This is a genomic window from Mariniflexile sp., from assembly GCF_041583155.1.
GTDB lineage: Bacteria > Bacteroidota > Bacteroidia > Flavobacteriales > Flavobacteriaceae > Mariniflexile.
Window position 1 is genome coordinate 57672 of record NZ_JBFHGK010000008.1, and the last position, 57671, is coordinate 115342.

Consider the following 57671-nt stretch of genomic DNA (forward strand, 5'->3'; position numbering starts at 1 on the left):
TTTGTTTCCTCGATTAGAGAATGCCATATTAATGGAGCGCCCGGAGTTTAAATCTACTTTTCGTAAATCGGGTCTCTGTTCATAAACCGATACTTTAAAACCGCGTTGTGCTAACCGTAAGGCTAACAGTGAGCCGCAAAGTCCAGCACCTATAATGAGTATGTTTTGTTGTTTAGCCATTTAAAAAAGTTTTCAATCGTTCAACTAAATTATAAACATCTTGAAACGAATTATAGAGAGGGGTTGGTGCGCAGCGTATAACATTGGGTTCGCGCCAGTCGGAAATAATACCAGCTTGAACTAATTTGTTATGTAGCGATTTATCTGCATTTTTAACCTGTATGGATAATTGGCACCCTCGTTCGTTAGGATTACTTGGTGTTATAATTTTTATAGTTTCGTTATTTAATTGTTTCAGTAGGAATTCAAAATAACCTGTTAGTAGTTTTGATTTTTGAATAAGTTTATCCATGCCTATTGTTTCAAAAATCTCTAAAGAGGCTTTAATGGCGGCCATTGATAAAATAGGCGGATTGCTTAATTGCCAACCTTCAGCGCCAGGTAGCTGCTCAAATTCATCACGCATTTTAAAGCGGGTTTCTTTATTATGACTCCACCAACCTGCAAAACGGTTGAGGTTTTTATTATGGGCATGACGTTCATGCACAAAACAGCCTGCAATACTTCCAGGGCCAGAATTTAGGTATTTATATGTGCACCACGAGGCGAAATCAACTCCGGAGTGGTGTAATTCTAGGGCAACGTTTCCGGCTCCATGGGCACAATCAAACCCAACCATACAGCCATGTTTGTGGCCAAGTTTGGTAATATGCTTGAGGTCTAAAAACTGACCAGTATAATAATTAACGGCTCCAATTAGAATAAGTGCAATTTCATCACCTTGTTTATCTAAAATGGCTTCAAGGTCATCGTAATTGAGTAAATCTTCATCTTTTCGCGGTTTCCAAAGAATTAATCCTTCTTTAGAATCAAATCCATGATGTTTTAACTGCGACTCAACAGCATATCTATCCGACGGAAATGCATCAGCTTCTATTAGAATTTTATAGCGCTTATTTGTTGGTTGATAAAAAGACACCATCATAAAATGAAGGTTCGCCGTTAAGGTATTCATTACAACTACTTCAATGGGTTTGGCACCCACTACCTTCGCCATTTGTTCTCCCAGAATTTCATGATAATTTACCCACGGGTTTTTAGCATAAAAATGCCCTTCAACACCTAAGTTAGCCCAATCTTCTAATTCTTGATTTATATAAGCCTTTGTTAGTTTAGGTTGTAAACCAAGAGAATTACCTGTCATGTAAATACAATCACTTCCATCGCTTAGCTTTGGAATGTGAAATTCATTACGGTATAAAGCTAATTCGTCTTTTTTGTCCTGTTCTAAAGCAAAATTAAGACCTAACTGATAGTTTAACAAGTTCAATAAATTTTCGGATTCACACAAAAATAAACTTTTTATTTTAAAGGATTATTATCAAAATAATAATATAAGTAATGTAAATTTTGTAGTAAAATTTTGTAAATTTAGAATTATGAAAATTTAATAAAAAAAGATTAGTGCTAAAGAGGTTTTGGGAGCGTTACCAGGAATGGTATATTAATTACAGTGGGTTTTCTAATCGAAGAGAGCAGGAAGGCTTACCCTATTTTAGGGATAAGTTGTTCGTGTCTATACTTTTACTTACAAGTGTATTGGGTGTTATATCCTATATTCCCAGTGGAATATTAGCAGTTTTAAATGATGAGCTTATTGTTTTATATGCAGATACTATTGCCTTATTGGTTTTACTTTTTATAGCGTTTTCCAGAAGAATGAGTATGGAATTGCGTAAAAATTTATTTTCAGTTAATATTTTTATTCTATCGGTTATGTTGCTAATTCAATTAGGTTTGGTTGGCAACGGGGTTACTTTATTGTTCATGTTAAATATTATTATAACCTTATACAATGGTAGTAAAGCTGGTTTTAAAGCTATTTTTATAAATGCAGTATTTTATATCTTATTACTTTTTGGGGTTTATTATGAAGTTGCGCTATTTTCTGCTTTTTTTCAATATCAATTTGGCGTGCTAACAGTTATTTTAATAAACTGCATTCTGTTTAATTTATTAATTGTTTTTGCTGTTGCTTTTTTAATTAATCATTTGCATAGGGCGTTGTTAAAGGAAAATAATTTACAGTTGGCACTTGTAGAGAAACATGCTGCTGTATTAAAGGAAAAAGAAAGGGCCGAGTTATCGGATAAATTAAAAACAGCCTTTTTGGCAAATATGAGTCATGAAATTAGAACTCCTATGTATGGTATTTTAGGTTGTGCAGAGTTTTTAAGAGCCTATAATACAGATGATAATGAGTATCTGGATTATGTTAATGTAATTGAGGAAAATGGTAAAAGTTTATTAGATGTGGTTTCTGATATTATTGAAATTTCAAAAATTGATGCAGGAATAACGACTCCTGTGGTAACGAGTTTTGATATTAATGAAACTATAAATGAGATTTATAATTCATTACGCCCAAAAGCAATTGAAAAAGGCATTACTTTTTTAAATGATAACAACCTGGTTGTAAAAAATGCTATTATTAAATCGGACAAGGGAAAATTAACTGCCATTTTAAAGCATCTATTAAAGAATGCGATTAAATATACGGAGAAAGGTGGGCGTGTTTCACTTAAGTGTATTAGTTACGACAATGATTTTTTAGAGTTTTATGTTGAAGATACTGGGATTGGTATTCCAAAAAATTACTTTAAAATTATTTTTGATCCATTTTATCAGGTGGATATTCAAAACAGAAGGGCTCTACATGGCTCTGGTATTGGTTTAGCCATTGCAAAATCATACGCAGAAATTCTTGGAGGTGAATTAAGTCTAGAAAGCAGAGAAGGCATAGGTTCTACCTTTTGGTTTGCTATAAAGACAAATTTGACTTTAGATTAAAATTTAATTAAATAAAAAAAGAGCTTCAACTTATTAATTGAAGCTCTTTGGATATATAGAGACGCTTTCGCGGAATATTAACGTTTCTATTATAGTTACGGTTAAAATCTAAGTTTGGATGTTTTAGTTTAAAAATTTATTGCATTTTAACAGCAACATTAGTAAAATTTAAACTCCATGCTTCTTCCAATCTCTTGTGTTCTAAGGCAATATTTATACCATTAAAATCTTTATAGTTTTCCCAAGTTGTAGTCATGGTTGCTTCTTTTGCGTTCCCTCTTCTAAAAATCCATTCTCTAATAATATAATCATCACCAAAATAAAAATCATAAGCATCGCCAGGAGTATAGCCACCATTATTAGTGTAGGTAAGTGTGATTTTGTTTAGTTCTGAGTTGCTAATAGGAGCTTTTTCCAATGTAGGTTCAGAAATTTGAGTTCCAGAATCCCAAACTAATTGAAAAGGGGCTAATAGCCAAAATTTGTCGTTTATAAAGCTTTTGTCGGCTTTAATAGATAGACTGTCTATGGACTTTCTGTTGTAAGAAATGGTGTCGGTTCCTGTTATTAGAATTACATCGCCAGTTTTTGGTTTCCATGACCAAGAACGCTCAAAATGAGTGGTGTCTTTATCAACATTGAATGTGAAACTAATTTGTGATACCTTGTTCCAATTAGAAAAACCATTCGCATTTGCAATTTTTTCCGCTATTGAAAGATCTGGTTCAATAATTTTAGATTCTTGTTTTTGTTTGCAGGCATAACTAATAAGTAGGACAACAAAAAGTATGAGTAATTTTTTCATAATTATTTTTTAAATAAAAATATATAACAGTAACTAAAGGGCTATTAGCTAATGATTGTCTTTTATTAATTCAGGAAATTTAGCTTTAAACCTATTTAATCTTGGGATAGAAACATTTTGAATATAGCTGTTATTAGGGTGAAGGCGCTCATAATTTTGATGGTAATCTTCTGCGATCCAAAACTTTTGAAATGGATATACTTCTGCAGCTACTTTGGCATTTATTTTTTTAGCAAGTGCTTCTTTCTTTTTTAGAATAATTTGTTTTTGGTTTTCATTTTGATAGAATATGATTGAGCGGTATTGTGATCCTTTATCGTTTCCTTGGCCATTAACCTGAGTTGGGTTCTGCGAGCCAAAATATACGTCGACCAAAGTTTCAAAACTAACAATCTTAGGGTCGTAAATTACTTCAACGGTTTCAGCGTGTCCAGTAGTTCCGGTGTTACTAGCTTCATATGTAGGGTTTTTTGTGTGTCCGCCCGCATAACCACTAATAACTTCATCTACGCCTTTAACGCTTTCGTAAATGGCTTCTACGCACCAAAAGCAACCACTTGCGAAATAGGCTTTGGCTTTTCCATTTGATAAAGGTACTTCTACAGCTTTTGCATTTTTTATGGCCTCTTGTTTTTTGTTGGATTGAGCGTTGTTCTGGCAACTAAATAACATGATGGCGACTAAGGAAAGCGCGATATTTTTCATAGTAGTAATTTTTATTTTTTCTATTAGACGAATGAAAACGTAATATCTTATAAAAAAAAGTTTAAAAAAAAAGCCATCACAAAAGTGAAAGCTTTTTAATTATCATTGGTGTTGAAATTTTTAGCTCAATTTAGCAAATAATTTCTCCATTTTGTCTTTTTGCTCTTCAGCTAATTGTGCATCAACTAAAATACGTCCACTATGCTCATCTGTAATTACTTTTTTACGAGCAGCAATTTCAACCTGAATTTGTGGTGGAATAGTAAAGAAAGACCCTCCAGAAGCACCTCTTTCAATTGGCACAACAGCTAAACCATTTTTCACGTTTTTACGGATACGGTTATATGCAGAAACTAAACGCTCCTCAATTTGCTCTTGGTATTCTTTGGATTTTTCAATTAAAGCCTGTTCTTCTTTTTCTGTTTCAGCTAAAATGGCATCTAATTCACCTTTTTTGTGTTTTAGATGGTTTTCACGTTCTTTTAAACGTTCTTTAGTTTCAGCAATAATCTCTTTTTTCTGCTCTATTTGCGCTTTAAATTCTTTAATATGTTTTTCAGCTAGTTCTATTTCTAATTCTTGAAATTCAACTTCCTTAGTTAAAGAATTAAATTCTCTGTTATTTCTAACATTTTTTTGTTGTTCGCTGTATTTCTTAATTAAAGATTTAGATTCTTCAATTTGATTTTTTTTAGCAAGTATATCGTTATTGATAACCTCTAAATTTGCAACTAATTTTTCTAATCTAATATTTAAACCAGTAACCTCATCTTCTAAATCACGAACTTCTAAAGGAAGTTCTCCACGAACATTTCTTATTTCGTCTATACGAGAATCTATAAGTTGTAAATCGTATAGCGCTCTTAAACGCTCTTCAACAGTTAATTCTTTACTTTTAGCCATACTTTAAAAATACTTAACAGGATTTGTATTTGTCTTTGATAAAATGATTGCAAAATTAGTAATTTTTTTTGTAAGATATGCTACTAAAAGATTTTTTGTGAACTGCTCACTTTCATAATGTCCAATATCGGCTAAAAGAATGTTGTTTTCAGCAGTAAAAAAGTCATGATATTTTAAATCGGCGGTTATAAAAGCATCAGCACCAGCACTTTTCGCGGCTTCAATTGCAAAACTTCCCGAGCCTCCTAACACTGCAATTTTTTTTATTTTTTTATTTAAAAAGGATGAATGTCTGACACATTTGGTGTTCATTTTGGATTTTAGGTAGCCTAAAAAATCTAATTCACTCATGCTTTCTTCTAGTTCACCAATCATTCCTATGCCAATATTCTGATTTTTATTTTCTAAAGTTGTAATTTCATAAGCCACTTCTTCATACGAATGGTTTTTTAAAAGTGTTTGAATAACTTGATATTCTAAATGCTTCGGAAACGTAATAGATATTTTTGTTTCGATTTCGGTATGTGTTATGCCTTTCTTGCCTTTTGTGGGGTTACTTGTGTCATTTCCGTTGAAAGTGCCATAACCTTCTACATTAAAACTGCAGTTGGAATAATTACCAATACTACCCGCTCCAGTGCTAAAAAGAGCTGTTCTAAGCAGCTCTGCTTCATCTTTGGGTACGTAGGTGGTTAGTTTTTTTATCGTTTCAGTTTGTGGTATTAAAATGTGTTTCTTGTTCAGTTGTAATTGGTTGCAAATCATGTCGTTTACACCCTGTAATGCATTGTCTAAGGCTGTATGTATGCTGAAAATAGCGATATCATGTTTTATGGCTTTTAGAACAACACGCTCTACATAATTTTTGCCGGTAATTTTTTTTAAACCTTTAAAAATAATGGGATGGAAGCTAACAATTAAATTACAGTTTTCTTGTATGGCCTCGTCTACAACAGCTTCTAAGGTGTCTAAGGTCACAAGAATACCTGTAATCTTTGCATGTTTATCGCCTACCAAAAGGCCTACATTATCAAAATCTTCGGCGTAAGCTAAAGGTGCAAGTTCTTCTAAATGGTTAATAACGTCTTGAACAATCATGAATAAATTTGTTTGTATCAAATATAAAATATTATTTTCGCTATGATGAATCAACTATGACTAAAATTGAATTATAGTTTATGCATTAAGCCATATAAGGAATAATTAGAATACATGAAATTTATTAGAAACATATTTTTTCCTTTTGTTCCTGTTTATTATGCGGTAACCAGTTTGCGAAATATTTTATATGATTTAGGAATAAAAAAATCGACTTCTTTTGATTTTCCAGTAATATGTGTTGGGAATTTAAGTGTTGGTGGAACTGGAAAAACACCAATGATTGAGTATTTAATTGATATGTTGAAACAGAATAGCCGAGTTGCAACCTTAAGCAGAGGTTATAAACGAAAAACACGAGGTTTTCTATTGGCTGATGAGTCGTCGACCGCCGAATCTTTGGGGGATGAACCGTTTCAATTTTACAATAAATTTAAGAAAAGTATTTTAGTGGCGGTTGATGTGAATAGGGTTAATGGTATTGAACAATTACATGCCTTAGATGATGCCCCCGAAGTGATTTTGTTGGATGATGCATTTCAGCATAGAAAAGTAAAGGCAGGGCTTAACATTTTGCTTACTACTTATAATAGTCCGTATTTCTCTGATTATGTGCTGCCTACAGGTAATTTGCGAGAGCCAAGAAGTGGTGCAAATCGTGCGGATATAATTGTGGTTACTAAATGTCCTGAACTTATTTCTTCCAAAGACAAAGAAAAGTACGTAAAGCAAATAGCTCCAAAAAAGCATCAGCATGTTTTTTTTAGTTCTATTAGTTATTCTGATGAAGTTATTTCGGCAGTAAATAAAATGGCTATTAATAGCATTACCAATTTTACCTTAGTTACCGGTATCGCCAATGCAAGGCCGTTAGTAGATTTTTTGGAAAGTAAAGGCTTGCAATTTGAACATTTAAATTATAAAGATCATCATGATTTCTCGGAAGACGATATTTCGTTTTTGGGAAAAGAGGAGTTCATTTTAACTACCGAAAAGGACTTTATGCGCCTTAAGCAATACGAGTCTTTAAAATCAAAATTGTATTATCTTCCTATTACTATTAAACTGGATAATAATAAAAAGTTTGATAAATTAATTACAGACTTTGTAGCTTCCTAAGAAGGTGTTGATGTGCCATTTTTTGCAGTTAACGCATTGTAAAGTTTTTTCTCAAACTCTTCTTGCTTAAATGGTTTAGGAATAATATCTGTAAAACCAGCTTCTTCAAATTCATGCATTTTATCTTCAATTGTAACTGCTGTAAGGGCGAAGATAATTTGTTCTTTATCAAATGCACGCACAAGTTTAGTTGCTTCAATACCACTTATACCAGGCATATGAATATCCATTAACACAATGTCGTAATTGTTGTTTTTTATCATTTCAACAGCGTCTTCGCCATTATCAACAATATCACATTTAAGATCCATTTTGGTTAAAATCTTTTTCGTAATCATTTGGTTGATTTTGTTGTCTTCAACCACCAAGATTTTAACATTCGTTAGGTCTAATTCTTCGGAGTTTCCACTAAAGTAGGTTGTTTTATTTTCAATAGCTTCTTCAACCGAGGTATACTCTAATGGAATTTCGAAATAAAAGGTCGTTCCTTTCTCAAGCTCACTTTTTACGTAAATTTTACCTTTTAAAATATCAATTAAACCTTTTACAATGGAAAGTCCTAAGCCAGTACCACCATATTTTCGGTTAATTTGAATGGAACCTTGAGAGAAACTTTCAAACATATTGTCTTGTTTTTCCTGACTTATTCCAATACCGTTGTCTTCTACCTCAAAACGTAAGGTGTATATTTTATCTTTGGCATCAATTTGATACACACGAATCCATATGTCACCATCTTTTGTGAATTTTATAGAGTTACCTATTAAATTGATAAGAATTTGAGAAATTTTTAATTGGTCGGCAATATAGTTTTCTGGTAAATGTTTGTCGTATTCAAAATGAAGTTTAACATTATTATCTGTAGCAGAGTTGTTTAATGCTAAAATTATATTGTTTATTTTCTTCTTTAGGTTGAAAGGTTCTGGTTCGATATCAACCTTGTTAGCTTCAATTTTATTAATTTGAAGAATGTCATTAATAAAGGTTAGTAAATAATCTCCTGAGAATTTTAAGGATTTTAAATGTTGTACCTGCTCTGGCCTTGGGTTTTCTTCCAGTAACATATTACTTAAACCAGTAACTGCATACAATGGTGTTCTTAACTCATGGGTAACTGTAGAAAGGAAATTAGCTTTGGTTTTAGAGGCTAATTCAGCTTTTTCTTTAGCAATAATAAGTTCTCCATTTTTTTTATGGAGCATATTATTTGTTTTAAGTCTTATATTATTGTTTTTGTAAAGTGATAAAGTTAATAACGAAAGTATGGTAATTAAAGCAACACTTAAAATTGAAATTAGAGTACTTAAGCTATTATCGTCTTCAGCTTTTTCTAATTTCTGAAACATTTCATTGTTTCGCTCCAAAGCATCGTTTAACTGAAACTGCATTTCTTCATCTTTCGAATAATTTGCACGTTTAATAGCCTTTAAAGAATCTGTAAGTTTTAAATGGGCCATTAAATAATCTCTGGAAGATTTATAATCTTCAACATCATTATAGATATCGCTAAGAGTTAAGTAACCTTGATTTAAAATATTTGGAAACTTATTATTTGTTGCAATTTTAACTCCTTCCAAAGCATCTGTTAATGCTTTTTCATTGTTATTTAATTTGCTGTAAACCAGTCCAAGTGAAATTAAGGCATCACTTTGCGTTTTTAAAACATCTTCTTTTTTAGCTAAGGCCAAAGAATGTTCAATTATATCTCTAGCTTTTATGTAGTTTTTTAACTTTATATAGGTTTTAGCTTCAAACAATAGAACGTCAGATAATTCTTTGTTTAATGATTCTTCTTCAAATTTAGATTTGGCCGACTTATAATAATCTAATGCTTGGTTATAATCTTTTTTAGAAACATACACATCGGCAAGTATTCTATACGATTTACCTAAATTTATGTTGTCGTTTATTAAGCGTTGTACTTCAATTGCTTTTGTAAGTGATTTTATAGCTTTTTCATTATCCTCTATAGTAAGCTGAAGTCTACCTTTAATGGCATAAATAATACCAATACTTTTTTTATTATCAGATTGTTCTGCCAAAGCAAGAGCTTCATCTAGATTTTTTTGGGCATCTAAATAATTTAAATTTTCTAATTCGGTTTGCGATTGAGAAATGTGATAGTCAATGCTATTTTGAAGCAATTCAGGATCGTCCTTTACCGTATTTTGTGAAGCAACCGACATGCTAAAAAGCATCAGGATTATGTATATGTAGTCTCTAATTTGTAACATCTATTAAAACATTATAAGCAAATATAACTATTTTATCGATAAAACACTTCTTTTTATCGATAAATTGCATATTAAATCAATAATTCTTTTAGAATAGCCTGTTTCATTGTCGTACCAGCCTATTATTTTGACCATGTTTCCTATTACGGAAGTCATGCCTGAATCAAATATACAAGAATGTGTGTTACCAACAATGTCTATTGAAACAATAGGATCTTCAGTAAATTCTATTATACCTTTATAGTTTGTTTGGGCAGCATCTTTAAATGCTTGGTTTATAATTTCTATTGAAACGTCTTTTTTTACGTTAAAAGTAATATCTGTAAGAGAACCATTAATTACCGGTACACGAATGCCGCATCCACCAATAACTTCCGATAATTCTGGGAAAATTTTGGTTAAAGCTTTGGCTGCACCTGTTGTAGTAGGTACAATTGACTGACCAGCAGCACGCGATCTGCGCAAATCGCGATGAGGTTGGTCGTGTAAACTTTGGTCGGTGGTATAAGAATGTATAGTTGTTATATAAGCTTGGTTAATGCCACAGAGTTTATTCACAACATCTATCATTGGTGCGGCATTATTGGTAGTACAAGATGCGTTAGATATGATGGTTTCTGTGCCAATAATACTAGAATCATTCACGCCCATAACGATAGTTTTTATATCGTCTTCAAGAGGTGGAACACTTAAAATAACATGTTTTGCACCATTAGTTATATGGTTTTGTAATTCCGATTTTGTCTTGAATTTTCCAGTTGCCTCAATTACAAAATCGACCTGAAAAGGCTTCCAGTCAATATTTTTTGGGTGTTTGTGGTTTAAGAGGGCTACCTTGTTCTCATTAACAATAATATTATTAGCATCATGAGAAATAGTGCCATTAAAACCTCCATGAACGCTATCGTACTTTAGTAAATGGCTTAACGTTTTCGCGTCTGCTAAATCGTTAATGGCAACTACCTGTAAGTCTTTGTATTCTTGAAGAAGTCTAAAAACACGTCTGCCAATTCTACCAAATCCATTGATAGCTATATTAATCTTCATTAATTAATATGTTTTTGAGCTTTATAAGATGAACGAACTAAGGCGCTACTTTCAACATGTCGGAAACCTAATTCTAAACCAATAGTTTCGTATTCCTTAAATTGGTCGGGTGTGATAAATTGTTGAACAGGTAAATGCTTTTTACTAGGTTGAAGATATTGCCCAATAGTAACTATATCAACATTATTGTCTTTTAAGTCGTGAAGTGTTTCAATAACTTCTTCACGTGTTTCTCCCAGGCCAAGCATGATTCCAGATTTGGTACGTCTTTGTCCTTGTTGTTTTAAATATTTTAAAACCCCCATGCTTCTGTCGTATTGCGCTTGGATACGCACTTCGCGAGTTAAACGTCTAACGGTTTCAATGTTATGTGATACTACTTCTGGAGCAACATCTATAATTCTATCAATGTGCTGTTCAATGCCTTGGAAATCTGGTATAAGAGTCTCAAGGGTAGTTTCAGGATTCATTCTTCGAACTGCTTTTACAGTTTCAGCCCACATGATACTTCCCATATCTTTTAAATCATCTCTATCTACGCTTGTTAAAACAGCGTGTTTGATGTTCATTAATTTAATAGAACGTGCTACTTTTTCAGGTTCATCCCAATCCACACTTTCTGGTCTGCCCGTTTTTACGCCGCAAAACCCACAAGATCGGGTACAAATATTTCCTAAAATCATAAAGGTTGCGGTGCCTTCTCCCCAACATTCACCCATATTAGGGCAACTGCCAGACGTACAAATAGTATTCAATTTGTATTTATCAACTAAACCTCGTAATTCGGTATATTTTTTACCTGTTGGAAGTTTTACACGAAGCCATTTTGGTTTTCCTATGCGTTCTTCCGGTAAAATATTTGAAACAGTTTCTGAATCCATGTCTTTATAATAAAGCGCAAAGATACAAAGTATTCTTTTAAAATGAGGCTATAAAGTGGCTAGATACCAGAAGCTGAATCCTATTAAAAATAAGATGCCTAACCAGCTAAAAACGTGCATTTTTCTGGAGGGTTGCCAGGCGGTTGGAGTGTGTTTGCTAGAAATTAGAATGTAATTAATAATGGCATAGAAAGGCGCTGTGATGAATGATAAAATAGTTGCCACCTTAATAAGTAACCCCATTTCTGAAGCAAAAAACAAAAATATTACAACAGTTCCTATCGTTAAGATGGCAATCCAAAAGGAATAATTAAATATAGTCGTGTTTTTGAAAAGGAGCGATGTTGTTTTAGCCATTGTTCTAGGTGAGGCGTCCAAGGTGGTTAAGGTTGTGCTAAACATAGTCGTGAAAGCAGCAATTCCAATAATTAAATACGCCCAGCTACCTAAGTTTTTAGTGTACATATTTATTAATTGTTTGGAAAATATGTTTGCTGAATTACTAAATGTTTCCCCGCTATGGTACATCACTAGGACACCTAATAGCAGAAAGCCAATGCCAATAAAGATAGTGCTAATATAGCCAATGTTAAAATCGAATAATGCCGACTGTGGGGTGTATTGTTTATTTTCTTTATGCTTTTCAATTGCCCAAAGCGATTGCCACACCGAAACATCCAAAGGCGCCGGCATCCAACCCATGAAGGCTATTAAAAAAGCAATTTCAAGACTATTATTAGGAAGTATTTGTTTAAAGGAAAGTGGTTCGGTACTTTTGGATAATGCCATAGTTACCGCTATTATGGTACTTATAGTTAAGGTGATTACTATTATTTTCATCAACTTATCTAAAAGTTTATATTTTCCTAAGAGCAATAATAGTAAACAAATAATGAGGATAGCTATGGTGTAAATTTCGGTACTAGTTAGGGTTCTAATGCCAATATAAAAAGTGCCAAAATCGCCAAAAAGTGTAGAGGCTAAACCTGCAGTTACAATAGTTACGGCTGTTTGAATGGTAAATATCGTTGCTATATTTAATATGAAGTAGGTTGCTAATACCCCTTTTCCTAATTTGTTATACCCATCTAATAAGCTTTCTCCCGTTGCTGTTGCGTATCGCGGCCCAAATTGAAAAAAGGGATATTTAAATATGTTTACTAAAAGCAATGCCCATATTAAACCCAAACCAAAATCGGCACCAGCTCGGGTAGATTGCACTAAATGAGACACTCCAATTGCTGCACCAGCAAATAATAAACCAGGGCCTAAATTTTTAATTTTAGTAAACATTATGCTTCTTTAATAATTTCGGCAAGTAGTTTTTTGGCTCGAAGTAATTTCACTTTCACATTATTAATGGGTTCTTTAAGCTGAATAGAAATTTCTTTATAGCTTAATTCTTGAAAGTAACGAAGATTGATAATTTCTTGATAATGCGGTTTTAACTTTTTTATATCACGCAATAATTTTGCTAAATGTTGTTCCGTGATTAATTCATCTTCTGGTGAAGGTGATTCATCTAGAATTTGATAAACCGATTTATCATCATTCGAAATAACTTGCGAAATAGAGTTTTTTTCTTTCCGCAGTAAATCAATATGAATATTTTTAGAAATAGTAATTAACCAAGTCTTAAATTTATAGCTTTCATCAAAAGTTTCTATACGATCAAAAGCTCTAGAAAATGTTTGAATAGTGATGTCTTCAGCATCATTTTCATTTTGAATACGTTTTAACTGAAAACCATACACGTTATCCCAAAACGTATCTAACAAAAAATTAAACGCTTTTTGATCGTTTTCTTTAGCTCGTTTAATAGCATCACTTATTTCCAATGATTTGGTTTTGATATCAGATTATTTATAAAGATAGTTAATTGTATAATAATTAAAAAGATTTCTAAAATTGGAAGTGTTAAAATCAAGTCTTTTTCACCTAATTTCTTAGAGGAAGCTCCAATTACAGAATAATAAAGTATGAGTCTTAGTGCAACTAATGCTACAACGATTTGCCATTTAAAAGTAGTTATTAGTAAGATAGTTGAAAAAAGCCAAAATAAAAATTGGGAACAGTACAGTATTACTAATAAAATTTTGTGAATTGATTTATAATATTTTGCTGTTGAAATATGTCGTCTTTTCTGCTTAATCCAATCACGAAATGTTTTTTTTGGGGTTGAAAGTGTAAAGCTATTTTCGGAAAAACAAATGGCTGTATTGTTTTTATTAGCAACTTGATTTACAAACAAATCGTCATCGCCTGAACGTACTTTAATATGATTAATAAAACCGTTGGCTTTAAAAAATTCCTCTTTAGTATAAGCTAAATTTCTGCCAACGCCCATGTAAGGAATTCCTGCTTTTGCAAATGAAAAATATTGTATGGCAGTTACTAAGGTTTCAAATCGAATTAGTTTGTTTAAAAGTGATTTTTTAATTTTTGAATAGCCTCCATAACCTAAAACAATACTGTTATTATTACTAAAACAAGCAGCCATTTCTTGTATCCAGTATTTTGACACTGGTTTGCAATCTGCATCAGTAAACAAGAGGTGATTGTGTTTTGAGGCTTTAATACCTAAGGTTAAAGCATATTTTTTATTACCCCAAAAGGCTTCAATGTTTTTTACGTTTACAATTTTTATGTTGCTATGGTTGGCCGCAAAGCTTTCAATAACTTCCAATGTATCATCCGATGAAGCGTCGTTTATTAAAACAAGTTCAAAATTAGGATATTCTTGATTTAATACCGATGGCAAAAATTTTTTAAGATTTTCTGCTTCATTCTTGGCACATATGATTACGGAAACTGCAAAATCTTTGGGCGAGCTGCTTTGCGATTTTAGGAAGGCAAATTTTCCAAAGAAACCAATTAAATAAATAACTTGAATAACTACAACTCCGATGAAGCTGTAGAATAATAAATCAAGTAAAACCATGTAAAACTAGGAATGTTTTGGTTCGTTACAATTTTCAAATTGGTCTGGAGTTTTTCCACAAAAACCACAGCTTTCACCAGTTTTGTTAAGCATTGGATTTTGGCTAGCGCAAGTGCCTGAAAATTTTCCATTTTTTTTAGCCCATATTTTTATGGCAATACCAGCAATTCCTAATCCTAATAAAGCAATAGTTATAAAAAGAAGTTTCATTTGTTTCTGTTTATTGAATTCTTGTGATAACGTCCAATATTCATATAATCATTTCATTATTGACTACATTATTCGTGATGGACGTATCACGTTATAATATTTTTTGCAAAGATACGGGATTTAACTAATTATTGGAGAAAGTTTGTAAATAGAAAGTTAATAAATTATGGGTATTAAAAAAGCCTCACCTGAAGATTCAAATGAGGCTTTTAATAGAGGGTTTTTTAATATTACGATTAATTAATTAATGTAATTCAATTTCAGCAACCATATGATCTAACGATGCTCTGGTATTACCGCCTTTAGGTTCAATGGTAATGTTTAACGCCAATGCATCTTCAGTATAAGGTATCATTTTTAATTGTCTGTCAGCTTCGCTTAAAATGCCTAAACTTACCATTTTACCTTGTAATTCTGCCCAAATTTGATAACATTGTTCTTCTGGTAATTCTGGTAAAGACACCACATCAATCATCGATGTCTTTTCTTTTGGATTAATGTAGGCCACAGTTTTTAAATCTTTAGCTAAACTATTTCCTTGTATGATGTATTTGTAAGTATTAGGGTCGTTAAGTTCCATAAACTGGTCCATAACTTCATCTAACTTTTTATTGTTTGCTTCAATATCACTACGTAAATCAAAAATTTCATCAACAACCACTTGGTTTTCTTCATTTAGTTTTTGATTTTGTTGATAGAACAAGTATGAAGTCCCAGCAAACAAAAAGGCTGCAATACTTGCTGCAATGCTTAATTTGTACCAAGATTTGTACTTTTTAGTAGCGTTTAACGGTACAACTGGAGTGTCGTCTAATTCATCTAATATGTTATCTAAGATGTTTTTAGGAGCTTCAACAGCATTGCTTTTTGTAACTATTTCTAAGTTGTACTGCAATGTGTTGTAGAAATTCTGTACTTCTGGATATTTTGAAATATAAGACTCAACCATTTCTGTTTCGGCAGAAGTAGTTTCACCTAATAGATATTTTTCTAGTAGGCCAGAATTTAAAAAAGTAGTTATTTTCGCATTCATGACGTTTTTTTGTTAAGGATTATAAATTTTTTTCAATTCACGCAATCCAATCTTTAATCTCGATTTAATTGTTCCCAGCGGGATATCAAGTTCTTCGCTGGCTTCTTGTTGGGTCATACCCTCAAAAAAGAGTGCATTTAGTACTATTTGATATTTTTCGTCCAAACTACCCAGGTGTTTTTGCATGTCCATTACATCCTGATTTAATTCGTCCGCAGATATTTTATATACGGTAGATTTATCAATTTGGACTTCTTTACCATCTTTATTTTTTTGGGATCTAACCTTGTCAATAGCAGTGTTATAGGCAATTCTATAAAGCCAGGTAAATAATTTTGCTTTATCAGAATCATATTTTTTAGCGTATCGCCAAATTTTTATAAAGCTTTCCTGAAGCACATCTTGGGCTGTGTCATCATCTGCTATAATTTTTTTTATAACACCATAAAGGGAATCGGCATAGTTATCATACAGCAAGGTAATGGCCTTTTTGTCGCCACGTTCCAGTAAGGTAACTATTTCTTTTTCTATAGGTGTAATCAAAATGAATAGGTTTAAAATTGAAAAACTAACTATTTTATGATGCCAAAGTTAGAGATTTCTTTGCTATTATAGGATGTTAACTTCTGCCTCTATTGAAATTTCAAATAAACGTTCTATTGTTTTTTGTATTAATTCTGATAATTTTAAAATGTCAGAGCCCTTAGCATTACCATAATTAACAAGCACTAGGGCCTGATTTTTATGTACACCATAATCTCCAAAGCGTTTGCCTTTAAAACCAGCTTTTTCAATAAGCCAACCTGCAGGAATTTTTACTTCGGTATCTGAAATGGTATAGCTCGGTATGTCTTCAAAATTTTGAAGTAATTTGTTATGATGATTCTTGGAAATAATTGGGTTTTTAAAAAAGCTACCACTATTACCTATCTCTTTTGGGTTTGGTAGTTTGCTTTCGCGAATGTAAATTACGGCTTTTGAAATATCCTGAATTGTTGGGTTTTCAATTTGCATAATTTCCAATTGTGATGCAATTGTGCCATAATTAATATGAAGCTGGTGGTTACGCTTTGTTAGTTTTAACGTTACAGTCGTTATTATAAATTGCCCTTTAGCTTCCTGTTTAAAAACGGAGTTTCTATAATCGAAAAGACATTCTTCTTTATAAAATGTTTTTATCGAAGCGTTATCAATAGACATGGCTTCGCAAGACTCAAAAATATCTTTAAGCTCCACACCATAAGCACCAATATTTTGGATGGGTGCTGTACCAACATTGCCAGGAATTAATGATAAATTTTCAATACCACCAAAGTCGTTATTAATACACCAAATAACTAACTCGTGCCAAACTTCACCGGCAGCTGCCTTAACATACACAAAATCGTCGTCTTCTTTTACAATTTCGATACCTTTTAAATTCACATGAATTACCAAACCATCGTAATCTTTAGTGAGTAGCATATTACTACCACCACCCAAAAGAAGTTTGTTTGTGTAGTTCTTTAATTCTAAAACATTTTTTAATTCTTCAATGGTAGAAATGCTAACAAAATGTGCTGCATTAGCTTCAATACCAAAGGTGTTAAAAGGTTTTAAAGATACGTTTTGTTGAATTTGCACGATTTATGGATTTAGGATTCTATTGAATGATTAACCTGATAAAGCACTAAAGTTAAATGAACAAAATACAAGGATTAAATTTCAAAAGGTATGTGTTTTAGTTTTATTAATTCGTAATTGTTTCTCTTTAAGAATCACAAATCCATTTCAATATTAAAATTGAAAAACGGAATGTTTCACCTTAATAACCTTATTCTTACTCTCTATTAAAAGTTTAAAAATTTAACGAAAAACCAATTCCTTAGTGGTAACGTTCAACATTGTTTTTTAGTGTTTATCAAACTATGAATTTACCACTTTTTTCGCTTTTTTAGTAGCATTTAGGTCTTTATAAACTTTAAGAGCTTCTTTTAAAATGTGTACCGCTTTAATTAAGCTTTCTTTTTTTAGTACGTATGCAATTCGAATTTGGTTTAACCCTAATCCAGGGGTAGAATAAAACCCACCAGCAGGGGCAACCATTACGGTTTCGCCATTAATTTCAAATTCTTCTAAAAGCCATTGCGCAAAATGATCGGAGTTTTTAACCGGTAATTCTACAACGCAATAAAAAGCACCTTTAGGATTGCTTACTTTTATACCTTCTATTTTTTGAAGTTCGCTTATAAGGGTATCTCTACGTCCAATATATTCTTTAATAACATCATCAAAATAGCTTCTAGGTGTATCCAGAGCTGCTTCGCTCGCAATTTGAGCGTATGTTGGCGGACTTAACCTTGCTTGAGCAAATTTAATAACAGTTTGTATAACGCTTTTATTCTTAGAAACTAAACAACCAACACGAGCACCACACATACTGTATCGTTTAGACACAGAATCTATCATAATCGCATGATCTTCAATTCCTTTTTCTTGCATGATGGAGTAGTGGGTTTCACCATCGTACACAAACTCGCGGTACACTTCATCTGCAATTAAAAATAAATCGTGTTTTTTAACAATAGCCGTTAATTTTTGAATTTCTTCTTTCGAATATAAATTCCCAGTAGGATTCCCTGGGTTACATATTAATATGGCTTTTGTTTTTGGTGTGATTAGTTTTTCGAAGGCCTCTATAGAAGGTAAAGCAAAATTATCTTCAATTTTAGAAACTATAGGAACCACTTTAACACCAGAAGCTGTAGAAAATGCAATATAATTGGCATAAAATGGTTCAGAAATAATAACTTCATCATCTGGATCCATGATACTTCCGAAAACAAAAAGCAAGGCTTCACTGGCACCTGTTGTTACAACGATATCTTTAGAATCTACATGAATGTCATGTGTTTTAAAGTAATTGGCAAGCTTTTGTCTGTAAGTACCTGAACCTTCAGATTTGGAATACGATAAAATTTCAACATCGTTTTCTTTTACAGCCTTTAAGGCGACTTCAGGAGTTTTAATATCGGGTTGACCAATATTAAGATAATATATAGATTTTCCATCCTTAACAGCTTGCTCAGCATAAGGAACTAATTTTCTAATAGGAGATTCAGGCATTAATAGCCCTTTTTTAGATATAGTTGGCATTTATTTAAAAATTATAGGGCGCAAAGTTGAGAAAATTATCTTAAAGTTTATTAAAATACAGACTAAATATAGATTACTCGATAAAGATTTGTAAATTATATACGTGTATAACCTAGTTAATTAGCCAAATTGATTAGTAATTAATAAGAATTGTTTTATAAACTTTTTATGTATGCCATCAACTTCTTAAAAATTAGGGGTTTTTAAACTTAGTTTAATGAGGAATCTTGTGTTTTTTCTGGTAATTGTTTCTTTTTTGGGTAATCTTGCATTTTCCCAGGGCGATTTTATCATTCAAAATAAACATAAATCGGTTAAAGTTAATTTTCAGTTTGTTAATAATCTCATCATCATCCCTGTCGAAATTAATGGGGTTACTCTATCTTTTCTTTTAGATACTGGCGTTAGCAAACCTATCATTTTTAATTTTTTAAACCTTTCTGACACCTTAAAGATTAAAAATACAGAATCCATTTTTTTAAGAGGTTTAGGAGAGGGCGAGTCGGTTGAAGCTTTAAAATCCAATAACAATATTTTAAGAATTGGAGATGCCATAAAATTAAATCAGGAGCTTTATGCTATTTATGATGTTAAATTGAATTTAGCTCCGAAATTAGGATTTCCGGTGCATGGTATTATAGGTAACGATATTTTTAAAGAATTAATTGTAGAAATAAATTATTCAAAGAAATATTTAAAATTAACAAAACCTGATGCGTACCGGTATAAAAACTGTAAAAGATGTGAAATCTTTTATCTGGAATTTCATAACACCAAACCTTATATTAATACTGAAGTTACTATTAATGGTAAGACAATACCTGTTAAGCTTTTAATAGATTCCGGTGGAAGTGATGTGTTGTGGTTGTTTGAAAATGATTCATTAGGAATTACCTGCGATATTAAGTTTTTTAAGGATTTTTTAGGTCATGGTTTAAGTGGTAGTATTTATGGCAAACGTTCCAATATTGATGCGCTTCATTTGAAAAGGTTTGTCTTAAAAGATGCTAATGTGGCTTTTCCAGATAGTACTTCAGTTTCTTATGCGCAAATGGTTAAGGATCGTAATGGAAGCCTTTCAGGAAATATGTTAAAGCGGTTTAATTGGATTTTCAATTATCAAAAAGGAATAGTTACGATTAAAAGAAATTCTTATTTTAAGGAAAAGTTTAGTTATAATAAAAGTGGTATTGAATTGGCTCATGATGGCCTTAGGTTTGTTAAACTGCTTGATAACGAGGTTTTGGAAGGTGTTTCTAGGTTGTCAAAAAATAATGTTAATAATAATACAAAAATTATTATTGATAGGCAGTATAAAGTAGCACTTAAACCAGTGTATATTATAGCAGAATTACGAAAAAATTCAACCGCTGCAGCAGCTGGTTTGTTGGTGGGTGATATTATTTTAAGTGTAAATAATAAAGCGTCTTACCATTTTTCACTTCAAGAAATAACTAATGAATTTCATAAGGATGAAGGTAAACGGGTGCGATTAAAAGTAAATAGGAATGGGCAAATTTTAAACTTTAGTTTTTATTTAGAGAATCCTTTTTGAACATAAAAAAAGCCCTAAATTACTTTAGGGCTTTTAAAAACTCATTTTAAAGTATGTTATTTTTGAACTACACTCTTTGTTTTTTCTAGTACGTTAGTACTTTTAGTATCTACAACGTCACCTTTAATTTTTAAGGCAACTGTTGGAGTATCTGCATTAGAAATTACAGTAACCGTTTTTCTAATTGGGTTTACTCTGTTAGTATCGTATTTAACTTCAATAACACCTGTTTTTCCTGGTAAAATTGGTCCCTCAGGTTTTTTAGGTATGGTACAACCACAACTAGATGTAACTTGAGAAATTATTAAAGGGGCGTTACCTGTATTTGTAAACTCAAAAACACGAACACCGTTTGATCCTTTTTCAATGGTTCCGTAATCTATTGTTTCTGTTTTAAATTCTATTTTAGCAACTTTGTCTTGTGCATTAACTGCAAAACTAACTAGTGTGATAAATAAAACTGTAATTATTTTTTTCATGGTTTAAAATTTATGATTTACTTTTTTGTTTCTATTTGTATTAAACGTTCCTAATCTACATTGGATTCAAATATACTTATTATTTCTACAAACAGCAAAATAAACAGTTGAAATGCAGTTTTAGTGTGTGATTAATAAGGTAAATGTACATATTACTTTTCTATTATAATTCTTAATTTTTGTTAAAATAACATATAAATCCTTTTATGAATCCTTTGTTATACCTTTCACAGAATAAGAAATATGAGTACTTTTGGCAATTATTATTCAAAAACTATTCCAAAGTATGCAAATGCCTTCAAAATATGATGCTAGTCAGGTAGAAACTAAGTGGTACAACTACTGGATGAAACACAATTATTTCCATTCAGAACCAGACCATAGAGAACCTTACACTATTGTAATTCCACCGCCAAACGTAACGGGGGTTTTGCACATGGGGCACATGTTAAATAATACCATTCAAGATGTACTAATTCGTCGCGCACGTTTACAGGGCAAAAATGCCTGTTGGGTTCCTGGTACCGACCATGCCTCGATTGCTACCGAAGCAAAAGTAGTAGCAAAACTTAAAGAGCAGGGTATCTATAAAAATACTTTATCCCGAGAAGAATTTTTAAAACATGCTTGGGATTGGACGCATGAATATGGTGGTGTTATTTTAGAGCAGCTTAAAAAACTTGGCTGTTCTTGCGATTGGGACAGAACCAAATTCACCATGGATGATGATATGAGTGAAGCGGTAATAAAAGTGTTTGTAGATTTACACAATAAAGGTCTTATTTATCGTGGTTACCGAATGGTAAATTGGGACCCTGAGGCAAAAACAACACTTTCCGATGAAGAGGTTATTTATGAAGAAAAACAAGGCAACCTTTATTACTTAAATTATAAAATTGAAGGTAGTGATGATACGTTAACCATCGCAACCACACGTCCTGAAACTATTTTTGGTGATACTGCAATCTGTATTAATCCAAATGATGAACGTTTTGCACACTTACGTGGAAAAAAAGCTATTGTGCCAATTTGCAACCGCGTAATTCCTATTATTGAAGATGAGTATGTAGATATGGAGTTTGGTACAGGTTGTTTAAAGGTAACGCCTGCACACGATGAAAATGATAAAGTTTTAGGCGATAAGCACAAGCTTGAAGTTATCGATATTTTTAATGAAGATGCCAGTTTAAACAGTTTTGGCTTGCATTATCAAGGAAAAGATCGTTTTGTAGTTAGAAAAGAAATTACCAAAGAATTAGAAGAAAACGGCTTTTTAGTAAAAACCGAAACACATATTAATAAGGTAGGAACTTCTGAAAGAACTAAAGCAGTTATTGAACCACGCTTATCGGACCAATGGTTTTTGAAAATGGAAGAATTGGTTAAACCTGCTATTGAAGCGGTTTTAGGTGAAGATTCTGAAATTAAATTGTTCCCTAAAAAGTTTGAAAACACCTATCGCCATTGGATGGAAAACATCCGCGACTGGAATATTTCACGTCAGTTATTGTGGGGACAACAAATTCCGGCATACTATTATGGTGATGGAAAGGAAGACTTTGTGGTTGCAGAAACCATTGAGATTGCTCTGGAATTAGCAAAACAAAAAACCAACAACCAAGAACTAAAAATTACCGATTTACGTCAAGATACCGATGCTTTAGATACCTGGTTTTCTTCGTGGTTGTGGCCAATGAGTGTGTTTGATGGTATTAGAAACCCTGAAAACGACGATATAAAATATTATTACCCGACCAACGATTTAGTGACTGGTCCTGATATTTTATTCTTTTGGGTAGCCCGTATGATAATTGCAGGTTATGAATATAAAGGTGAAAAACCATTTAATAATGTGTACTTAACAGGGTTGGTTCGAGATAAGCAACGCCGAAAAATGAGTAAATCGTTAGGAAACTCACCTGATGCATTAAAATTAATTGAAGAATACAGTGCCGATGGTGTTCGCGTTGGATTGTTATTGAGTAGTGCAGCAGGAAACGATTTAATGTTTGATGAAGCGCTTTGCCAACAAGGTAAAGGCTTTGGAAATAAAATTTGGAATGCCTACCGTTTGGTTGATGGATGGGAGATAAGCGAGACAATTCCACAGCCAAATTCTAGTAAAACAGCTATTACTTGGTATGAATCGAAATTCCAAAAAGCACTATTAGAAATTGAAGATCATTTTAGTAAATACCGTTTAAGCGATGCTTTGATGGCGATTTATAAATTAATTTACGACGATTTTTGTGGTTGGTTGCTAGAAATGGTTAAACCAGCCTACCAACAACCGATTGATGCTGTTACCTATAAATCGATTATAACCATTTTTGAGGAAAACCTAAAAATAGTTCACCCATTCATGCCTTTCTTAACAGAAGATATTTGGCATTATATCGCAGAGCGTACTCCAGAAGAGGCGTTAATTGTAGCAAAATGGCCTGAAGCAAAACCAATAAATGATGCTTTAGTTTCGGAGTTTGAATTCGCTTCAGAAGTTATTTCTGGTATTAGAAATGTTAGGAAAGAAAAAAATATAGCCTTTAAAGATACTATAGGTTTTTCGGTAATTAATAATGAAAAAGTAAGCACGTCGTTTGACGATATTATTTCTAAATTAGGAAATCTGGAAGCTGTAAATTATGTAAATGAAGCAGTTGAAGGCGCACTAACATTCCGAGTAAAATCCAATGAGTATTTTATTCCTATGGAAGGCAGTATTGATGTAGAGGCGGAAATTAAAAAACTAACAGAAGAGTTAAATTACACGGAAGGCTTTTTAAAATCGGTGCAAAAGAAGCTTTCAAACGAGCGTTTTGTTGCTGGTGCGCCAGAACAGGTTATTGCTAACGAACGCAACAAAGAAGCCGATGCCTTGGCTAAAATTGAAACGCTGAAAGCTAGTTTGGCTAATTTGGGGTAGATGTTTTTTAGACCCCGTTCATTAGAAAGTCTCCTTTAAGAATAATTGCGCAATTGTCATCTTCTAATTATACTTCGAAAAATTAGAAGATGACATGCGCAATGATGTTTTAGTAGAGGTAATTATAAATGTGGCTCCTTGAAAATATAATTAACGTAGTACTTCTATTTTTTCTTTTTAGAAACTCACATAAATCATTTTTTTTATATAATGAACTGTTTTTTTAAAATAAAGAATAACCAAAAATTACAGATATCGTTTTATAGTCGGAATAATAGGATTGATAGCTATTTAATAAGTCTCTATCTATTTGGTATCTTAATTCTAAACTGTATTTATCATTTTGTTTATAACCTGCACCAAACCCTAAATTGGAGGATCTTGTAATGTCTAATTTAGAACCAAAGTTATTATAGGTTACTGTAGATTTAGTTGGGAAATCCAGTATGAATGAGCTGTTAATAAAAATTTTAGAATTGTTGTTCAGAAAGAATGAATGTCTTAGTCCAACAGGTATTTCAATGGATTTGTAATCTGCTTTCACATTTTGGTTAGTCTGTGCTTTTTCAGATTTATAATACTGATAAGTTGGCTCTATAATAATAGCCCATTTGTCGTTATTAAAAGGCAAAATGAATTCGGTTTCAATTCCTATTCTAAACCCTAATTCGTTATCGAAATCTATAGTTCTAGTTTTTGATAACGAATTTTCTATTGCTAAAGAAGAACTATTCAATCCAAGCCTAAGGTTTAAGTTAAACAAATCTTTTTTTTGTTTTTCTTCAAAATTAACTACTTCCGAATTATTACATTTATTGTAACGTACGAATAGGTTTATCAATTCATCTTTTTTATAACTTATTCTGTTAAAGTCTTTAAAATTAATTTGTTCACATTTTAAATTGTTGAATAATTGTTGTTTAAACTGGTTGTTTTCTCCTATTATACTCCCAGAATTTCTATATTTTTTATAAACTAACTGTTGGATGTCCTTAGAGTCGTTATTACTATAAAAGAATCTTATTAAATTTCCATCTTCATATTTGTATAAGTTTGATTTTCCTACAACTAATACTTTTAAAAAAAGTGTTTCCTCCTTAAATATGGGATTCTTTTCAACGCTTAAATCGGCTATATAATTACTCGATCTGTCAATATTTACAATGCCTCTTTCGTACTTGGAATGGTTGTAAATGCCAAACTCTTTAACACTTTCTATGGTTGCCCTTTCTTGTTCTGTGTTTTCTAAAAGTCTAAATTCAAATTCCGTTGGATTGTTCTTCCAATCAATATTTTTAATTTCACATTCTATTTTTTCACCAGCATTACTGATATAATAGCCTTTTTCAAAGGAAACCTGAGAATAGCATGTGATACTTAAGATGCTAACAAAAATAATTAGTAGTTGATTTTTCATTTGTTGGTTTTATTTTAAAATAATGTGTTTATAAGTGCATTTTTTCTGGTAATTAGTGTTTTGAAGCTATTTATTTGATAGACAGTTTTAAAATTTCCGAACCAAATTATTGAAATCGAGGAATAGCGATTCGTCACCCATCTTGATAATTTGGGTTTCAGATTTTTTATCGGATTGCACATAAGGTGAATCAAAACGGAGGTATTCTGTGTTTACAATCTCGCCATTCAACTTAAATTCGGAATCATATTTTAATTCATATATACTGTTATTTGATTGATAATACAGCTTCAGTTTTTTTTCATTGAACTCAATTTTATTACTTTTTATACGCTGTATAAAGGCTTCAAATGAGCCATCTTCAGTTTTTGATCCTGCTTCTGTAATCCAAAATACCTTCTTGCCTTTTTGAATAATATCGTCGGTAGCACCATCCCGATATGTTAAGGCATTGGCACCAATAAATGTGCAATAGGTATCGCCTTTTTTTCCGAATGCATAATTATCGGTAACAACGGTAGAGTCAAACAATTGCTTCGGGAAATAAGCATGTGTATAATCTAATAAGTCCAATTCCATCATGCCTTTTTTTCGAGGAATATTGTAAATAGAAAGATTTACGTTTTTTTCTTGCACAGCATGCGGTAATCTGCCATACCCAACCCAATAGTTAGGCGAATGCATTTTTTTATCTTTTTCAACGGCTGGATGGCAATGAAAAATAGCAAATTGATTGGATATATTCATGCCAGAGATATGATGTTGGTCGGCAAAATTGCCGGCATGATGATTTTGAGTTGTATAAATGGAATAGTCTTTAGTTCTGTAGGTATAAGTGTTTCCGTTTTGAATTGCTGAACCAAGAAATTGTGGATTAATTATTCGAATAACAAGAGGTTCTAAATGAAGCAGTTGTAAAGGCCTTAAATCGAGCGATTTGAAGTCTTTTAGAAATTCATTGGATAACATATTGTATTTTCTAATATGAGATAATGAGTTTCTTACTACTGTTGGATTGGCAAAGGCTTCCATACCCCATTGCATCATCAGGCTTCGCATATCTTTTCCATAGTAACCTTCTTGTTTTAGATCCGAAATATTAAGTCCGTTATTTTGTTTAATTACAACATTAGCACTGTCCTGTGCTATTTTTTTTAAAACTGGTGGTACTGTGTACTTATTACTTGTCATTAACCCATACATCATGCCTGCTTTAATGGCTTCGCCATCATTCCAAAAGTAATGAGTTAGGCCATTTAAGGTGTAATCAATACCTCCTTTTCGGTTACGTTCATAGGCGCGACCGCTTGTAGAAATAAACATGTTTTTGGTACTTTGGGTCGCTACATCATAGAATAGTAAATCCATGATTATTTGACTTTTTATAGATATGCTTACCGAATCCGCATAATCTATTAAGTTAATGAGAGCACCAATGTCTTCTTTATAATACACATTTGAATAAAACTCGGTGAAACCATAGTTCCAACGCATTTGTAGCCAATCCAGAATACGGACTTCTGCTTTTGCCATGTGTTGACGACCTGTTAATCCACTTTTTGGAAATAGTTCATTCTGGTATTTCTGACCGATTAGATATTCAGCGGAAGCAAAAAGAATTTGATGGTTTTCGCTCCAGTAACACATAGAGTTTTCACCCGGATCATCTAACCAATAACGAAAATTGAAGAGTACATTTTCAATCTTGTTTTTATAATCTTTAGGGATGACCTCACCATATTCATAAATAATACGAATGAGATTAACTAATCTGAAATCCGAGCAATCGTATTCATTTTTTATAAACTCTAGAGTGGGGTCTAGTCGTGTCCAATCAATGTCTTTTTTGCCATGTACTAAATCCCAGTAAACCTTGTCTTCTATTGTTTGTATTTTTATTGGTGGGTTAGAAGGATATGTTTTGTTGTTGGTTGTCTTGCTGTTTCCGCACGCTATTATAATTAGGTTTAATAACAGTAAACCAAGATAATTAAGATGTTTTTTCTTTAGTTTAGTAGGCATTAGGTGTGTTTAGTTGGTAAAATTTTTAAGGAAAATGTAATCGATTATTCTTTAATAAAAATAGTTGTTTTTTATGAATTTAAAACAGTTTTATTCAGTTATTTCTTTCTAAAAACGTTTGCTATAGTTTTACCTAATTCGTCTAATTTTTCTAAAGGTTCTAGCAGGGATGGATTGTTGAATTCGATGGCAGCATTGCTAGTTTGAGTTTCCATAATTGGGCAAACTAAAATGAAGCTATTGGAAGCCAAATACCTGTTTAAGTATATAGAAATATTTTTTAAGTTTTTTAGGTATGAAGGTTCGTCTCTTCGGGTTAAAATAAAAATTAAATTATCGTCTATTTTGATATTACTGGAAAGAGCCTTGGTGTCGTTCCAGCTATTAAAAATGATAAAATCGGCGTCAATCGGGTGTTCTTCGTGCACATCTTGAATCACTTTTATTGTTTGTTCGGTACCATAAAAAATGAGTTTACTACCTGTGTTGTAAGCGATGTTCCATACTTTAAGTAACCAAAAAGGGAATCCTATTTCGTTTTCAACATTATTGGGCATAATTACAATATGCCTTTTAATAGTTGCGATAGGTTGCATCGATTTGTAGATAAAACTGGTGGCATTACATTTTGATAAAACCCCTTCTGTTATACTGCCTAAAAACGATTCGGAAATATGTTTTTTAATGTGTAACCCTAAAATTAAATCGGTTGCTTTTTGCTCTTTAGCGACATTTAAAATACCACTCATAATATCCATGTCGTAGCGAAGTAACTTATTTAAGTGCATATCGGTTGCTGCAGCTATGTGAATTGCTTTGTCCAGAATTTTTACAGCAAGTGTTTCTGCATGAACATCGGTGGTATCGTTTCTTAAAATATGTAAAGCTAAAAGAGAATCCTTTTTCTCGTTGGATTTTAAGATGGTGCTTAAACTGATGAGTTCTTCTACGGTTTCAATATTGTTGATGGCAACAACTATTTTTTCTTCACTTGCTGAATTTTCCTTGTCCTTTGCTGTAAATTGTAAAAGAGACAGGTTTCGTGCACCTTTTTGGACCACAAATGTGGAAATGGTACAAGTAACTAAAATCATAATGATAGTACCATTTAAAATACTTTCACCCAAAAGTCTTATGGGTTCTCCTGTAGCAGTTTCACCAATAATAATGTTGTAACCCACAGAAACGGTGGCAAGGGTAACGGCAGCATGCGCAATACTTAGTCCGAAAATTATGCGACGCTCGTCTGCTGAAAATTTAAATGATTTTTGAGTAAACCATGCGGCAATAAACTTGGCTAAGGTAACAGCAATAGTCATAACAATAGCGACTAATATGGTTTCAAAATCGGTGAAGAACGCACGGTAATCAATTAGCATACCAACACCAATTAGGAAAAAAGGTATAAAAATGGCATTTCCAACAAACTCAATACGATTCATTAATGCTGAGGTAGCAGGAATTAATCTGTTAAGAGCAAAGCCAGAAAGTAAGGCGCCAATAATAGCCTCAATGCCGGCAACTTCAGCCAAAAATGCTCCAAAGAATAACATCACTAATACAAAAATGTATTGCGAAATGTGGTCGTGATAACGTTTTAAAAACCAGCGACCTATAATGGGGAAAATGTGTAACACAATAAACCCAAAAACCATAACAGAGATAAATAATTGAATCCAAAAGGCTGTGTTTGTAGTGCCTTTGGTCATGCCTACAACAATGGCAAGTACTAAAAGTGCCAGTGTATCGGTAATCATGGTGCCACCAACTACAATGTTTACAGATCTGTTTTTAGAAACTCCGAACCGACCCAAAATTGGGTAGGCAATAAGTGTGTGCGAGGCAAACATACTGGCAAGTAATACAGAAGTCATTACCGTGAATTTTAAAATAAAAACACCTACTAACACACCAAACATCATGGGAATTGAAAAGGTAAACAATCCAAAAAGTAAACTTTTAAATTTATTCTTTTTGAACTCGTTCATGTCTATTTCTAAACCTGCCAAAAACATGATATATAGTAACCCTGCTGTTCCTGATAAAATGATACTACTATCACGTAGTAATAAATTATAGCCGTTTGGACCAATAATTGCACCTGCTACAATAAGTCCTAAGATGTGTGGAATTCTTAATTTATTCAGAAGTATGGGTGCTAAGAGTATAATTATTAAAATGACAAAAAACTTTAATACCGGATTGGTGAACGGCAATGAGGTGTCTACGATGTTTAGCAGTAACATAATTCCTATATTTTCTTAGCCAAATATATGAAATGGATTGTTCTGTTTTCAAAAATTAAATTTCACACGGTCTTGTTTTGTAAAATGCTAGAAATGAATTCGTAAACTAAGGTTGGGGGTGATGCCTAAAGATTGATTTTCTACTTTCGTAACCTGGTTTTCATCGTCTAAGTTGTAATAGGCATTAAGTATGTTTTTTTTATTGGTAATATTCCAAATGGAGGCGCCTATGGTAGCCATGGTGGTATTGGAGAGGTTAATTTGATAGGTGGCAGAGCAATCGGCACGTAAATAATCCATTAAGTTGGCATTATTAGGACTTGAAAATGTAATTTCCTCATCATTTGCGTTGTGGTTTGGGTTGGGTAAGGTGGTTGGTTTTCCGGAATGCCAGTTTAATCCCAAGGCAAATTTTAAATTTCCGTAGGTATAGGTGCTGCCAAAAGTAACCGCATGCTTAATGTTGGCGTTGTTAGGAAATGGCTTGCCGTTGTTTAAAGTTTCAAAAGTATAGTTGTTCGTATTGAAGGAGTAAGAAATCCAGGTGCTAATAACATCTTTAATTTGTTTGTTTATTAATACATCAATTCCTTTAATCTCATAACTGCCTATGGCTTTTGTGAATTGAAATTGATTTTGAAACCCTTGACTTCGTGTAGTAATGCCATTCACTCTTTTAATGTAGGTTTCTGCACTTATAAGGAGTTTGTTTTTGTTGTAATGAATGCCTACGGATGCCTGTTTGCTTTTTAAAACAGGAACGTTTCTATTGTTGGAAAGTACCCATCGGCGTTTTTCAACACCTAAGAAATCATTTTGTAAATCGATAATTTGAGTAGTTGTTTGGCTTTTGTATTCTCCTAAAATCTCCAAACGGAAATTATTAAAAAATCGTTGGCTGAAACTTAATCGTGGTTCAGCGAACAGCATATCAAATTTTTGAATATAATTTAATCGAACACCAAATTTTAAATTGGTTTCAGCATTTTTTGAAAGTAAATTAGTTTCCGTATAAACGGCGTGGCTTCTAATAACTTCCTTAATGTAACTTCTAAAAATAGGATTGCTAACATCTTCTAAATTACTAATTCCGACTTCATTAAATTGATATCCGCCATTTATTTTGAATTGGAGGTTAGGCATGTAATGAATGTCGAATTTAGCTGAACCATCAAAAACTTCATTTTCCTGAATTAAGCGTAAATTGTTTATAATATCGTTGTTGGTGGCATCTAAATCATAATTTGAAACCGAAATCTGCGAATTTGTAGTAAGTTTATCGTTCCAGTTTCTAGTAAAAGTAATACCCGTAGCTAAATTTTGTTGGGATAGTTTGCTGTTTAGGGCTTCATTTCTATCATTAATGTTTGATTGTTCATCATAATCCAACTGGTTATTAACGTTTAAAAAATGAATTCTTATTTTATCTTTATTTGAGATATCGTATAAGAACTTCATCGTTACATCGTAAAAATAGAATTGTTCATTTTGGGAGATAGAATTTCTATTGGAGTTTGTTAAATCGGAATCTTGGAATATGCGTTTAAAATATTGGTCGTAGGTAGGCGTTAAAATTAAATCGGTTACTGAACGCCGGCTAGAAAGCTGAAATTCTGTTTTTTCAGACAATGGTATTTTTGCGAACCCATCTAAATTTATAAGATTAACCCCCAAACCCGCTTTAAATTCGTTGTCAATTTCGTTTGGTAATTGCATGTCGATTATGCTAGAAATACCATCGCCATATTTAGCACTGGTACCATTTTTATAGATGTTTACACATTTGGTGGTGTGGGGATTAAAGGCTGAAATTAATCCGAAAAAATGCCCAGATTGGTACATTTTAATTCCGTCCCAAAGTAGTAGGTTTTGGTCGTGTGTACCACCACGAACGTTAATATTTGACACAGTTTCATCGGTGCTTAAAACACCAGGTAGCGCTTGAATAGTTTGTAAAACATCTGCTTCTATGAGACCAGGAAGAATTCCAAAAGTTTCGGGTTTAATGGTAAGTGATCCATCATTAAATTTTGTGATACCTGTGGTTAGGAAGTTACTAACTATAACTTCTTCTAGTCGTTGTAGTTTAAAATCGTTGGTTTCGGCAGTATCGCTTTTTGGTTTTTTTATCACAACAAAACGGTTGTCTAATAATTCAAAATCTAATAAGGTTTCCGTTTTAAGAACTTTTAAGGCTTCATCTAAGGGTAATGTATCACTAGGGAAAGTTCCAGTTTTGGTTTTAATAGTATCATCGGCATACGAAAAGCTAATGTTATATTTTGCTTCAAGTAACTTTAAAATAATAATAAGTGGTTGCTTTTCTTTTTGATTGCTTTGCGCTATTAAATTGGAAACATTCAAAAAAAAGAGTAAATAAATAATAGAAAGATGTCCTTTTCTATTCACGTTTTAAGAGAATCGTTCGATTCGTTTTACTGTAAGTTATATCAAAAGGTAATGTTATGGCTTTTAATGCTACATCAATATTGCTATGCGCAAAACTACCGGTGAATAATTGTGTATCATCAATATTTAAAAGCTGGATATCAACATTATATTGTCTTTCAAACTCAGCAATAACTTCTTTAAATGGTAAACTTTTAAAAGTGCTTTCGTTATTTAACCACGAAGGTTGGGAGCGGTTTTCTTTTTCTTTAGCAATTGTTTTTCCATCAATAATTAAAAAACTGTCTCCTGCTTTTAGTTTTGTTTCTTGAGACTTGTATTTAACTCCAACCAAACCTTCGTAGCAAATAACCTCAAAATAATTATCACGTTGTTTTATGTTAAATTCCGTTCCATAAACTGTTACAGTGCCTGAAGTAGTATTAACATGGAATGTGGATCCTTTAGCAACTTTAAAAAATGCTTCACCATTAAGTTCTACATCACGGTGTTTTTTCCAGGTGCTTTTATTGAAAACCAGAGTTGATTTTGCATTTAATGAGACCTTGGAATTATCGGGCAACTCAACCATTGTTTTTTGAGCCAATTTTGTGGTAACGGTAGTGTCCAAAGTCGTTGTGTAGTAATAGGCACCAAAACAAATGGCAAGAATAGCAGCAACACGCAAAAAAGGTTTAAACCAATTGGTTTGTGTTTGTCTTTTTTGTGTTATGGTTTTTAAAACTGATTCTAATTCTTTAGAGGTGTCATATTCATCAGCCTTAAAAGACTTCAAATTAGCATCTAATTTTATTAAATCATCATAGTCTTCAAGCATTTTAAATGCCTCAAGTTCTAGATCATTTAGGTCGTTGTTCAACCATTTTACTATTAATTCTTCTCTGTTCATCATTTCAGTATTCACTTATATAACAGTTAAGTTCTCTTTTTTCCTACCATTACTTTATAAAAGTTTTAAAGTGTAACCTTACAGCGCTACAATTCCTTTATATCTTTTCGCAATTTTTCCAATGCACCATAAATACGTTTTTCAACTGCTTTGGTGGATATATTCAAAACTTCAGCAATTTCCTTAAAACGTTTACCTTCAATTCGGTTCATCAAAAAAGCTTCACGTTGGGCTTCAGTTAAATTGGAGAGTGCTTTTTGTAGTTTATTATTATATTCGGTTTCCTGCATTAAAAATTCAGGATTTTCATTGGTGTATGTCTTTGGTTTTGTTTGTTGATATTTTAAAATTACTTTTTGGTGAGCCGTTTCGTTAAGCATTAAATTATTGGCGATGGTAAACACAAAACTTTTTGCTTTGTCGGGGCTAACCTTAGCACAATTCTCCCATAGTTTTATAAATGCTTCCTGTACTTTGTCTTTAGGATTTAACAATTCACCATATTTGTAATACAAAAAGTTATGTAGGTCTTTGGCATATTTTTTAAATATGGACGAAAATAAACGCTCTTCGCATATATTATCTTGTAGGTGTTTCTGCATTATTTAAAGTGGTTGGTAATACTAAAATAAGGTTTTTAATACTTTGAAACTTTACAACTTTGAAACTTTTTTTAAAAAGAGGGTAGGAATTTTTAAAGTTATCTTGTTTTATAATAAAAAAATGATGTCGAACCCTAAAACTCAAACACCATGAAAACTAAATTTAAAGCCTTATTACTAATTCCTTTTTTTGCCCTTTTATTTTTTACATCGTGTCAGGATGAAGTAATTGAAATAACCGAACCAGCAGAAAGTGAAGCCCTTGTAGCAACTTCTGAATTAACGAGCTTAATGAAAGCAACTACCACAAAAGATGGTTCGGTAGATAATATTATTGATAAAGCCAGTTGTTTAACCATTAAATTGCCAATTACTGTTGAAGTGAATGGGAATGAGTTAATTATAACGTCTATTGAAGACTACCAAAAGGTGGAGACTATTTTTAATGAGGATGAGGATGATGACGATTCTATTAATATCCAATTTCCCATAACGGTGTATTTAACAGATCATACCGAGGTTACTTTACAAAATAAGAATGCTTTAGAAGCTTTAGTTGAAAAATGCCATGATGAAAATGAAGAAGATGATGATATAGAATGTATCGATTTTCAATACCCAATTTCGTTCTCTGTTTTTAATACCAAATTTCAAATTATTAGCGTAGTTACAGTCGAAAACGATAGAGAGCTATACAAATTTATCAATCGTGTTAAAAATGCTGAGGTTATAGCTAGTATCAACTTTCCATTAAACTTGGAGTTGGCAGATGGAACAATCATTCAAGTAAATAACAATGCAGAACTTGCTTTAGCAATTAAAGAAGCTAGAGAAACCTGTAATGAAGATGATAATAACGATTATGGTGATGACGATTTCACCAAAGAACGCTTAGACAATTTATTAAAATCATGCCCTTGGGTTGTGTATGAATTCCAAAGAAATGCAGCTAGTTTAAGCAATACCTATCGTGAATACGCCATAGTGTTTAAAGATGAAAACGTAGTTAAAATTCGTACTAGAGAGGGCGATATGCTAACAGGTAATTGGACTACAAGAATAACCAATCGTGGAGCCTTAATTAAATTGGAGTTTGAGACTTTAGTAGACTTTACTTTAGAATGGTTTGTTTACGATTTAGAAGCTGGCAGGATAAAACTATATCAAACCGGTGGAAATAAAATTATTTTAAAGAAAAATTGCGATGTCGTTATAGATTATACTATAGAACGTATTGAAAGTTATTTACAACAATGCTTTTGGAGAGTTGCACGCCTAAACGTGAATGGGGCAGAGAATGAAAAAGACTATATAGGAGCTCCTTTAAAATTCTTACCAAATAACGAAGTGAAAATCCGAGTGAATGGAGAATTTGTATCAGGAACATACGAAATAGGGGTTCGAAATATTGGTTTTACTTTAAAAATAACGCTAGAGGATCGTCCCGATTTAAAACTTGAATGGTTAATAACTTTCTTGGAACCAGGTTTAATAAAACTTGAAAACGCCAATAATAAAATGATTTTAGAAAGATATTGTCCAGATGTTGATGACGATTTAAAATATATTGATATCATTCTTATAGCAGGTAAGTGGGAAGTTGCTAAGTACGATGATGGTTTAATCCATGTTGTGGACCCAACCGAAAACTTTAAGAATTATACTGTAGATTTCATGATAAACGGACGTGTAGAGGTAACAAATACCATCAATCCGAATACAACGCCTTACAACCAACTTATTGTTGGCTCGTGGTTGTCTTACAGAAACAATGGTCTATACCTTGGCTTGTATTTTAAAAACCAAGAACCATTCAATGAATTAAATTACCGATGGAGAATAACAAGTGTTACAACCAGCAGAATTGAATTAACAGACTTCAGTGCTTCTGGAATAGCAGAAAGAACATTAGTCCTTGAAAAGAAAAATTAAACGCACTTTAGGTTAACTAAAGAAACTATGTTAATAGGTTAATTAAGTAAAATATTAATAATGGTTTCTTTATAAAGGTTGTTAAACTTCGGTTTTAACAACCTTTTTTATGCTTTTTATTTTTTTTATGGCGCTACCACAAGGGTCGGGCTATCCGTTACAATCTTTTTAAAAGGGCTGTATAGATATTAAAAATCGGTTAATAGCAAATTGTCACTTTCATCAAAAGTAAGGTTTACTAGTTTTAAAAAGGATTTTCACTCCTATCCCTAGCGCACAACACAACAAAGCAGAAAGTATAGAAACTAAAAAGGAAGCTGCTTTTTTATAAAAATCAGGGTAAAAAATACGCTCCAAATCATTAACTTTGCACTTTTAAAATTAAAACTGGACTATGTTCAATAATTTAAGCGATAAATTAGATAAGGCGTTACACGTACTTAAAGGTCACGGAAGTATAACGGAAGTAAACGTAGCCGAAACTTTAAAAGAAGTAAGACGAGCTTTATTAGATGCCGACGTAAACTTTAAGATAGCTAAAGATTTTACTAATACAGTAAAAGAAAAAGCGCTGGGTCAGAACGTGTTAACCACGTTGCAACCAGGTCAGTTAATGGTTAAAATCGTTAAAGACGAGTTAACCCAACTTATGGGTGGCGATGCAGCAGGTGTTAACCTTTCAGGGAACCCAAGTGTAATTTTAATGTCGGGTTTACAAGGTTCTGGTAAAACAACCTTTTCTGGTAAACTAGCCAATTATCTTAAAACTAAAAAATCTAAAAAACCTTTATTAGTAGCTTGTGATGTTTACAGACCTGCGGCAATAGACCAATTGCATGTAGTTGGAGGCCAAATAGGCGTAGAGGTTTATAGTGATAAAGGAAATACCGATCCTGTAGCCATTTCAAAAGCAGGTATTGCACATGCTAAAGCAAATGGTTACAATGTAGTAATAATAGATACCGCAGGTCGTTTAGCTGTTGATGAGGTGATGATGACTGAAATATCGAACATCCATAAAGCCATTCAACCGCAAGAGACTTTGTTTGTAGTAGATTCTATGACGGGTCAGGATGCCGTAAATACAGCCAAAGCTTTCAACGATGTGTTGAATTTTGATGGTGTTATACTTACAAAATTAGATGGTGATACGCGAGGTGGTGCCGCAATTTCCATTAAATCTGTGGTCAATAAACCAATTAAGTTTATTGGTACAGGAGAAAAAATGGAAGCCATTGATGTGTTCTATCCATCACGTATGGCAGACCGTATTTTGGGGATGGGTGACGTTGTTTCCTTAGTAGAGCGTGCACAAGAGCAGTTCGATGAGGAGGAAGCTCGTAAACTTCAAAAGAAAATTGCCAAAAACCAATTTGGATTTGATGATTTCTTGAAACAAATTCAGCAAATTAAAAAAATGGGAAACATGAAAGACCTTATGGGTATGATTCCTGGTGCTGGAAAAATGTTAAAAGATGTGGATATTGATGATGATGCATTTAAAGGTATCGAAGCTATTATTCATTCCATGACTCCTAAAGAAAGAAGCAATCCTAATATAATAAACGCGAGTAGAAAACAACGTATAGGAAAAGGTTCTGGTACTTCGGTACAACAAGTAAATCAGCTTTTAAAGCAATTCGACCAAATGAGCAAAATGATGAAGATGATGCAAGGTGGTGGCGGCAAAAAGATGATGCAGATGATGAAGAACATGAAGTAATTTAGTTTTCAGTCGCAGTCACAGGTTTTCAGTAGTAAAGATTATTGTTTATGGATTTCAAAAAGTTTTCCAAAGGAATAAACTTATTCTTTGACTGATCAAATACGAAGAAGTTCTCGTTCTGTATCTGCGAATATTTCTGAAGCCTATAGAAAAAGACGTTTACCAAAATATTTTATTAGTAAGTTAACGGATGCTGAAGGTGAAAATTCTGAAACGAATACTCGGTTGGGTTTAGCATAGGCTTGTAACTATATTTCAAATGAAGATTATTCAAAATGTTCAGATGAAGGCAAGGAGATTTGAAAATTAATAAATTACATGATTAATAATCCAGAGAAATTTGGAGTTAATATAGAAAACTAAAATGGCATAAGTAAGTCGGTAGAGTGATAATCTGCGACTGCGACTGCGACTGAAAACTTATAGAGATGATAATTTTAGACGGTAAAAAAGTAAGTAACGATATAAAAGAAGAAATCGCAAAACAAGTAAGTGATATGATTTCTAAAGGTGAAAAAGTGCCACATTTGGCAGCTATTTTAGTAGGAACTGATGGAGCGAGTATGACCTACGTAAATGCAAAAGTAAAGGCTTGCGAAAAAATAGGTTTTCATTCAACTTTAATCGATTTACCCGAAAATACTACCGAAGCCGAGTTGTTGCAAAAAATACACGATTTAAACACTGATGATGCTATTGATGGTTTTATTGTACAATTACCGTTGCCGAAACATATTGACGAGCAAAAAGTTTTAATGGCTGTGCATCCAGATAAAGATGTAGATGGGTTTCATCCAACAAACGTTGGGAAAATGGCTTTAGATTTACCTACTTTTTTACCAGCAACTCCATACGGCATTCTGGAATTATTAGAACGCTACCAAGTAGAAACTTCTGGTAAAAATGTAGTAGTTATGGGTAGAAGCCATATTGTTGGTCGTCCAATGAGTATATTAATGAGTCAGAAACGTAAAGCTGGTGATGCCACAGTAACTGTAGTTCACAGTCGTACTAAAGATTTAGCTGAAATTACCAAAGCGGCAGATATTATTGTAGCAGCCATTGGTATTTCCGAGTTTTTAACCGGCGATATGGTTAAGGAAGGTGTTGTTATTGTGGATGTTGGAATTACACGTGTTCCTGATACAACAAAAGCAAGCGGTTATAGGTTAGCAGGTGATGTTCATTTTGAAAGTGTAAGCAAAAAAGCAAGTTATATTACTCCAGTTCCAGGCGGTGTTGGCCCTATGACTATCGCAATGTTATTGAAAAATACGTTATTGGCTCGCGAACGAAGAAACGCCTAAAAACCTAATCAGTTTTTTTTCGGCGTGTGCGTTTTTCTGTTTTAGGTATTACTTTTTTAGGGATAAATTCTTTAGAGGAATCACTAATTAGTTCGTTTAACTCTTTAAACTCATCTTTAGTTAGTTCTCTGTATTCGCCAAGAGGCATATCGAGTTTAATATTCATAATACGAACACGTTTCAGTGTTTGTACCTCATAATTTAGGTATTCACACATACGTCGTATCTGCCTATTTAGTCCTTGTGTTAAAATAATTTTAAACTCATAGGTTCCTAATTTTTCAACCTTGCATTTTTTGGTGGTTCTATTTAATTCTGCCAGAGGAATTCCGTCACGCATACGTTCTATGAAGGTTTGCGAAATAGGTTTATCTACAGTAACAATGTATTCTTTTTCGTGGTTATTGCTTGCACGAAGAATTTTATTTACAATATCCCCATCATCGGTTAAAAGAATTAAACCTTCACTAGGCTTGTCCAAACGTCCAATTGGAAAAATACGCTTGGGATAGTTTATAAAATCGATAATATTATCTTTTTCAACACTAGTATCTGTTGTACAAACAATACCAACAGGCTTGTTAAACGCTAAATAAACAAAGGAAGTTTTGGTGTTATTAATAGCCTTGCCATCTACTTCAACCACATCGTTAGGAGCTATCTTGGTACCCATTTCAGGAATAATACCATTGATGGTTACTCTGCCAGCTTCAATAAGTTTGTCGGCTTCTCTGCGCGAGCAATAGCCAACTTCACTTAAAAATTTATTTATACGTTTCAATTCTGTTTCCATTCTTCAAAAGTACAACAAATCTAGTCGTTTAAAAACTCTAAAATATGATTGTAAACGAGTTCACTTTTTAAACCGTGTCCTAATCCAATGGTTTTTATGAGTTTAGAATCTTTGTAATGTTTTGAAATATCCAATGCGTCTCTATAGGAAATGATTCGATCTTTTTTGTCGTGAATTATAAGACCTTTTGCCTGAATATCTTTTAAGAAATTTTTTGCAGAAAAATAATCGGGTTCATGGTCAAAATGCTTTAAATAATAGTTGTTCATTGCATTTGTAACTCTGTTGTTATACCCCATCATATTAATATAATTGGTAATGATACCCGTGAAGTTAGATGGTGCACCCAAGGAAATTAGTTTTTTAATGGATGAATTATATTTATGTAAGGAAATTGCAGAAGCCGTAGCACCTACGGAATGCCCTACGATACTGTCAATTTTAAAGTGAGATGTAACAGCATTAATGCAATCAGAATATAAGAAAACATTAAAAATTTTATTACCAGAATTTCCATGTGCTGGCGCATCTATAGCGATGATGTTGTAATTTTGCGCCTGTAGCATTTCAATTAGATCTTTCCATCTAAATGCATTGCTTTCCCAGCCATGAACTAATAAAACGGTTTCTTTTGTACCTTTCCAATGGTATGTTGCAATTGGGATCTTTTTAAAGAGAACGGTTTCTTTGGAAGCAGTTTCCAAAAAAGGAGCTTCTTCGGATGTAATTTTACCTTTGTTAGGTTTGGAAAACAAGTAGATTGCAAGCTGCGCCGAATAAGAAGACGAAATGTAGCTGAATACGTTTATGGTGCTACCTATAACTTTAATTAAGTTTTTATTCATTTAATCTTCTCTATTTACTAAATCCATAGAAAATGCAGGAGTACAGATTGCAATGTATTCGCATACCTCTGTAAACGGGTTGGAATATTGAACACGTGTGTTTCTATCTATTTTAATGGACTGTCCAGCTTCTAAAACAACTGTTTCTCCGTCGATAATGAATTGTTTTTTACCCCGAATTATAAAAGTATATTCGTCAAATTCAGGTGTTTGAAAAGGTTCGCTCCAGCCAGCAGGTGCTTTCATGTGGGCAATACTTATGGCATCATTATGGTTGGTTGCTAATCCAAAATGCTCTTTTATAACTTTACCATCAGTAGTAGGAACTACAAAAGGCTTGTCTTGTATTGTGTATTTTTTCGCTTTCATAAATTTAATTAACCATGGTTAATTATTAATTTTTCATTTCAATGCCCTTGCATTGGTTTCTTCTTAATCATGCCGCCTTTCAGATCTTTAACAATACCCATAATGATAAAGGCATTTCTATCAATTTTATCAATTTCGGTCTGCAATTTGGCAAGTTCTAGACGGGTAACAACGGTATAAATAATATCTTTGTCGTAGCTATCGCCACTTTTTCCATAGCCACCTTTTCCAGCATAAATGGTACAGGCACGTTGTAATTTGTCTACAAGCATGATTCTTATTTCTTCATGACTGTTGGAAATGATGGTTACGCCTACATATTCTTCAACGCCATCCACAACAAAATCTACTGTTTTTGCTGCTGCTAAATAGGTTAAAATAGCGTAAAGCGCGGTTTCTATGGATAGAATATAAGCACCAACTGAAAATATCAAGATGTTGATTAGCAATAATACATCACCTATAGTAAGTGATAATTTTCTACTTAAAAAGATGGCTAACACTTCGGTGCCATCAATAACACTACCACCTCGCATGGACATCCCAATACCTAATCCTAAAAAGAAACCTCCAAAAACGGAAATAAGCAGTTTATCATCAGTAACTGTTGGGTATTCAACAAAATGAACTACGAATGCTAAAAAAGCGATAGCAGCCATACTCCTTAAAGCGAATTTTACGCTAAAGGTTTTGGAGGCTAGAATTAAAAACGGAAGATTTACCAGAATCAAAAAGTAACTTAAGTCAAAAGAAGTAACATTTTGAAGCAGAAGGGATATACCCGTAGCGCCACCATCAATGAATCGGTTTGGTAATAAGAAGCCTTTTAAGCCAAAACCAGCAGAAAAAACGCCCACAATAATTAAAATATACTCTTTTATGGCATGAGCTATTTCAATTTGAAAGTTCCTGACTAATGGAACTATTTGCTTTTTACTTATAGTCTTGTTTTTCTGTTTAGTTTGAAGTCGCTTTCGAGCAAGATCAAACAACAGTTTAGATAAAAATGGATTCATTAATTATTCAGGTTTTTTTTAGGGTTATTATAAACCTATTTTTTCATTACTTTATTTAAAATACCAAACACACTACGTATAAATGTTGCACTGGTTAGCACTTTAACTACAGGATTCATGGCAGTACTTTTTCTGCTGGAAGATGTTTTGCTAGCTCGTTTCGATTCAGCTTTTTCAAGTGCTTCCTGTTCTTTTTTAGCTTTTTCCTTGGCTTCTTCGGCTTCAGCTTTTTCGATTTTTTTGTTTAAAAGTTCGTAAGCACTCTCTCTATCAATGGTTTCGTTGTATTTTTTAACTAATTTTGATTTTGTTAGTAAATCACTTAACTCATCTTCTGTTAAAATATCCATTCTACTCATGGGTGCGCGCATCATGGTGGCAGCCAGTGGGGTAGGACGTCCTTTTTCGTCTAACGCAGAGACTAAAGCTTCACCAGTTCCTAATGAGGTTAATACGGCTGTGGTATCGTAAAACTCAGAATCGGGATAATTTTGGGCAGTTAGCTTTATGGCTTTTCTATCTTTGGCAGTAAAGGCTCTTAAGGCATGTTGTACTTTTAAGCCTAACTGACTTAAAATAGCTTCGGGTACATCGGTTGGATTTTGAGTTACAAAATACAAACCGACACCTTTACTACGAATAAGTTTAACAATACTTTCTATTTGATTCAATAATGCTTTTGAGGCTTCATTGAAAATTAGATGGGCTTCATCAATAAAAATGACTAATTCCGGACGGTCACTATCACCTTGCTCTGGGAATGTGGAATAAATTTCGGCCAACAAACTCAGCATGAAGGTAGAGAAAAGCTTTGGTCTATCTTGAATATCGGTAAGTCTGATAATGTTTATATAGCCTTTACCTTCATTGTTAATGCGTAATAAATCATCTACATCAAAAGATGTTTCACCAAAAAACAAATCGGCACCTTGTTGCTCCAATTCTACTACTTTTCTTAAAATGGCACCAGTTGAAGCGGTTGAGATACGACCGTAAGCTTCATCAAATTCTTCTTTACCTTCTTGAGTAGCGTATTGTAATATTTTTTTAAAATCTTTTAAATCGAGAATAGGAAGTTTATTATGATCACAATATTGAAAAATTACAGCAACAACACCAGATTGAGCTTCCGATAAATCTAAAATACGGGATAATAGCACGGGGCCGAATTCACTAACCGTTGCACGTAAGCGTACACCATTTTGTTCAGATAGCGTTAAAATTTCTACAGGAAAAGCCTTGGCTTCAAAAGGAATGCCTATTTTTTCATGACGTTCATCAATTTTAGGGTGTCCTTCACTGGCTTGTGCTAAACCACTTAAATCACCTTTAATATCCATAAGTAGCACAGGAATGCCTTTATCACTTAAATTTTCAGCCAAAACTTGCAGGGATTTTGTTTTACCAGTTCCGGTAGCACCAGCAATTAAGCCATGTCGGTTTAATGTTTTTAGCGGAATTTTAACTAAAGCATCTGTTATGGTTTCACCATCTAACATGGCGGCTCCAACAGGAATATAATCGCCTTTACAAATATGACCTTCAGTTATATGCTTAAAAAAAGTTTCCTTCTTACTCATTGATTGTAATTTTTGATAAAAATAGGTATTTATATATAAATTTAGATGAACATGCCTTATAAAACTTCCAACAATTAGCTTGCAAACCGTTATCTTTGCGAACGATTATGAATAAAGACATACAAAGTTTAGTTAATAAGGGGGAAATGCTACCTTTAATGGAAGCATTTTACACCATTCAGGGAGAAGGTTACCATAAAGGAACTGCTGCATATTTTATTAGAATTGGTGGTTGCGATGTGGGTTGCCATTGGTGCGATGTTAAGGAAAGTTGGAATGCCAATTTACATCCTCCAACAAATATTTCAAAAATTGTTGAGGATGCCAAAGCATCTAGTAATACCATAGTAATAACAGGAGGAGAACCCTTAACCTGGAATATGGAGCCTTTAACAAGCAGGTTAAAAGCAGAAGGAATGCAGATACATATAGAAACTTCTGGTGCCTATAAATTAACAGGTATTTGGGATTGGATTTGTTTATCCCCTAAAAAAATGAAGTTACCGACTCTAGAGGTTTATGAACAAGCAAACGAGCTTAAAGTTATTGTTTATAATAAGGACGACTTTCGTTTTGCGGAAGAGCAAGCAGCCAATGTTAACAAGGATTGTATTTTATATTTACAACCAGAATGGAGTAAGCGTGATAAAGTGATTCCTGAAATTGTGGATTATGTAATGGCTAATCCACAGTGGAAAGTATCGCTCCAAACTCATAAATATCTTAATATACCTTAGATTTTTAGCTTTCAGTTGCGATTTGTAGATTGAATATAAAAAAAGTTCCAGTATGTTAGAAACAACTGGAACTTTTTTTTGTTCGTTTAAGTCTTATTTGTTGAAAGGTACAGCAACTCTAAGCGTATCCCATCCTAAATACATGGTCCCATCATCGGCAAATGCCATTGAGAATGCTTCTAAAGCTTCTCCTGAACTTACTGGAGCTAAAATACGAATCACGTCATTAGCTTCGTTGTATGAATAAGCTCCCCAAACATTAATATCTTTGTTTAATATAATAGTCCATTCCTTAGCTCCAGGAATCGTATAAAGTGAATATTCACCAGCTTTTACTAGTTTTCCACCTACTTTCATGTCTTTGTACAAAGTAACATTGGTTGCTTCGTTAGCACCCGTGCGCCATACTTTTCCGTTTGGAGCCAATGTGCTTAATTCTCTTCCTTTTAGTTGAGGTCTGCTGTAAACCACTTTTACCAATTTGTTAGTTTCTTTGTTGCTACTTGGGAAAGTAGTTACGTCTAACGGGCTTTTGTCAATAGAACTAAATTTTTGTGCTTCGCTGTTCATTGATAAGAACATCATAAGGAAGCATGCAATGCTTGAAATAAGTGTTGTTTTTTTCATTTAAATTTTTTTTTATTTCCACAAGGGTGAAAATGGGTTATATTTTGGCTAAATGTAAGCCTAAATAATCTTAAAGTTTTTCTAAAACTGGATAAGGAATGTTAAAGTTTATCTGCTCTACTAATTTTTATTCATTTAAACTAATCATATTCTTTAGTAAATAATATTTACTTAAAATGATCGTATTAAACTATATATCTAAGTTGCCTGTTAAGCTTAATTCGTTGAGTATGGGGTTGGTTTTTCCTGTAGTTTTTTCTTTTTCTACAAGGATTTTGATAGTTTTGTTAATTAAGTCAGTGTATCGGTTCGATTTGATGTGATTTGATATTCGAATTAATGAAGGAAGTAAATCAGATAGATCGACTCCATTTATTTCGGTATAATTCCATGATTCTCCATGAATAACAGGAATTAAAAATTCTAATGCAAGGGTTAAACTTTTATTGTTTTCTGATTCGTAATTCCACAAATCCATATCAATTTTATCACCAACAATGGCGATTCCTGTTAATGCTTCCAAATTATAACAGCTATAAAAAAAAGATCTGGTGCGTTCTAATTCATGAATTTGCTTACCTTCAAAATCCAGTTGTTTTTCGAGGCTTTCTTGGGTTGAAGTAATTATTTTCTTTGTTAATGTTCTGTTATTCAAATGAAAGGATAAATTAGCAATTTGGAATTTATACCAAGATGCGTGATTGTTATCCTGATTGTTTTCTTTAATACCCAACTCACTTTCTGTTAACCAGGTTAAATAATCATTTAGCCAATTGTTTATCTTTAAATTGTCGTTTTTAGTCCAGTGAGAAGATTTTGAAAGTATGAGTAAAGCATCTGGAATTACATCGCTGATAGATTTACCATCTAAAATTCCCGATGATCTTCCTTTAGAATATCCAGGAACGCTTTGTGCAAATTTTAAATGTGGATTCATAAGTGTAGCTTCTTCAAGAAACCATGTTTTTAGCATACTTGCCGCTTTTTGTGCATAGCGTTCGTCATTTGAAAAATAGTAGGCAAGACATAAATTTTTTACACCCGATGTCATGGTTGCCATTCGTTTTCTGTCAACCGCATCTGTTTGAGTGTCAGGATTGGTCTCGCCATCTTTACGTATCCAAGGCAAACCGGTAGTGCTTTTAGGATCCGGCCACCAATACCTGCTAATGCTTAAGTAGTCATGTTTATCATTTGTAGGAGGCAAAATGTTTTTATCCATAACCGTAGGATTCTGAATAGTTAGTAATTTATTAGCCCTAGAGATCAGGTCTTTATATGCGGATTGTGTTCGTTCAGAAGCTGTACCGTCATGAAGCTTTTGTTTCACTTTAGCTAAAGCTAGGCTGTCTAACTGTATAAAAGAATTGGAAAACCCTTTTAGGTTTAAAAGAATAAACAATGCTAATAGATATGTAAACTTTCTGGTTGGGCTCATCACTTGTTTTTTTTACTGATTACTAGTTTTTAGTGTAACTAATTTATCATTTTTTTATTATTGTATTCTTATTTAAAGATAGCATTTTTTTACCCTTACTATGGCCTGTTTAATTTCATAATTTACATATAATAATAGAGCTTTTGTTATTGTATAAAACGAAAAATTCCCAAACACCTTTAATTGAGGGGTTTGGGAATTGTACTGGAATTATCAATAAATTAATAATTTTTAGCTAATTAATTTTATTTAGCATAAGCACCCGATGAATATGTTAATTCATAACTATGCGTGTAAATTTCAAAAACAATTCCGAAAGGATCTTCTACATAACACATTTTGAAAGGTTTGTCATTAGGGTAGTATTCTCTAATTGGCATACGTTGTTTTCCTCCATAGGAAACAATTTTTTCAATAAGTTCTTCAATATTTGGGTCTTGTATACAAAAATGGAAGAGTCCAGTGTTAAACGGGTTGAATTCCGGAGCTTCTTTAATTCCATGTGGGAAAGAGAATAATTCAACACCAATACCATCGGAGGTTGCTAAATGGGCAATTTCGAATTCCGTCCAATCGTTTCCGAAAACATCAATACACATTTGTCCAATGGCTGTTTCCGTTTCCTTTTTAATTTTTGAAGGTTCCATGATAACATACCATCCCATGACTTCTGAATAGAATTTTACGGCTTCCGTAATATTAGGAACTGTAATTCCAATATGTGAAAATGATTTTGGATAATCTTTATTTGTTGTCATATTATATAATTTAGATTGCAAAAATACACTATATTTGTCTGTTGGGCAATAACTTACTAAAATGTAGTATAGTTACTTAAACGAGTAAAATATTGATTATTAGTATTTTAAATATTGAAAATTGGAAAAAGAAATTAACTGTCCGTTAAATTACACTATGAATTTAATTGGAACTAAATGGAAGCCACTTATTTTATTTCATTTGTTAGAAGGCGATCTGCGTTCTGGGGTATTACAAAAGAAGATTCCTGGCGTTTCAAATAAAATGTTCACCCAAACGGTAAGAGAATTGGAAAAGGACGGCCTTATTTCCCGAAAAGTGTTTCCGGTAGTACCACCTAGGGTGGAATATGGATTAAGTGAAAGAGGAAAATCTTTAGAACCTATTCTAAGGAGTTTGGATGCTTGGGGTTCCGCAGACTGTAAAAGTTAAATCAACTTAAAGTAATTTTAGTATTCTTTTCTTTTTAGAATGCGTCCTCTTGGTTGATCACCTTTATGAAGCACGATATCGGAATGAAGAAACTGAGCTGCCTCCGCAGAGTCTTTAACTTTTGAAGCACTACGTTTTATCATTTCCTGTTCAAACTTTAATAATACACTATTCCGTAAACCAATGTCTCGCCATTTTGGTGATGATATGCAAATTTTCGATATGATTCGCGCCAGAGAAAGTGCGTCCAGTAAAGCTTGATTCGCTCCTTGCCCTTTAAATGGACTCATAGGATGGGCGGCATCCCCAATTAATGTCACCGGACCAGCACATTCTAATAATTCTGTATTTAACAATTCGCGGTCGTAAACAGGATAACCGGAAATCTGAGTTTCCAAAGTTGCTTCTAAAATCTGAGGTATGGGAGCGTGCCAGGGTGTTCTTCTAATGGCTTCTTTTTTTAAAGCTTTAGGACCTAAATTGCTTAAGGCTTTAGCATCGTCTTCGGTCATTGGAAAACTCAATTGCCACATCACCGAGTCGGATGTAAAAGGCATGATATAAATTCGTTCATTCCCGTTGGCAGTTTGAAATACTGTTGCCGAATCTAGTAAGTCACTTTCTGTGCTTCCGAGGTTTTTTAATGGACATATACCTAAAATTACAATACAACCTAGATAGCGCAAAGGAGTGCTGTCTTCTCCTATTAAAATTTTTCTAACCGAACTTCTTATGCCATCTGCACCAACTACTAAGTCTGCCTTGGTGGTTTTTACTGTTCCGTTTACATCAAAACTTAAGTCCACCATATTATCGGCATTCATTTTGATATCCATTAGTTTATGGTTCCATTGTACTCCGCTATGGCCGCCTAGTTGTTCTAGTAACTCTAATCGTAGCGATTGTCTTGCAATATGAATATTACTGCGCTTTCTGGTTGTTTTATCGGTTTCTGGTATCCATTTGCGCATACCCCATTCTCCAATAACCTTACCATCTGTGGAATGAACCACATGACGTGTGGATACTACGCCTTCATTTAAAGATAAAATACCAAATCCGGCAATTGCTTTACGGGCTTGTTGTAGTGTAAGTCCGTAGCCCTGAGATCGAGCATTAAAACTGCTATCTCTTTCATATAAGGTGAATGGGATACCACGATGCAGGCAAGCCACGGCCAAGGCAACACCACCAATACCACCACCAATTATGGCAATGTGTGGATAATTTTTTGTATCTGGAATAAGAGGGGTTTGGGCAGGAGCCAAGCCGGAGCCAGAACACTTCAGACATATATCTATATGGCCTTTTGGACGAGAGGGAGCCTTTCCCTGACGATTCGATTTTTCAAAATGCTCAAAGGCTTTTTGGTAGTTAAGGAGTGCTTTTTTTCGAAGTCTGCGTCTTTTTTTACCTCGACCTTTACATTCCAAACAAACTGTCCAGCTAACCTTTTCGTTTTCCTTTTTTTTCATAAAAATATTATGCTATCTGCTGGATTTTTTTCCTTTAGAACAAAAGTATATAAATTGGCAAGAATTAATTGCCTTGTTTTAAGTTTGGATAACATTTATATAGTACTATGCCAAGGGTTAAAGCTAGAAAGGTGCTTTATTAAATATGGTTGGAAGGGTTAACTAAGTGCGTAAAATCTTTTCCATTTTTTTGCCTTTGGCTAATTCGTCAACAAGTTTATCTAAATATCTTACCTGTTTGGTTAATGGGGTTTCAATGTTCTCAATTCTATAACCACAAATAACACCGGTTATTAAATGGGCTTTAGGATTTAATTTTGCCTCTTTAAAGAACGTTTCAAAAGTTGCTTTTTCCAAAATTAGGCTTTGTAATTTAGTTAAATCAAATCCGGTAAGCCATGTTATCACTTGATGCAATTCATCAATACTACGTCCTTTTTTTTCAATTTTTGTAATATAATGAGGATATACTGAGGCAAAAGTCATAATCGCTATACGTGCATCATGTTCGGGAGTGGTGTTCATGGAATTTATAGTTTTGTTATTATGATTTTAAATATTGCATCATTAAAATAGGTTTCTAATGACGCCAAAGCTAACAATGGTTAAAAGTATTATAAAAATTGCTTTTCTGCCAAAAAGGATTTTACGCCATTTTAAATAAGTCTCATTCGGTTTGCTTAAGTATTCAAAAAATAAACCAGTTGCCAAATAAGGTGTTGCAATAACAAGCAAAAGATTTTCTTTAGAGGCCTTTAAAAGCTCAAAGTTTAAAAGGTGGTGAATAGCGCGCTGCGATCCACAACCAGAACACTGTAAACCTGTTAGTACTCTAAACGGGCACCTAGGGAAATACATTGAACTTATGGGATTATAGTACTTATATAAGCCTAAAAGTACTAAAAGAATACCAATGCCAAATAGTGTCGTAAAAAATTTATTAATATTCATTTACAATGCCTGAAGCCACCGCAAAAATATAAAGTACCCAAATAACAAGGCCAGTCCAAAAGCTAATGGTCGTCCATTTTTTTGCATCTGCGGAATATCTATTGGCTTCTTTTAAATCTCCGGCGTAAAAACGCGATTCCACTTTTGTAGCGTTAATAATGCCTACGATGCCTAATGGTAAACAGCAAAATAATGTAACAATAATAGATTCTACTAGCCAGGTTTTTGGTGGTTTTTGATTGTTTTTATCTTGAATAAAATTTTGTGGTTTTTCCGAATCATGTGGTGGCTGTGTAATTCGTTCTTCTTTCTTTTTTATTGGTTTGGCTGGTTTATCCGTTGTTACATCGGCTAAATTTTTAGCTACTTCTTTATCTAAATTCAAAGCATCAATAAGTGTTTTAACCCCTGTTTTATAGTCGCCTGAAAAGTCTGCGTATTGTAACCTACGCAATCTAAAAGGGATTTCACACTTTTCCATAAGTATGGGTACCACGGCTTTGTTTTCCTCTAAGGCGTAGGATACCTCGTCCATGACATTATGCGATATTACCGAAGCTTCAGATAAAACAACTAACAGAGTTTTAGACTTTGCAAGCGCTTTTTCAATGGAACTATCCCAACGGGCACCTGGCTTAATATCTAGTTGGTCCAACCAAATTTTAGCCCCAGCCTGACGAAGATTTTTGGCTAGGTCGAGTACAAATTCTGAATCATCCCGTGAGTAACTGAAAAAAATTGTGTTTTCTGAATCCATAATTAATAATTAGTTTGTTTTGTTTCGCTATTAATAGATTCAATTTAGGGACTTAGTATAACTCTTATTTACATATTTCGTAAGTTTCTTCAAAAATGGCTTTGTCGCAAACGTATTTTTCACCTTTTACGCCTATCATAAGCCAGTCTCCCGCTTTGCCTTTCATGGTACCTTCCATAGTTTCTACTTCAAAAGGTTCGTTTATTTGCAAACATTTAACAGGGATGGGCTTCTTTATAGCCTCTTTAAAGTCTAGCTCTAAGTTTTCGTTTAGGGAGAATTTCAACATCATTAATAAAAATAAAGTTACAATAAAATTTGGTTTTCAAGAACTTAATAAGCACATTTCTAGTGCCTTTCTGAAAAGACAGGCAGGTAAGGGCTAATTATAATTTGCAATACTGCAGATTGTAATAAAGATAAACAAAAAGCTTCAATAATAAAAAGTGATTGATTTTACTGTTTAAGCATATACAGAAATTTTAAGTTTCATAATGAGATAGTGATTTAGTTACTTGTTTCTCATTACAAACCCGGGCCTATATAGTTATATAAATTAGATATAAATCAACAATCCTTAACTAGGAGGTGTGTATAAAATACGTAAAGTTAATAGAAGTATTATAATTGTGTATACTTAGAGTATATTAAAAAAAAAGCCCTAGTTAAATTGTTATTTAAAAGAACAATTTAACTAGGGCAACTATAAGTGTTTTATTTACGCAGATTGAAATATGCGTTTTCTAGAATTTAAAGTTTGCTTAAACTTTTTAAAAAAAGCATTTCTTTGATTGCTCACTTTTGAGTTTTCAGTTACCGATTTTGATTTTTTTTCCTGATAAACATGGTAACATAGGCATGCTTGTGATATAAACATAATATTATTATTTTGAAAAATTAAACATGTTAAATGCTGACTTTTGTTGTTTAAATTTTATTAGACTTGGATTTTTATAACATTTAACGCTGCAAAGGTATAGTAGTACTTTGGTTTTGTTAGCATTGAAATTGATGCATATATATGGTTAATTACCAGTTAGTTTTTAAGTGTATTCTTTCAAATAATTACAGTGCTAGCTAAAAACCTGCGACATGTAATCTTTACTTTATATTGGCAAAAGTATGGGCCGACGCTAGTATTTATTAAAGGATTAGGGACAGCCAAAATATTGACAGAAAAATCACCATAATAATACGTATATGTTTTGGTGAGAAAAAGCAAGAACAGAATTAAAAAGTGCTTTTATAATATAGTATTTTGATTTTTTACTTTCTTTTTTAGTTCTGATTGAGTTTTACAGCTAAATTATGGAGATGAAGTGTATAATACTTGCAAAAATAATATAAAAGGAAATTACCTGTAAGGGGACGGGTTTTACTTAAAAAAAAACCTGACAGAAGACTATCAGGTTTTTTATGTTTAAATTGCTTTGGTTGGTTTATAATAGATACCTACAAGGCGAGGTGAACTGTAGAACACTGTCTTTTCAAAGAAATAAGCTTGCTCTTTTCTTTATTCCGGTTTATTCTTCAATTCGTCAAATTTTGCTTTCATGGTTGGGTTACCGTGTGTTAATTTTTTGATGGTTAAATCTTCCGCTTTATTATTTGCAAGACGCAAATTGTTAACAGAAGCCAACAGTGCATCTTTTGTTTTTTGAAGGTGGTCCATTGTTTTGTCTATTTCTTCAATAGCGGTTTTAAATTGTCGGCTTGCTAAATCATAATTTCTAGCAAAACCTTCTTTAAAAACAGTAATCTTTTCTTCAAAATTGGTAATATCAATATTTTGATTCCGCATCAAATTCAGTTCAGCCTTGTATTTCAAGGAGTTCATAGAAGCATTACGTAGCAGTGTGATAATAGGAATAAAGAATTGTGGTCGTACTACATACATTTTTTCGTACTTATAAGAAACATCTACAATTCCGGTATTATAAAATTCATTTTCAGACTCCAATAGCGAAACTAAAACCGCATATTCGCAGTTTTTTTCTTTTCGGTCTTTATCAAGTTTCGCAAAGAAATCTTCATTCCTTTTTTTGGTGGCCGTTTCATCATTCTCATTTTTCATCTCAAACATAATCGAAATGATTTCATTTCCTTCATTATCAGTTTCTTTATAGATAAAATCACCTTTATTGCCACCTCTAATGTCATTATCTTTTTCAAAATAAGCATTTTGAAAGGCTGTTGCACGTAGTTTATTGAACTCAATTTCACAATGTTGCTCTAAAGTTTCGCCAACCATTTTTGTGGAAAGTTTCTGTTTGAAATCTTTTAAACGGGCAATTTCATCATCTTTCATTTTGATGGTTTCATCTTTTACAACGAGTTTATTTGTAAACTGTTCTTTGATAGACTTTTCTAGTAATTGCGTTTGCGTTTCCTTGATTTTTAAATCGTTAGCCAATTTGTCGCGCTCTTTTTCTATTAATTTAATAGCTTCAGAAACGTCTAATTTTTTCTGAATCTCAGCACTTTCAATTCTAGATTTCATTTCTGCGATTTCTGTTTCTTTTTGAGCTAGTTTTTGAGCAAGTTCTGTATCGCTTTTGGCTTTTAATTGAGCTAGTTCTTTGTCCTTTTTTGCCAATTCTTCTTGAAATGCGTTTTTTACATTGGCTTTAGCAAGTTCAACGGCACTTACTTTTTCTTTTTCGGCTAAAGCAAGGTGATTACTTAATTCTTTTTCAAATTGATGATCACGTACTTGTTTAAGTATATCTGCAAATCCTGCTTCATCAACTTTAAAAGCTTTTTTACAATTAGGACAAATTATTTCGTTCATATGCTGTTTTTTTTTAATATTCAGAGGTTTGTTTCGAGTACAACTATTACATAATTGAATACGGAACTTTGTGATTCAAACTTAGTAAATATAACCAATTGTGCCGCCTAAAACTTAAAAATCCTGATAGAAAAACTAACAGGATTTTTGTAACTCTACATTTTTTGTTAAAAATGTTTATTCTGGCTTATCCATTGAGGCTTCACGTGGTAACGGGGCGTGGTCGGGGGCTTGCCCTAAATATTCATCAAGATTGAATAAGGATTCATCGCTGGCTTTATCTCCACCAGCAATTTTCAATTTATCCAGCAAATCCATTATCAATTTTTCTTCTTCAATTTGTTCCTGAACAAACCATTGTGCAAAATTATAGGTAGCCCAGTCCTTTTCATCATGAGCTAAATTTACAATTTCATAAATGGCTGTAGTGTTTTCAACCTCATGTTTAAAGGTTTTTTCAAAACAATCTTGCAAGCTATTTGGATTTTTAGATGGACCTTTTGTGTCGGTAATTTTAACTTCGCCACCGCGCCCCATGATATATTGGATAACTTTCATCATGTGGTTACGCTCTTCCTTACAGTGTCTGAAAAAATAATTGGCAATACCGGAATATCCTTTACTATCGGCCCAGCAACCATAGGATAAATACACTTGAGCAGCTTCTGCCTCTTTAGTAACTTGTGAATTTAATATGTCTTCTATTTTCTTTGATAATCTGTTTGTGTTCATATTCAATATATTTTTTTTGAAAAGTAAAAATTTTGAATAGGAACTATTAATTTGAATGGTTTGAAGATTAACTCAAATGCATTTTAAGTATGTTTATAGGAAAATTATAAACTATTTTAATTTGAAACTTACAACATTAAACCCTATCTGGCCATAGGTTAGGTAATTCGCCACTAAATCCCATTTCGGGAAGTTTATTGATCTGTTCCATTTCAAAAGTGCTCAATTCAAAATCGAATATTTGAATGTTTTCGGCAATACGATTGGGAGATGTAGATTTTGGAATTACTACCACATTATGTTGGATAATCCACCGCAAACAAATTTGAGAAACAGATTTTCCATGTTTGTTTGCGATTGCTTCTAACACTTCATTGCCAAAGACTTTTCCTCTTGCAAATGGCGACCAAGACTCCACAACAATGTTTTGCTTTTTACAGTAGTTAACTAATTTTTCTTGCCAATACCCTGGGTGAAATTCTATTTGGTTAATGGAAGGCTTTACTTTAGCAGTTTTAAATAATGCTTCAAGATGTTCTTCAAAAAAATTGCTAACACCAATAGATTTTATTTTTCCTTCTGCTTGTAACTCTTCCATAGCGCGCCAAGAATCGGCATTCGCTTTTTGCCAATTATCATAATTTTTAGCATTTGCAGGCCAATGTATTAAGTATAAATCAATGTAATCAAGATTCAATCTTTTTAATGATTTTTTAAATTCTTGCTTGGTCGATTCATAACCTAAGCATTCACGCCATAATTTGGTAGTAACATATACTTCTTCTCTGGAAACTCCACTGGCTTTAATGCCTTTTCCAATTGCTTCTTCATTTCCATAAATGGCCGCTGTATCAATTAAAGAATAGCCGTGTTTAATAGCACTTATTACCGATTCTATAGCTTCCTGTTCTGTAGATTTATATGTGCCGAAACCAACAATAGGTATTGTTTTTCCATCATTTAAGATTATTTTTTTCATTTTTTCAATGTTTAATTTTTTGGTAATCTATTTTTAATAATGGTTTGGTTTATTAAATGGTAAGTTATTGTTATAAAAACTAAATTAAACATTTTTTTTTAAAAGGCACAAGCGGGTTGTTGTAACCGTACTTTATTGATGCTGAAAATACAACAGCTTCAATTTATCTCATAAAAATAGGGTTGTACTAATAATGACTTTGGTTATAAAAATTAAAATCCCGACAGAAACTATCGAGATTTTATTTTATTTAGATATGCAGTTGCGCTAAGTGCACTTTATTTTTTCATCACCTTCACATTCATTTCTTCTATCTTTTTATCTGAAAGCATAGATGGCGCGCCGAATAATAAATCTTCACTGGTACCTGTTTTCGGGAATGCCATCACTTCACGTATCGATGCTTTTTTCTCTAAAATCATCATCAATCTGTCAACTCCCCAGGCAATCCCACCGTGTGGTGGTGCGCCATAATGAAATGCTTTGTACATTGTGCCCACGCTTTTTAGCATTTCTTCTTTATTGTAGCCCATGTTTTTATAGGTAGCTTCTAAAATTTCGGGTTTGTGAGCACGAACCGAGCCACCTCCAATTTCGTAACCGTTTAATATTAAATCGTATTGTTGCGCGATGATGCTTCCTATTTCTTCCTCTTTACCATTCATGTGTTTTTCAATATCGTAAACCGCAGGCATCGAGAATGGGTTGTGGGTAAAGGTCCAACGACCTTCATCGGTTTTTTCAAACATTGGGAAATCAACAACCCAAGCAGGACGTAATTCCTTCGGATTAATTAAATGCAACATACTACCAAGTTCTTGACGCACCGCATCCAATGCTTTATTGGCAGTGGCATAATCGGCAGCCGAGAAAAATACAATATCTCCTACTTGTGCATTGGTTGTTTTAATAATGCCAGCAGCAATATCTTCACCTAAAAATTTAATGATAGGCGATTGTAAATCGTTTTCATTCACTATGATATACGCTAAACCTCCTAAACCATGTTGTTGTGCAATGCCCGTTAGTTTTTCAATTTGTCCTTTAGATAAACGTTTGTTGCCTTGTTCTTCGGCAGAAACTTTAATACATTTTACAATTCCACCTTCTTCAATAGGCTTGCTAAACACCTGAAAGGTTGTTTCTTTTACAATCTCTGTAATGTCTTGAAGTTTTAAACCGAAACGTAAATCGGGACGGTCGCAACCATAAAAATCCATGGCGTCTTGATAGGTAATGACTTCAAACGGACGTAAAATCCACTTGTTGCCGTATATTTTTTTAACCACTTCATTAAACATTTTGGTGTTTAAATCGATGATTTGTTGCATACTCGCATAAGCCATTTCTATATCCAGCTGCGTGAATTCTGGTTGACGGTCGCCACGAGAATCTTCATCTCTAAAACAACGTGCAATCTGAAAATATTTTTCGTATCCACTCACCATCAGCATTTGCTTAAATTGTTGTGGTGCTTGTGGTAAGGTGTAAAACGCTCCGGGTTGTTTACGGGTTGGTACGATAAATTCGCGTGCACCTTCATCGGTTCCAGCACTTAAAATAGGTGTTTCAATTTCCAAGAAATTTTCTTCATCTAAAATATCGCGCAATAATTTAATCACCTTATGGCGGTTTACAATCACGCGTCGCACATCGTCATTTCTATGGTCTAAATACTTATACTGAAAGCGAACATTTTCATTTGTTTTTGTAGCACGCTTTATTTCGAAAGGCAGTGTTTTAGATAGGTTTAAAATATCTAATTCGTAAGCCTCTAATTCTATTTTTCCTGTTCTTAAAGCCGCATTATAATCGTCTTCTTTACGCTGAACAATAGTTCCTGTAACGGTGATTACCGATTCTGGTTTTAGCTTCACCAATTCATCTAAATTTGGGAAAGACTCTCTACTTAAGCGTATTTGAAATAGCTCGGTGCTCGAATCGCGTAAATCGATAAATATTAATTCACCATGATCGCGCACACTAGATACCCAACCAGAAAATGTTACTTTTTCAGAGATATTTGAATCTGAAATATCGGTAAATACATGCGTTCTGTATTCCTCTTTTATTACGATTGGAATTTGAGGTAATATTTCTTCTTGTTGTTTCGCTGTTTTAGTTTGGGCTTCGACTCCGCTCAGCCTGACATCTGTATTTTGTGTAGAACTATCAGCTTTTGCAGAACTTTGCAACTGGCTTAAAATCCCTTCACGAATCACTTTTCCAGAAGCGCCTTTACCTATAATAGCTATAACTTTTCCAACCAGAATACCTGCTTTTCCTTGGTTTCCAGCTTTAATATCGTTTGCAATCGCTTCATTTTCTGAAATGACTTTAGCTATCGCTTCGAATATTTTTTCTTCGGAAATGGTATTCTCTTTAAAATAGGCATTATAATCAAATTTCCTGTCTTTTAAATACCTAGTAATGGCATTTTGAACTAATACCGATGTAATTTTTTCGTCTTTAAAGAGTTGGAAAATTTCAATAAGATGTTCAATGCGATGAATGTCGCTATACTCGTCTGCCCCAATATTATTCACCAAAGTTTTAGCAACGAATGATGGGTCTTTAAGTTCGTTATTGATGGTAACAAAGGTTTTAGAACGCAACGAATCTGCCGTGAAGAATTTAGCATCCTGAGGTAAAACGCCTCCTTTAATTAAAATAGATTCTACAGCGAAAGGCAATGAACTAACATCTACCTTAATAGAATCTACAACGTCTTTTATGTTTACAAAAGGTAAATCTGGTTCCGAAATAAAACGGTAATCGGCTTCGTATTCCTTTTTACGCATG

At 33.1% G+C, this 57671-nt stretch carries 51 protein-coding genes (2 of these 51 cut by a window edge); 10 read left to right on the forward strand and 41 right to left on the reverse strand.

The window, feature by feature from the left end:
- On the reverse strand, nt 1-180 hold the start of the coding sequence (locus ABYI63_RS04600) for an FAD-dependent oxidoreductase (protein ID WP_372753921.1). 1233 nt of this gene lie to the left of the window's left edge; 180 of the gene's 1413 nt are visible here — the first part of the coding sequence; it begins with the start codon at nt 178-180; the stop codon falls past the left edge of the window.
- The gene (gene kynU, locus ABYI63_RS04605; protein WP_372753923.1) at nt 173-1444 is read right to left on the reverse strand and encodes a kynureninase; all 1272 of its coding nucleotides are present in this window, start codon (nt 1442-1444) and stop codon (nt 173-175) included. The genes ABYI63_RS04600 and kynU overlap by 8 nt, the downstream gene beginning before the upstream one ends.
- Before the next feature lie 140 nt (nt 1445-1584).
- Here kynU and ABYI63_RS04610 point away from each other — a divergent pair, with 140 nt between their 5' ends.
- Complete coding sequence (locus ABYI63_RS04610) at nt 1585-2970, forward strand: sensor histidine kinase (RefSeq protein ID WP_372753925.1); 1386 nt, start codon at nt 1585-1587, stop codon at nt 2968-2970.
- A gap of 136 nt (nt 2971-3106) precedes the next feature.
- On the opposite strand, the gene ABYI63_RS04615 is transcribed toward ABYI63_RS04610, so the two are convergent.
- The 4 genes from ABYI63_RS04615 to ABYI63_RS04630 form a co-directional block, all read right to left on the reverse strand.
- Nucleotides 3107-3775 carry a hypothetical protein gene (locus ABYI63_RS04615; RefSeq protein WP_372753927.1) on the reverse strand — a complete coding sequence of 223 codons (669 nt, stop codon included), beginning with the start codon at nt 3773-3775 and terminating at the stop codon, nt 3107-3109.
- Nucleotides 3776-3823: 48 nt separating this feature from the next.
- Nucleotides 3824-4480 carry a peptide-methionine (S)-S-oxide reductase MsrA gene (gene msrA / locus ABYI63_RS04620; protein ID WP_372753929.1) on the reverse strand — a complete coding sequence of 219 codons (657 nt, stop codon included), beginning with the start codon at nt 4478-4480 and terminating at the stop codon, nt 3824-3826.
- 120 nt (nt 4481-4600) lie between these two features.
- A complete protein-coding gene (locus tag ABYI63_RS04625; protein WP_372753931.1) occupies nt 4601-5383 on the reverse strand; it encodes a zinc ribbon domain-containing protein in 783 nt (260 codons plus the stop codon).
- A gap of 3 nt (nt 5384-5386) precedes the next feature.
- On the reverse strand, nt 5387-6481 hold the full coding sequence (locus ABYI63_RS04630; RefSeq protein WP_372753933.1) for a Nif3-like dinuclear metal center hexameric protein: 1095 nt from the start codon (nt 6479-6481) through the stop codon (nt 5387-5389).
- Between the two features lie 114 nt (nt 6482-6595).
- Here ABYI63_RS04630 and lpxK point away from each other — a divergent pair, with 114 nt between their 5' ends.
- Nucleotides 6596-7600 carry a tetraacyldisaccharide 4'-kinase gene (lpxK, locus tag ABYI63_RS04635; RefSeq protein ID WP_372753935.1) on the forward strand — a complete coding sequence of 335 codons (1005 nt, stop codon included), beginning with the start codon at nt 6596-6598 and terminating at the stop codon, nt 7598-7600.
- Here the strand turns inward: lpxK and ABYI63_RS04640 are convergent.
- From ABYI63_RS04640 to ABYI63_RS04690, 11 genes are all read right to left on the reverse strand, one after another.
- Entirely contained in the window at nt 7597-9834 is a 2238-nt protein-coding gene (locus ABYI63_RS04640) for an ATP-binding protein (protein ID WP_372753937.1), read from the reverse strand. The genes lpxK and ABYI63_RS04640 overlap by 4 nt on opposite strands.
- A 27-nt stretch (nt 9835-9861) precedes the next feature.
- Nucleotides 9862-10881, reverse strand: a complete 1020-nt coding sequence (gap, locus tag ABYI63_RS04645; RefSeq protein WP_372753940.1) for a type I glyceraldehyde-3-phosphate dehydrogenase — start codon at nt 10879-10881, stop codon at nt 9862-9864.
- On the reverse strand, nt 10881-11762 hold the full coding sequence (lipA, locus tag ABYI63_RS04650) for a lipoyl synthase (RefSeq protein ID WP_372753942.1): 882 nt from the start codon (nt 11760-11762) through the stop codon (nt 10881-10883). Before lipA ends, gap begins: the two co-directional genes overlap by 1 nt.
- Before the next feature lie 48 nt (nt 11763-11810).
- Nucleotides 11811-13055: an NRAMP family divalent metal transporter gene (locus tag ABYI63_RS04655; RefSeq protein WP_372753944.1), complete on the reverse strand. Its 1245-nt coding sequence runs from the start codon at nt 13053-13055 to the stop codon at nt 11811-11813.
- A complete protein-coding gene (locus ABYI63_RS04660; RefSeq protein ID WP_372753946.1) occupies nt 13055-13600 on the reverse strand; it encodes an RNA polymerase sigma factor in 546 nt (181 codons plus the stop codon). Before ABYI63_RS04660 ends, ABYI63_RS04655 begins: the two co-directional genes overlap by 1 nt.
- Nucleotides 13591-14703 carry a glycosyltransferase gene (locus ABYI63_RS04665; protein ID WP_372753948.1) on the reverse strand — a complete coding sequence of 371 codons (1113 nt, stop codon included), beginning with the start codon at nt 14701-14703 and terminating at the stop codon, nt 13591-13593. The genes ABYI63_RS04660 and ABYI63_RS04665 overlap by 10 nt, the downstream gene beginning before the upstream one ends.
- Nucleotides 14704-14709: 6 nt before the next feature.
- Nucleotides 14710-14913: a membrane or secreted protein gene (locus tag ABYI63_RS04670; protein WP_372753950.1), complete on the reverse strand. Its 204-nt coding sequence runs from the start codon at nt 14911-14913 to the stop codon at nt 14710-14712.
- Between the two features lie 244 nt (nt 14914-15157).
- Nucleotides 15158-15946 (reverse strand): anti-sigma factor domain-containing protein, encoded by a 789-nt coding sequence (locus ABYI63_RS04675; RefSeq protein WP_372753952.1) that lies wholly within the window; start codon nt 15944-15946, stop codon nt 15158-15160.
- Between the two features lie 12 nt (nt 15947-15958).
- Nucleotides 15959-16489: an RNA polymerase sigma factor gene (locus ABYI63_RS04680; protein ID WP_372753954.1), complete on the reverse strand. Its 531-nt coding sequence runs from the start codon at nt 16487-16489 to the stop codon at nt 15959-15961.
- Between the two features lie 66 nt (nt 16490-16555).
- Nucleotides 16556-17569: a UDP-N-acetylmuramate dehydrogenase gene (gene murB, locus ABYI63_RS04685; RefSeq protein WP_372753956.1), complete on the reverse strand. Its 1014-nt coding sequence runs from the start codon at nt 17567-17569 to the stop codon at nt 16556-16558.
- A 282-nt stretch (nt 17570-17851) separates the two neighbouring features.
- A complete protein-coding gene (locus ABYI63_RS04690) occupies nt 17852-19081 on the reverse strand; it encodes a pyridoxal phosphate-dependent aminotransferase (RefSeq protein ID WP_372753958.1) in 1230 nt (409 codons plus the stop codon).
- A gap of 217 nt (nt 19082-19298) precedes the next feature.
- On the opposite strand from ABYI63_RS04690, the gene ABYI63_RS04695 reads away from it, so the two are divergent.
- Nucleotides 19299-20636, forward strand: coding sequence for an aspartyl protease family protein (locus ABYI63_RS04695; protein WP_372753960.1), 1338 nt, complete (start codon nt 19299-19301; stop codon nt 20634-20636).
- A gap of 56 nt (nt 20637-20692) precedes the next feature.
- Here ABYI63_RS04695 and ABYI63_RS04700 read toward each other — a convergent pair whose 3' ends face one another.
- A complete protein-coding gene (locus ABYI63_RS04700) occupies nt 20693-21115 on the reverse strand; it encodes a DUF1573 domain-containing protein (protein WP_372753963.1) in 423 nt (140 codons plus the stop codon).
- Nucleotides 21116-21401: 286 nt separating this feature from the next.
- Here ABYI63_RS04700 and ABYI63_RS04705 point away from each other — a divergent pair, with 286 nt between their 5' ends.
- The gene (locus ABYI63_RS04705; RefSeq protein ID WP_372754023.1) at nt 21402-24038 is read left to right on the forward strand and encodes a valine--tRNA ligase; all 2637 of its coding nucleotides are present in this window, start codon (nt 21402-21404) and stop codon (nt 24036-24038) included.
- A gap of 223 nt (nt 24039-24261) precedes the next feature.
- Here ABYI63_RS04705 and ABYI63_RS04710 read toward each other — a convergent pair whose 3' ends face one another.
- From ABYI63_RS04710 to ABYI63_RS04735, 6 genes are all read right to left on the reverse strand, one after another.
- Complete coding sequence (locus ABYI63_RS04710) at nt 24262-25455, reverse strand: outer membrane beta-barrel protein (RefSeq protein WP_372753965.1); 1194 nt, start codon at nt 25453-25455, stop codon at nt 24262-24264.
- A gap of 87 nt (nt 25456-25542) precedes the next feature.
- Entirely contained in the window at nt 25543-27477 is a 1935-nt protein-coding gene (locus ABYI63_RS04715) for a hypothetical protein (protein WP_372753967.1), read from the reverse strand.
- Nucleotides 27478-27575: 98 nt separating this feature from the next.
- A complete protein-coding gene (locus ABYI63_RS04720) occupies nt 27576-29723 on the reverse strand; it encodes a cation:proton antiporter (RefSeq protein ID WP_372753969.1) in 2148 nt (715 codons plus the stop codon).
- Nucleotides 29724-29810: 87 nt separating this feature from the next.
- The gene (locus ABYI63_RS04725; protein ID WP_372753971.1) at nt 29811-32132 is read right to left on the reverse strand and encodes a TonB-dependent receptor plug domain-containing protein; all 2322 of its coding nucleotides are present in this window, start codon (nt 32130-32132) and stop codon (nt 29811-29813) included.
- Nucleotides 32125-33024, reverse strand: a complete 900-nt coding sequence (locus ABYI63_RS04730; protein ID WP_372753973.1) for a FecR family protein — start codon at nt 33022-33024, stop codon at nt 32125-32127. Before ABYI63_RS04730 ends, ABYI63_RS04725 begins: the two co-directional genes overlap by 8 nt.
- A gap of 83 nt (nt 33025-33107) precedes the next feature.
- Nucleotides 33108-33623, reverse strand: coding sequence for an RNA polymerase sigma factor (locus tag ABYI63_RS04735; RefSeq protein ID WP_372753975.1), 516 nt, complete (start codon nt 33621-33623; stop codon nt 33108-33110).
- Nucleotides 33624-33773: 150 nt separating this feature from the next.
- Between ABYI63_RS04735 and ABYI63_RS04740 the strand changes: the two genes are divergently transcribed.
- The 4 genes from ABYI63_RS04740 to folD all read left to right on the forward strand — a co-directional run bounded on the left by ABYI63_RS04740 (nt 33774) and on the right by folD (nt 38588).
- Nucleotides 33774-35555 carry a hypothetical protein gene (locus ABYI63_RS04740; RefSeq protein WP_372753978.1) on the forward strand — a complete coding sequence of 594 codons (1782 nt, stop codon included), beginning with the start codon at nt 33774-33776 and terminating at the stop codon, nt 35553-35555.
- Nucleotides 35556-35949: 394 nt separating this feature from the next.
- Nucleotides 35950-37278, forward strand: a complete 1329-nt coding sequence (gene ffh / locus ABYI63_RS04745; protein WP_372753979.1) for a signal recognition particle protein — start codon at nt 35950-35952, stop codon at nt 37276-37278.
- Nucleotides 37279-37368: 90 nt separating this feature from the next.
- Nucleotides 37369-37521 (forward strand): four helix bundle protein, encoded by a 153-nt coding sequence (locus ABYI63_RS04750; RefSeq protein WP_372753981.1) that lies wholly within the window; start codon nt 37369-37371, stop codon nt 37519-37521.
- A gap of 188 nt (nt 37522-37709) precedes the next feature.
- A complete protein-coding gene (folD, locus tag ABYI63_RS04755; protein ID WP_372753983.1) occupies nt 37710-38588 on the forward strand; it encodes a bifunctional methylenetetrahydrofolate dehydrogenase/methenyltetrahydrofolate cyclohydrolase FolD in 879 nt (292 codons plus the stop codon).
- Nucleotides 38589-38592: 4 nt separating this feature from the next.
- Here the strand turns inward: folD and rluF are convergent, their stop codons facing one another.
- Genes rluF through ABYI63_RS04780 form a run of 5 tightly spaced genes read right to left on the reverse strand, consistent with a single transcriptional unit; the run spans nt 38593 to nt 43191 of the window.
- Entirely contained in the window at nt 38593-39381 is a 789-nt protein-coding gene (gene rluF / locus ABYI63_RS04760; protein ID WP_372753985.1) for a 23S rRNA pseudouridine(2604) synthase RluF, read from the reverse strand.
- Between the two features lie 20 nt (nt 39382-39401).
- Nucleotides 39402-40226 carry an alpha/beta hydrolase gene (locus tag ABYI63_RS04765; RefSeq protein WP_372753987.1) on the reverse strand — a complete coding sequence of 275 codons (825 nt, stop codon included), beginning with the start codon at nt 40224-40226 and terminating at the stop codon, nt 39402-39404.
- The gene (locus ABYI63_RS04770) at nt 40227-40595 is read right to left on the reverse strand and encodes a cupin domain-containing protein (protein ID WP_372753989.1); all 369 of its coding nucleotides are present in this window, start codon (nt 40593-40595) and stop codon (nt 40227-40229) included.
- A gap of 38 nt (nt 40596-40633) precedes the next feature.
- Nucleotides 40634-41611 (reverse strand): YitT family protein, encoded by a 978-nt coding sequence (locus tag ABYI63_RS04775; protein WP_372753991.1) that lies wholly within the window; start codon nt 41609-41611, stop codon nt 40634-40636.
- Between the two features lie 35 nt (nt 41612-41646).
- The gene (locus ABYI63_RS04780) at nt 41647-43191 is read right to left on the reverse strand and encodes a helicase HerA-like domain-containing protein (RefSeq protein WP_372753993.1); all 1545 of its coding nucleotides are present in this window, start codon (nt 43189-43191) and stop codon (nt 41647-41649) included.
- A 107-nt stretch (nt 43192-43298) separates the two neighbouring features.
- Between ABYI63_RS04780 and ABYI63_RS04785 the strand changes: the two genes are divergently transcribed.
- Nucleotides 43299-43928 (forward strand): 7-carboxy-7-deazaguanine synthase QueE, encoded by a 630-nt coding sequence (locus ABYI63_RS04785; protein WP_372753995.1) that lies wholly within the window; start codon nt 43299-43301, stop codon nt 43926-43928.
- A 93-nt stretch (nt 43929-44021) separates the two neighbouring features.
- On the opposite strand, the gene ABYI63_RS04790 is transcribed toward ABYI63_RS04785, so the two are convergent.
- The 3 genes from ABYI63_RS04790 to ABYI63_RS04800 form a co-directional block, all read right to left on the reverse strand.
- A complete protein-coding gene (locus ABYI63_RS04790) occupies nt 44022-44555 on the reverse strand; it encodes a DUF2911 domain-containing protein (protein WP_372753997.1) in 534 nt (177 codons plus the stop codon).
- A 190-nt stretch (nt 44556-44745) separates the two neighbouring features.
- Entirely contained in the window at nt 44746-45993 is a 1248-nt protein-coding gene (locus ABYI63_RS04795; protein ID WP_372753999.1) for an alginate lyase family protein, read from the reverse strand.
- Nucleotides 45994-46238: 245 nt separating this feature from the next.
- Nucleotides 46239-46751, reverse strand: coding sequence for a VOC family protein (locus ABYI63_RS04800; RefSeq protein ID WP_372754001.1), 513 nt, complete (start codon nt 46749-46751; stop codon nt 46239-46241).
- A gap of 157 nt (nt 46752-46908) precedes the next feature.
- Here ABYI63_RS04800 and ABYI63_RS04805 point away from each other — a divergent pair, with 157 nt between their 5' ends.
- Nucleotides 46909-47184, forward strand: coding sequence for a winged helix-turn-helix transcriptional regulator (locus tag ABYI63_RS04805; RefSeq protein WP_372754025.1), 276 nt, complete (start codon nt 46909-46911; stop codon nt 47182-47184).
- A gap of 17 nt (nt 47185-47201) precedes the next feature.
- Here the strand turns inward: ABYI63_RS04805 and ABYI63_RS04810 are convergent, their stop codons facing one another.
- The 9 genes from ABYI63_RS04810 to aspS all read right to left on the reverse strand — a co-directional run.
- Complete coding sequence (locus ABYI63_RS04810) at nt 47202-48659, reverse strand: FAD-dependent oxidoreductase (RefSeq protein WP_372754003.1); 1458 nt, start codon at nt 48657-48659, stop codon at nt 47202-47204.
- Between the two features lie 162 nt (nt 48660-48821).
- Nucleotides 48822-49184 (reverse strand): DUF2200 domain-containing protein, encoded by a 363-nt coding sequence (locus ABYI63_RS04815; protein ID WP_372754005.1) that lies wholly within the window; start codon nt 49182-49184, stop codon nt 48822-48824.
- Nucleotides 49185-49226: 42 nt separating this feature from the next.
- Complete coding sequence (locus ABYI63_RS04820; RefSeq protein ID WP_372754007.1) at nt 49227-49610, reverse strand: DUF2752 domain-containing protein; 384 nt, start codon at nt 49608-49610, stop codon at nt 49227-49229.
- The gene (locus ABYI63_RS04825) at nt 49600-50367 is read right to left on the reverse strand and encodes a TIR domain-containing protein (RefSeq protein WP_372754009.1); all 768 of its coding nucleotides are present in this window, start codon (nt 50365-50367) and stop codon (nt 49600-49602) included. The genes ABYI63_RS04820 and ABYI63_RS04825 overlap by 11 nt, the downstream gene beginning before the upstream one ends.
- A 64-nt stretch (nt 50368-50431) precedes the next feature.
- Nucleotides 50432-50659, reverse strand: coding sequence for a PGDYG domain-containing protein (locus ABYI63_RS04830; RefSeq protein WP_372754011.1), 228 nt, complete (start codon nt 50657-50659; stop codon nt 50432-50434).
- Between the two features lie 1221 nt (nt 50660-51880).
- The gene (locus tag ABYI63_RS04835; protein WP_372754013.1) at nt 51881-53158 is read right to left on the reverse strand and encodes a DUF2130 domain-containing protein; all 1278 of its coding nucleotides are present in this window, start codon (nt 53156-53158) and stop codon (nt 51881-51883) included.
- A 177-nt stretch (nt 53159-53335) separates the two neighbouring features.
- On the reverse strand, nt 53336-53890 hold the full coding sequence (locus ABYI63_RS04840; RefSeq protein WP_372754015.1) for a ferritin: 555 nt from the start codon (nt 53888-53890) through the stop codon (nt 53336-53338).
- 136 nt (nt 53891-54026) lie between these two features.
- Complete coding sequence (locus tag ABYI63_RS04845; protein ID WP_372754017.1) at nt 54027-54869, reverse strand: aldo/keto reductase; 843 nt, start codon at nt 54867-54869, stop codon at nt 54027-54029.
- Nucleotides 54870-55147: 278 nt separating this feature from the next.
- Nucleotides 55148-57671, reverse strand: part of the annotated coding region (aspS, locus tag ABYI63_RS04850) for an aspartate--tRNA ligase (protein ID WP_372754019.1) (this coding region is incomplete at its 5' end). 200 nt of the annotated region lie beyond the right edge of the window; 2524 of its 2724 annotated nt are in view.

Coding starts and splice junctions, on each gene's coding strand:
- ABYI63_RS04615 (WP_372753927.1), bottom strand. CDS start 3,775: ATGAAAAAATTACTCATACTTTTTGTTGTCCTACTTATTAGTTATGCC.
- msrA (WP_372753929.1), bottom strand. CDS start 4,480: ATGAAAAATATCGCGCTTTCCTTAGTCGCCATCATGTTATTTAGTTGC.
- ABYI63_RS04625 (WP_372753931.1), bottom strand. CDS start 5,383: ATGGCTAAAAGTAAAGAATTAACTGTTGAAGAGCGTTTAAGAGCGCTA.
- ABYI63_RS04630 (WP_372753933.1), bottom strand. CDS start 6,481: ATGATTGTTCAAGACGTTATTAACCATTTAGAAGAACTTGCACCTTTA.
- lpxK (WP_372753935.1), top strand. CDS start 6,596: ATGAAATTTATTAGAAACATATTTTTTCCTTTTGTTCCTGTTTATTAT.
- ABYI63_RS04640 (WP_372753937.1), bottom strand. CDS start 9,834: ATGTTACAAATTAGAGACTACATATACATAATCCTGATGCTTTTTAGC.
- gap (WP_372753940.1), bottom strand. CDS start 10,881: ATGAAGATTAATATAGCTATCAATGGATTTGGTAGAATTGGCAGACGT.
- lipA (WP_372753942.1), bottom strand. CDS start 11,762: ATGGATTCAGAAACTGTTTCAAATATTTTACCGGAAGAACGCATAGGA.
- ABYI63_RS04655 (WP_372753944.1), bottom strand. CDS start 13,055: ATGTTTACTAAAATTAAAAATTTAGGCCCTGGTTTATTATTTGCTGGT.
- ABYI63_RS04665 (WP_372753948.1), bottom strand. CDS start 14,703: ATGGTTTTACTTGATTTATTATTCTACAGCTTCATCGGAGTTGTAGTT.
- ABYI63_RS04670 (WP_372753950.1), bottom strand. CDS start 14,913: ATGAAACTTCTTTTTATAACTATTGCTTTATTAGGATTAGGAATTGCT.
- ABYI63_RS04675 (WP_372753952.1), bottom strand. CDS start 15,946: ATGAATGCGAAAATAACTACTTTTTTAAATTCTGGCCTACTAGAAAAA.
- ABYI63_RS04690 (WP_372753958.1), bottom strand. CDS start 19,081: ATGCCAACTATATCTAAAAAAGGGCTATTAATGCCTGAATCTCCTATT.
- ABYI63_RS04695 (WP_372753960.1), top strand. CDS start 19,299: ATGAGGAATCTTGTGTTTTTTCTGGTAATTGTTTCTTTTTTGGGTAAT.
- ABYI63_RS04700 (WP_372753963.1), bottom strand. CDS start 21,115: ATGAAAAAAATAATTACAGTTTTATTTATCACACTAGTTAGTTTTGCA.
- ABYI63_RS04705 (WP_372754023.1), top strand. CDS start 21,402: ATGCAAATGCCTTCAAAATATGATGCTAGTCAGGTAGAAACTAAGTGG.
- ABYI63_RS04710 (WP_372753965.1), bottom strand. CDS start 25,455: ATGAAAAATCAACTACTAATTATTTTTGTTAGCATCTTAAGTATCACA.
- ABYI63_RS04715 (WP_372753967.1), bottom strand. CDS start 27,477: ATGCCTACTAAACTAAAGAAAAAACATCTTAATTATCTTGGTTTACTG.
- ABYI63_RS04720 (WP_372753969.1), bottom strand. CDS start 29,723: ATGTTACTGCTAAACATCGTAGACACCTCATTGCCGTTCACCAATCCG.
- ABYI63_RS04730 (WP_372753973.1), bottom strand. CDS start 33,024: ATGATGAACAGAGAAGAATTAATAGTAAAATGGTTGAACAACGACCTA.
- ABYI63_RS04735 (WP_372753975.1), bottom strand. CDS start 33,623: ATGCAGAAACACCTACAAGATAATATATGCGAAGAGCGTTTATTTTCG.
- ABYI63_RS04740 (WP_372753978.1), top strand. CDS start 33,774: ATGAAAACTAAATTTAAAGCCTTATTACTAATTCCTTTTTTTGCCCTT.
- ffh (WP_372753979.1), top strand. CDS start 35,950: ATGTTCAATAATTTAAGCGATAAATTAGATAAGGCGTTACACGTACTT.
- folD (WP_372753983.1), top strand. CDS start 37,710: ATGATAATTTTAGACGGTAAAAAAGTAAGTAACGATATAAAAGAAGAA.
- rluF (WP_372753985.1), bottom strand. CDS start 39,381: ATGGAAACAGAATTGAAACGTATAAATAAATTTTTAAGTGAAGTTGGC.
- ABYI63_RS04765 (WP_372753987.1), bottom strand. CDS start 40,226: ATGAATAAAAACTTAATTAAAGTTATAGGTAGCACCATAAACGTATTC.
- ABYI63_RS04770 (WP_372753989.1), bottom strand. CDS start 40,595: ATGAAAGCGAAAAAATACACAATACAAGACAAGCCTTTTGTAGTTCCT.
- ABYI63_RS04775 (WP_372753991.1), bottom strand. CDS start 41,611: ATGAATCCATTTTTATCTAAACTGTTGTTTGATCTTGCTCGAAAGCGA.
- ABYI63_RS04780 (WP_372753993.1), bottom strand. CDS start 43,191: ATGAGTAAGAAGGAAACTTTTTTTAAGCATATAACTGAAGGTCATATT.
- ABYI63_RS04785 (WP_372753995.1), top strand. CDS start 43,299: ATGAATAAAGACATACAAAGTTTAGTTAATAAGGGGGAAATGCTACCT.
- ABYI63_RS04790 (WP_372753997.1), bottom strand. CDS start 44,555: ATGAAAAAAACAACACTTATTTCAAGCATTGCATGCTTCCTTATGATG.
- ABYI63_RS04795 (WP_372753999.1), bottom strand. CDS start 45,993: ATGAGCCCAACCAGAAAGTTTACATATCTATTAGCATTGTTTATTCTT.
- ABYI63_RS04800 (WP_372754001.1), bottom strand. CDS start 46,751: ATGACAACAAATAAAGATTATCCAAAATCATTTTCACATATTGGAATT.
- ABYI63_RS04805 (WP_372754025.1), top strand. CDS start 46,909: ATGAATTTAATTGGAACTAAATGGAAGCCACTTATTTTATTTCATTTG.
- ABYI63_RS04810 (WP_372754003.1), bottom strand. CDS start 48,659: ATGAAAAAAAAGGAAAACGAAAAGGTTAGCTGGACAGTTTGTTTGGAA.
- ABYI63_RS04815 (WP_372754005.1), bottom strand. CDS start 49,184: ATGAACACCACTCCCGAACATGATGCACGTATAGCGATTATGACTTTT.
- ABYI63_RS04820 (WP_372754007.1), bottom strand. CDS start 49,610: ATGAATATTAATAAATTTTTTACGACACTATTTGGCATTGGTATTCTT.
- ABYI63_RS04825 (WP_372754009.1), bottom strand. CDS start 50,367: ATGGATTCAGAAAACACAATTTTTTTCAGTTACTCACGGGATGATTCA.
- ABYI63_RS04830 (WP_372754011.1), bottom strand. CDS start 50,659: ATGATGTTGAAATTCTCCCTAAACGAAAACTTAGAGCTAGACTTTAAA.
- ABYI63_RS04835 (WP_372754013.1), bottom strand. CDS start 53,158: ATGAACGAAATAATTTGTCCTAATTGTAAAAAAGCTTTTAAAGTTGAT.
- ABYI63_RS04840 (WP_372754015.1), bottom strand. CDS start 53,890: ATGAACACAAACAGATTATCAAAGAAAATAGAAGACATATTAAATTCA.
- ABYI63_RS04845 (WP_372754017.1), bottom strand. CDS start 54,869: ATGAAAAAAATAATCTTAAATGATGGAAAAACAATACCTATTGTTGGT.